The following is a 53,719-nucleotide window of genomic DNA, read 5'->3' on the forward strand; positions in this document are numbered from 1 at the left end:
GGCGGTGCCCTGCCGGACGGCGACGATGTGGCCGTCGTGCTCGGCGAGGACCTCGACCTCGGCGCCGACGGACTGCGCGCGGCCCGGGCGACGCCCCGTACGGCCGGTGGCGAGGGACGTTCCGGCGTGAGCCAGCCCACACCTGTCGTATCGTGGACCGCGATCCATGCGACAGATCGGCAGGACAGTGGGCAGGGAAACGGCAGGAGGCGGCCGGTGACCGTCGACGACTCGAATACGGGCGGCGGGGCCGAGCCGGCCGAACCGCCGACGTATCCGACCCCCCACCATGCCGTCGACCACACGGCCGAGCCGACCGACGACCCGCTCGCCATCCGCCTCGAACAGCTCATCCTCGGCGCCGACCGCCGCTACACACCCTTCCAGGCGGCCCGCACCGCCGGCGTCTCCATGGAGCTGGCGTCCCGCTTCTGGCGGGCGATGGGCTTCGCGGACATCGGCCAGGCCAAGGCGCTCACGGAAGCCGACGTCCTGGCCCTGCGCCGCCTCGCCGGTCTCGTCGAGGCGGGGCTGCTCAGCGAGCCCATGGCCGTCCAGGTGGCCCGCTCCACCGGCCAGACGACGGCCCGGCTCGCCGAATGGCAGATCGACTCCTTCCTGGAGGACCTCACCGAGCCGCCCGAGCCCGGCATGACCAGGACCGAGGTCACGTACCCCCTGGTCGAGCTGCTCCTGCCCGAGCTGGAGGAGTTCCTCATCTACGTGTGGCGGCGCCAGCTCGCCGCCGCCACCGGCCGCGTCGTCCAGGCCCAGGACGACGAGGAGATGGTCGACCGGCGCCTCGCCGTCGGCTTCGCCGACCTCGTCGGCTTCACCCGGCTCACCCGCCGCCTGGAGGAGGCCGAGCTCGGCGAGCTGGTGGAGGCCTTCGAGACGACCTGCGCCGACCTCGTCGCCGCGCACGGCGGCCGGCTCATCAAGACCCTCGGCGACGAGGTCCTCTACGCGGCCGACGACGCCGGAATAGCGGCCGAGATCGCGCTGCGCCTGATCGAGACGCTCAGCCACGACGAGACGATGCCCGCCCTGCGCGTCGGCATCGCGTTCGGCACGGTCACGACCCGCATGGGCGACGTCTTCGGCACCACCGTGAACCTGGCCAGCCGCCTCACCTCGATAGCGCCGAAGGACGCCGTCCTCGTCGACAGCGCCTTCGCGGAGGAACTGACCCGGACGGGCGAGGCGCCGGTCTCGGAGGCGCAGGCGGCGGAGGAGGCGGCGCGCGCGGAGAAGGAGGGCCGCAAGGCCGACACGTACCGCTTCGCGCTCCAGCCGATGTGGCAGCGCCCGGTGCGTGGCCTCGGAGTCGTGGAGCCCTGGCTCCTGACCCGCCGCCCGTCCTAGGATTCCGGTGAACAGCCGTTAACAGGCGTTAACCGGGAGGGTCTCCGCGATGTCCGAGCAGCAGGGCGAGCAGCAGTCCGAGCAGCGTTTTGGTGAGTTCGTGGTGGTGCGGAGGGACGGGTTCGTCGCCGAGCTCGTCCTCGACCGCCCCAAGGCCATGAACGCCGTCTCCTCCGAGATGGCCCGCTCCATCGGCGCCGCCTGCGACGCGCTCGCCGCCGACCCGGCCGCCCGGGTCACGGTTCTGACCTCCTCGAACGACCGTGCCTTCTGTGTCGGCGCCGACCTCAAGGAGCGGAACTCCTTCACCGACGCCGAGCTGGTGCGCCAGCGCCCGACGGCCCGCGCCGCGTACACCGGCGTGCTCGACCTGCCGATGCCGACCGTCGCCGCCGTGCACGGCTTCGCGCTCGGCGGGGGCTACGAGCTGGCCCTCGCCTGTGACGTCATCGTCGCCGACGCGACCGCCGTCGTCGGACTCCCCGAGGTCTCCGTGGGCGTCATCCCGGGCGGCGGCGGTACGCAGCTGCTGCCGCGCCGGGTGGGCGCGGCGCGCGCCGCCGAGCTGGTCTTCACGGCCCGCCGGGTCGAGGCGGCGGAGGCCCGCGAGCTGGGCCTCGTCGACCTCCTGGAGGAGGACGCGCGGACGGCGGCCCTGGAGCTCGCCGCCCGGATCGCGGCGAACTCGCCGGTGGGGCTGCGCGCCGCGAAGCGGGCGATGCGGCTCGGGCACGGCCTCGACCTGCGGGCCGGCCTGGAGGTCGAGGACGCGGCCTGGCGGTCGGTGGCGTTCTCGGGCGACCGCGCCGAGGGGGTGGCGGCGTTCAACGAGAAGCGCACGCCGCAGTGGCCGGGCGAATGATCCGCATGATTCATTTTTGTACCGAATATCACGTTCCGTGACGTCTCGGTGGGGAAAACGGATCAAACCTCCCTAAGCTGGAGGAATGGGTGAGGACAGGCGGCTGCGGGCCGTAGTGGCGCTGGCGCAGGGGATGGCCGCCGCGCACACCCCGCGCGAGTTCTGGCGGGCGGCGGCGCTCGGGGCCTGCGACGGGCTCGACGGGAGCTTCGCCGCCCTGTCCGTCTGGCAGCGGGACCACGGGCGCCTCAAGGTCCTCGTGAACGCGGGGGAGCGGGCTCCGGGGGAGGAGGAGTTCCCGGACGCGGAGACGTACCCGGTCCACCAGTTCCCGGAGATCACCGAGTTCCTGCACGAGCAGTGGGCGGGCGGCGGCGAGCCCGACTCCTGGGTGGAGACCGCCGACGACCCCCTCCCGACGGGGCGGGTCCTGGGGCTGCGCCGCCGGGGACGGGGCTGCTGCGTCGTCGCCCCGATCGTGCTGCACGGGCGGGCCTGGGGGGAGCTGTACGTGGCCAGGCCGGAGGGGAAGAAACCTTTCGTCCGGGGGGACGCGGACTTCGCGACCGTCCTGGCGGCGGTCGTCGCCGCCGGCATCGCCCAGGCCGAGCGCCTGGAGGAGGTCCGCAAGCTCGCCTTCACCGACCCGCTGACCGGGCTCGCCAACCGGCGGGCCGTCGACACCCGCCTCGACGAGGCCATCGAGCGCTACCGTGCCGACGGCTCGGTCGTCAGCCTGGTCGTCTGCGACCTCAACGGCCTCAAGCGGGTCAACGACACCCACGGCCACGCCGTCGGCGACCGCCTCCTCGAGCGCTTCGGCTCGGTCCTCTCCCGGTGCGGCGCCCGGCTCCCCGGCGCCCTCGCGGCCCGCCTCGGCGGCGACGAGTTCTGCCTCCTGACGGTCGGCCCGACGGCGGACGAGGTGATCGCGGTCGCCGAGGAGCTGTGCGGACGGGCGGCGGAGCTGGAACTCGGCGAGGGCGTGGCCTGCGGCGTGGCCTCCACCGGGGACCCGATCGGTCCCCTCAGGTCGGCGCGCCGCCTCTTCCGCCTGGCGGACGCCGCCCAGTACCAGGCCAAGGCCGCCCGCTCGGCGAAGCCGGTCGTCGCGGGCCGGGACGGCGGGGTCATCCGCCTCGCCGACGCCCCGCCGGGCGCCCGCGACCGCCGCCGGTTCCGCGACGCGCCGCCGGTGAGCCCGCCGCCGGACGCGTAGTCCCCGCCCGGAAGGGTTCAGCGGCAAGGGTCCGGCTCGTCGTCCGGCGGTGACCGGCCCGGCTCGTCGTCCGGCGGTAAGGGTCCGGCTCTCGTCGGACCCGTGACGAAGTCCCCTAGTGACAGGTCGGTCTTCAGTCCGTAGGGTGCTGAATATGGATATGCAGACAGTCGTCGTCCTCGGCACGTCCGGCACGACCCCGCAGGACGTCATCGCCGTCGCCCGCCACGGCGCCCGCGTCGAGCTGTCGCCCGAGGCCGTGCAGGCGCTCGCCGCCTCCCGCGCCGTCGTCGACGCGCTCGCCGCCAAGCCCGAGCCCGTGTACGGCGTCTCCACCGGCTTCGGCGCGCTCGCCACCCGGCACATCACCCACGAGCTCCGCGCCCAGCTCCAGCGCAACATCGTCCGCTCGCACGCCGCCGGCATGGGCCCGCGCGTCGAGCGCGAGGTCGTGCGCGCGCTGATGTTCCTGCGGCTCAAGACCGTCGCCTCCGGCCACACCGGGGTCCGCCCCGAGGTCGCGCAGACCATGGCCGACGTCCTCAACGCCGGCATCACCCCGGTCGTGCACGAGTACGGCTCCCTCGGCTGCTCCGGCGACCTCGCCCCGCTCTCCCACTGCGCGCTCGCGCTCATGGGCGAGGGCGACGCCGAGGGCCCGGACGGCGTCGTGAAGCCCGCCGGCGAGCTGCTCGCCGCCGCCGGCATCGCGCCCGTCGAGCTCAAGGAGAAGGAGGGCCTCGCCCTCCTCAACGGCACCGACGGCATGCTCGGCATGCTGATCATGGCCCTCGCCGACCTCGACACCCTCTACAAGTCGGCCGACGTCACCGCCGCGCTCTCCCTCGAAGCCCTCCTCGGCACCGAGAAGGTCCTCGAACCCGAGCTCCACTCCATCCGTCCGCACCCCGGCCAGGCCGCCTCCGCCGCCAACATGCTGGCCGTGCTCAAGGGCTCCGGCCTCACCGGCCACTTCCAGGCCGGCGAGGCCCCGCGCGTCCAGGACGCCTACTCGGTGCGCTGCGCCCCGCAGGTCGCCGGCGCCGGCCGCGACACCATGGCCCACGCCCGGCTCGTGGCCGAGCGCGAACTCGCCGCCGCCGTCGACAACCCCGTCGTCCTCGCCGACGGCCAGGTCCGCTCCAACGGCAACTTCCACGGCGCCCCCGTCGCGTACGTCCTCGACTTCCTGGCCATCGCCGCCGCCGACCTCGGCTCCATCGCCGAGCGCCGCACCGACCGGCTTCTCGACAAGAACCGCTCGCACGGCCTGCCGCCGTTCCTCGCCGACGACGCCGGCGTCGACTCCGGCCTGATGATCGCCCAGTACACGCAGGCCGCCCTGGTCAGCGAGATGAAGCGGCTCGCCGTCCCGGCCTCCGCCGACTCCATCCCGTCCTCCGCGATGCAGGAGGACCACGTCTCCATGGGCTGGTCGGCCGCCCGCAAGCTGCGCACGGCGATCGGCAACCTCAACCGGATCATCGCCGTCGAGCTGTACGCCGCCACGCGCGGCATCGAGCTGCGCGAGGGCCTCACCCCGGCCCCCGCCTCGCAGGCCGCCATCGACGCCCTGCGCGCGGCCGGCGTCGAGGGCCCCGGACCCGACCGGTTCCTCGCCCCGGACCTGGCCGCCGCCGACGCGTTCGTACGGGAAGGCCGCCTGGTCGCCGCCGTGGAGCCGGTCACCGGCCCGCTCGCCTGACACGACACCACCGACGGAGAACCGAGGGCCGCATCCGATCCGGGGTGCGGCCCCCGGCCCTGTCGTACGGACGAGACGGGAGCCTCAGAACGCGCGGCCCCTGCGGTGCATCGCGAGCGCCACGAACCCCGCGCCCACGCCCAGGAATCCGGTGCCGCCGATCAGATACGGCACGGTGTCGGGGTTCCCCGTCTCGGCGAGGCGGTCACCGCCCGCCCCCGGTCCGGCGTCCTCGGTCGTCCCGACCCGCATCCCGCCCCCGTGCTCGTCGGTGGCGTTCGCGGACGGCACGAACCACAGGGCACAGAGCAGCGTCCCGGCGGCGGTGGCGGTCAGCAGTGGGCGTCGTGCGGCGGTCACAGAAGGTCGATCTCCCTTGCGGAGCCTCGTGGAAGCCGAGCAAAAGCGCGGTGCGCCGATGCTAGTGAACACAGCGGGTCGCGGGAAAGCCGAGGCCCCCGGACCCTACGCTCCGACCCATGAGCACTTCCGAGACAGCACGCTATGTACGGCTTCGGGTCGACGTCGTCCTGGAGATCGACGGCCCCGCCGAGCTGACCGAGGCGGCCGAGGGGCGGATCGACTCCGACGAGTTCATGCCGGACGAGGAGCGGGCCCACGCCCGCGAAGCCGTCCGCGAGGACAGCGCCGAGGCCCTCGCGTACCTCGTCGAGCCCTTCGACCTGATCCGCGAGGTCCCCGGGATCGAGATGGTCCAGGCCTCCTGGAGCAGCGAGGAGATCGACTACGACCCGGACGCGCTGGAGTGGGACCTCGACGAGGAGGCCGCGGACGAGGAGGACGACGAGGAGCCCGACGAGCGACCGTAGGACGACCGGCCGTTCAGGGACACCGGCCGTAGGACAACCGGCCTGAGGACCACCGGCCGTTGAGGAACGGCGGCCGCAGGACCGACGCCCCCGCCGACCGGAGCCCCGGGACACCAGCACCCCGTCCCGGGGCTCCTTCCTGCCCGCCCTGCCCGCCCCGCCCGCGGCCCCGGTTCGCCGCGGCCGCGCCCCGTCCCGTACGGTCCACGCGGGGCCGGGAACCGGACGCTCCGCACGAGCGTGTCGATCAGTGGTGTTCCCCACAAACCGTCGGGTAGCGGAACCGGACGGGGTGTCCTGGGTGTTCCTTAACGTTGACAGGGAATCGGCGACGATGGAGAAGCGTGTGATGACGGACGGCAAGCGCCGCCGGAGCCTGGCCGCAGCGGCGGTCGTGCTCAGCGGCGTGTTGGTGCTCTCGGCGTGCGACGACGGCGACAAGGACGGCAGCGCCTCCTCCCCCACTCCACAGTCACAGGCCCAGGTCGACGAGGCCGCGGCGGCGAAGACGTCGAAGGCGCAGATCACCATCTCGCCCAAGAACGGCGCCCAGAACGCGTCCATCAACAACGACGCCAAGGTCACCGTCACCGAGGGCAAGCTCACCGAGGTCACCATGACCTCCGCGGAGGGCACCGCGGTCAAGGGCGAGATAGCGGCCGACGGCCTCAGCTGGAAGCCCAGCGAGCAGCTCGAACGCGCCACGGTCTACAAGATCGCCGCGACCGCCGTGGACGCCGAGGGCCTGGAGGCGCACGAGAACTCCTCCTTCACCACCGTCTCCAAGGCCAACAGCTTCATCGGGAACTTCACTCCCGAGGACGGCTCCACGGTCGGCGTCGGCATGCCGGTCTCGATCAACTTCAACAAGGAGATCACCGACAAGAAGGCCGTCCAGGAGGGCATCAGCGTCACCTCCAGCTCCGGCCAGGAGGTCGTCGGCCACTGGTTCAACTCCACCCGTCTGGACTTCCGTCCGGACGACTACTGGACCGAGGGCTCCACCGTCACCCTCAAGCTCGACCTCGACGGCGTCGAGGGCGCGGAGGGCGTCTTCGGCGTCCAGCAGAAGACGGTCACCTTCAAGATCGGCCGCAACCAGGTCTCCACCGTCGACGTCGCCACCAAGACCATGACGGTCACCCAGGACGGCAAGACGATCAAGACCATCCCGATCTCCGCGGGCTCCCCGGAGAACCCGACCTACAACGGTCAGATGGTGATCTCCGAGAAGTTCAAGGAGACCCGGATGGACGGCGCCACCGTCGGCTTCACCGACGACGACGGCAAGGGCGAGTACGACATCAAGGACGTGCCGCACGCCATGCGCCTGTCCACCTCCGGCACCTTCATCCACGGCAACTACTGGGGCCCGGACTCGATCTTCGGCTCGTCCAACACCAGCCACGGCTGCGTGGGCCTCAACGACGTCAAGGGCGCCGGCGACCCCAACCAGATGGCCGCGTGGTTCTACGACCACTCGATCGTCGGCGACGTCGTGATCGTCAAGAACTCCAAGGACAAGACGATCGCCCCCGACAACGGCCTCAACGGCTGGAACATGAGCTGGGCCGAGTGGAAGGCCGGCTCGGAGGTCTGAGCCGCCCCCCGGTACGCAGAAGGGCCCCCTCCCGCCGCGGGAGGGGGCCCTTCTCCGTACGCCCGCACGTCACTCGCGCACCTCGGCCGGCTCGTCCACCCCCCACTGCGCCAGCAGCCGCAGCGCGTCCGCCGACGCCGAACCGGGCTCCGCCTGGTACGTCACCACCATCAGGTCCGGATCGTTCCCTGCCACCTTCAGCGACTCGTACGACAAGGTCATGTCGCCCACCAGCGGATGCCGCAGCCGCTTCTCCCCGTGCCCCTTGTCGGTCACCGTGTGCGCCGCCCAGAGCGAACGGAACTCCTCGCTCCGCACCGACAGCTCGCCCACCAGCGCGAGCAGCTCCGCGTCGTCCGGATAACAGCCCGCGTACAGCCGCAGCGAGCTGACGACCTCGACCGCCTTGCACTCCCAGTCCACGTACAGATCACGCGCGTTCGGATCCAGGAAGATCATCCGCGCCATGTTCCGGTCGCGCGGCTCCCACGCCTCGAAGTCCCCGAACAGCGCCCGCGCCATCCGGTTCCACGCCAGGATGTCCAGCCGCCGGCCGAGCACGAACGCCGGCACCCCGTCCATCAGGTCCAGCAGATGCGTCAGCCCCGGCCGCAGCCGCTGCGGCCGGGCGATCGCCGCCCGCTGCCGCTTCTTCACCGTCGGCTTCGCCAGGTGCGTCAGATGCGCCCGCTCCGTCTCCGAGAGGCGCAGCGCCCGCGCGATCGCGTCCAGGACCTCCATGGACACGTTCGTCCGCCCGTTGCCCTGCTCCAGGCGCGTGTAGTACGCGACCGACACCCCGGCCAGCTGCGCCAGCTCCTCGCGCCGCAGCCCCGGCACCCGGCGGTGCCGGCCGAACTCCGGCAGCCCCACGTCCTGCGGCTTCAGCCGCGCCCGCCGGGAGCGGAGGAATTCGCCGAGTTCCGTACTGAGGTCCATGGGGTCCAAGTATCACCGGGCGGCCGCGGCGGCGGACGTACGTTCCTGACCCTGCCAGTAGTAGGCACACCGGTCGTAGGCAGAACAGGGGCCTGGGTGACCCCCCGGGACCCGGGCAGGCTCTCCACCATGACCACCCACGTTTCCGCATACGCCGCCCCCGCCGCCCACGCCCCCCTGGAGCGCACCACCGTCCCGCGCCGGGCCGTCGGCCCCCACGACGTCCTCATCGAGATCGCCTACGCGGGCATCTGCCACTCCGACATCCACCAGGCCCGCGACGGCTGGGGCGAGGGCATCTTCCCCATGGTCCCCGGCCACGAGATCGCCGGCGTCGTCACCGAGATCGGCTCCGAGGTCACCCGGCACGCGGTCGGCGACCGCGTCGGCGTCGGCTGCTTCGTCGACTCCTGCCGCGAGTGCGACGCCTGCGCCAAGGGCCTGGAGCAGTTCTGCGTCCGGGGCATGACCGGCACGTACAACTCCCTCGACAAGAACGGCGAGCCGACCTACGGCGGTTACTCCACCCACATCGTCGTCGACGAGAACTACACCCTGCGCATACCCGAGGGCATCGCCCTCGACGAGGCCGCCCCGCTCCTCTGCGCCGGCATCACCCTCTACTCGCCGCTCGCCCACTGGCAGGCGGGCCCCGGCAAGAAGGTCGCCATCGTCGGCCTGGGCGGCCTCGGCCACATGGGCGTCAAGATCGCCCACGCCCTCGGCGCGGACGTCACCGTCCTGAGCCAGTCCCTGAAGAAGCGGGAGGACGCCCTCTCCCTGGGCGCCGACCACTACTACGCGACCAGCGACCCGGAGACCTTCACCGCCCTCGCCGGCACCTTCGACCTGGTCATCTCCACCGTCTCCGCCCCGCTGGACTTCGGCGCCTACCTGAGCCTGGTCAAGACGGACGGCGCCCTGGTCAACGTCGGCGCCCCCGAGGAGCCCGTCGCCCTCAACCTCTTCTCCCTCATCGGCGGCCGCAAGACCCTCGCCGGCTCGATGATCGGCGGCATCGCCGAAACGCAGGAGATGCTCGACTTCTGCGCGGAGCACGGCCTCGGCGCCGAGATCGAGGTCATCGGCGCGGACCGGATCAACGACGCCTACGAGCGCGTGATCGCCAGCGACGTGCGCTACCGCTTCGTGATCGACGCGAAGACGATCTGACGGCGGCGCGGCGGCGGGGCCCGGGTCGGGTCCCCGGCCCGGGGCCGACCGCGGGGTCGGCCCGGGCCGCGTCCTCGTCCATGACGCCGGAGGTAATCGACCCGGTCGCCGCGCCCCGGCACGCTGGTCCCATGACCGCATACGCCCTCGCGAACCTGCACCCGACGGCCGACCTCGACGAGGAGGTCCTCACCTACATCGAGCGCATCCAGGCGACCCTCGACCCCTTCGGCGGCCGCTTCCTCGTCCACGGCTCCCCCGCCCGCGAAGTCCGTGAGGGCACCTGGCCCGGCGACCTGGTGATCGTCGCCTTCCCGACGTACGACCTCGCGCGCGCCTGGTACGACTCCGAGCCCTACCAGGCCCTGATCCCCCTGCGGGCCCGCCACATCCCCGGAGACGTCCTGATCATCGACGGCGTCCCCGACGGCTACGACCCCGCGACGACGGCGGCCCGCATGCGCGAGGCCGCCGCCGGGGGAACGGTCCGCTGACGGATCGGCTCCGCCTTCGGGCCGGGCCCGGGGCCGACCCCCGGCTCGGCCCGGTGCGGATCAGCCCTCGGCCGCCGCCACGCCGATCGGGCAGGAGACGCCCGTGCCGCCGATGCCGCAGTAACCCGCCGGGTTCTTGTCCAGGTACTGCTGGTGGTAGGCCTCGGCCGGGTAGAAGGGCCGGTCGGCGGCCGGCAGGACCTGGGTGGTGATCTCGCCGTAGCCGGAGCCCGTCAGGACCTTCTGGTAGGCGGCCCGGGAAGCCTCCGCCGTGGCCGCCTGGGCGGGGGAGTGGGTGTAGACCGCGGAGCGGTACTGGGTGCCCACGTCGTTGCCCTGGCGGAAGCCCTGGGTCGGGTCGTGGGACTCCCAGAAGAGCTTCAGGAGCGCGGCGTAGCTGACCTTCGCCGGGTCGAAGACGACCCGGACGACCTCGGTGTGCCCGGTGAGGCCCGAGCAGACCTCCTCGTACGTCGGGTTCGGCGTGTGGCCGCCCTGGTAGCCGGCCAGGGTCGTCCACACGCCCTCGGTCTGCCAGAACTTCCGCTCGGCGCCCCAGAAACAGCCGAGGCCGAAGTCGGCGACCTCCAGGCCCTCGGGATAGGGGCCGAGCAGCGGGTTGCCGAGGACCGTGTGGCGCTCCGGGACGGAGAACTCCGGCTCCGGGCGGCCGCGCAGGGCCTGCTCGGGGGTGGGGAGGACGGGGGTGCGGGACAGGAACATGCGGCATCTCTCCTCGACGGTCGGCAGTCGGCACAACAAGGAAACGCGGAACGGGATTCCCCGCCCCGCGCCCTCTCCCCGCGCCCTCTCCGTCGCCGACACCCGGTGGCTCACCGGCTCACCGGCGCACCGGATCAGCGGCTCAGCGTCGCCGGGCTGCCGCCGTTCGCCTCGTACCCCGCCACCGCCAGGTTGCGGAAGACCGTGTACTGCGCCGCCGGGTCCGCGCTCAGCGTCCACGGCACCGCGCCGACGTGCCCGTCGACCCGCACCAGCTGGTGCATGGCCTCGGCCCACCGCTCGCCCCGCACCAGGAACCAGACGAGCAGGTGCCGCACGTGCGCGAGCATCGGGTCGTCGGCGCGCGCCGAGTGCACCGCGTACAGGGCGCCGTCGATCGCCTTGCCGACGACCGCCGTACGGAAGAAGTCCTGCACGAGCACGACGTCCGGCACGTGCTCGTACACCGCGAACAGCGGCAGCGCCGCCAGCAGCGAGCCGCGCGGGGCCCGCGCCGCCGCCGTCGTCGCGAAGTGGTCGGCCTCCTCGCGCGAGCCGTGCCACTTCTCGCACCAGTAGTGCAGCGCCGCCAGATGGGCCCCCATGTGCTGCGGCGCCCGGTCGATGACCTTCGCCCAGACCTGGTCGAACTCCTCGTGGCTGTAGCCGAGTCCGCGGGCCACCGCCAGCTGCGTGATGTACGGGACGGGGTCGCCCGGCGCCAGCAGCGCGGCCTCCTCGGCGACCTTCCGCGCCTCCTCCAGGATGATGCGGAAGTCGTCCGACCCGGCCGCCGACGACCGCCACGCCTGCTGCACCAGGAACTCGGCGTGCACCGCCGCCGCCCCCGGGTCCTTCGGAGCCTCCGCCCGCCACGCCCGCAGCCAGGCCCCGCCGACCCCGGGCCGCTCGCCCAGCTCCAGCGAGGCGGCGCCCGCGAACGCCTGCACGCGCTGCCAGCGCACCTCGCCCTCCTTGCCGGTCCCGGCGAGGAGCTGCGCGGCGGCCCGCCAGTCCTGCGTGGCCTGCACGACGTCCAGCACGTCGAGGAGGTCCTCGTCCGGCCCGGGCAGCCGTACGTCCTGCTCCTCCTGCCGCACGAACCCGTACGCCTCCGGATCCGCGGCGTCGGGCGTCCCCGGCACGGCCAGCCGGATCCCGCCCCCGCGTCGGCGGAGCACGTAGGGACCGAGGACACCGAACAACAGCCCCAGCGCGATCAGGAACCAGAGAATCTCCATGCGTCCATTGTCCAGGACACCTCCTGAGACGAACGAGGCGGCGGGGTGTCACCGGGACTACGCTCCTGACCATGAGCGACCAGCACACCCACCAGAGCTTCGAGACCCGCGCGATCCACGCGGGCAACACCGCCGACCCGCTGACCGGCGCGGTCGTCCCGCCCATCTACCAGGTGTCCACCTACAAGCAGGACGGCGTGGGCGGGCTGCGCGGCGGTTACGAGTACAGCCGCAGCGCGAACCCGACCCGTACCGCCCTGGAGGAGAACCTGGCGGCCCTGGAGGGCGGCCGTCGGGGGCTCGCCTTCGCGTCCGGGCTCGCCGCCGAGGATTGCCTGCTCCGCGCGCTCCTCGCGCCCGGTGACCACGTCGTCATCCCCAACGACGCCTACGGCGGCACCTTCCGCCTGTTCGCGAAGGTCGTGGAGCGCTGGGGCGTCGACTTCTCCGTGGCGAACACCTCGGACGTCGAGTCCGTGCGCGGCGCCCTCAACGACCGCACCAAGCTGATCTGGGTCGAGACCCCCTCGAACCCGCTGCTCGGCATCACCGACATCGAGGCCGTCGCGGGCGTGGCCCGCCAGGCCGGCGTGAAGCTCGTCGTCGACAACACCTTCGCCTCGCCCTACCTGCAGCAGCCGCTGGCGCTCGGCGCCGACGTCGTCGTGCACTCGCTCACCAAGTACATGGGCGGCCACTCGGACGTCGTCGGCGGCGCCCTCGTGGCGGCCGACGAGGCGCTCGGCGAGGAGCTGGCGTACCACCAGAACGCGATGGGCGCGGTCGCCGGGCCCTTCGACTCGTGGATCGTGCTGCGCGGCATCAAGACCCTCGCCGTGCGCATGGACCGGCACAGCGAGAACGCGACCCGGATCGCGGACATGCTGACCCAGCACCCGAAGGTCACGCAGGTCCTCTACCCGGGCCTCCCGGAGCACCCGGGGCACGAGGTCGCGGCCAAGCAGATGCGGTCCTTCGGCGGCATGATCTCCTTCCGCGTCCAGGGCGGCGAGGAGGCGGCGGTCGAGGTCTGCAACCGCGCCGAGCTGTTCACGCTCGGCGAGTCCCTCGGCGGCGTCGAGTCGCTGATCGAGCACCCGGGCCGCATGACGCACGCGAGCGTCGCGGGCTCCGCCCTCGAGGTCCCGGCGGACCTGGTCCGCCTCTCCGTGGGCATCGAGAACGTCGACGACCTGCTGGCCGACCTCCGCGAGGCGCTCGGCTAGAACGCCCCGGGGCGACCCCGGTCCCGTACGGGACCGGGGTCGCCGTTCAGCGTCCCTGCGCGAGGCGCCGGACGAGTGACGTCCGCTCGCGGTCCAGTTTCGCGAGCGCGTCGGCCCGCTCCCGCACCATCGACTTCTGGGTCTCGACCTCGACGGCGTACCACTTCTCCACCAGCATCACCTCGCGCTTGCAGGTGATGTCGGCGGTGGCCGCCGCGATCTCCGCGGCCGACGGCGGCGTTCCGCCCCCGCGACGCCACGCCGGGTCGGCGACGGCCTCCTCCGGGGTCTTGTACGTGTACCCCGCGCCGCTCATGCAGGTGCTCCAGCGGGCGACCGCGTCCGCGACGATCCGGCTCTTGCGGGCCCGGTCCCACGACTCGTACCGCAGGGTGTCGAGCGTCATGGAGGTCATCCCCAGCGGAGGGAGGCCGAGGGACGTGTACGCGCGGCCGCGGCAACCACCCTCGGGAACCGGCTTTCCGGCGTACTCCTTCGCGCCTTCTCCCGTGTACACGTCGCGCGTCTCCTGGGAGAGCCTGCGCGTTCTGTCGATGTTCTCCCGGCCGGTCTTCTCCGCCTCTTCCCGGGTCACTCCCTCGGGCAGCGGAACTCCGTAACCGAATTCCTTTGCACGGGGGAGGTCGATCACACCGTAACGGCGGGAATTGGCCGTGACGGGTGATTCGTACGCGAGGGGTTTGGGCCAGTCGAGCCCGAATTCCCGCATGCACGCGCGGGACCGTGCGTACACGGTCTCCGAGAGACTGGCGCGCTGCTCCCTGGTGAGTTCGTAGGCGTCGAACGGAAGCCTGATCCCACGTCCCTCGTAGTACGAGGAGTCGCGGGTGACCTCCAGGACCGCCCCGGCCTTCCGGGGCGGCGCCTCCTGGTTCGCGCACCCCGCGGCCGCGAGGCCGAGGAGCGCGAGGAGGGCGGGAGCGGCGAGCGGCCGGCCGGCGCTGACCATCGACGTGGGCTCCTAGTACGGGCAGGCGGAGTTGTTCTCGAAGCAGTGGGAGCTCCACTTGTCCGCCCAGCCGCCCTCCCAGTTGACCTTGTAGCCGGCGACGTTGCCCATGGACGTGCCCGTGTAGCCCGCGTTGGCGAAGAACGACACGTTGGTGTCGGGATCGCGGTTCCACGTGGAGGACACGGTGTCGTTGATCCGCGTGCTGGTGCCGTAGTAGGTGCTCGTGCCGTAGTCGGGCTTGCTGTACAGGGTGTCGTACACCATGCCCGTGTTGTTGTTGGTGTTGTAGAGACAGACCTCTCCGCCGTTGGAGCTCTCGCACACGCCGTTGTAACTTCCGGCGGTGGCGTTCCCGACAAAGGCCGTGGAGGTGGCGAAGGCAATTGCGGCTATTGCGGAAACGGTGCGCACTCTCGACATGCGTAACTCCCTCATTCGCCGTGCTCGGGGTGCCTCGGGGAGGCACCGGACGGGAGGACGCTACACCGCGTCGATCTACCGCTCAACCAATTATGGAGGGGCATTATTCGGCCAGTAGTGGCCCGAATTGCAGGTCTGTCGAATTCCGTCGAATTCGTCCCCGCGCGTTATGCGCGGGGACGAATGAGGGCAGGCCGGTCACGCCGGTCCGCCGGTCACGCCGACCGGTACGGTCAGGCGGACACCTTCTCGTCCTCCAGCTGCGACCGGACCTCCTCGCGCAGCTCCGGGGAGTCGGTGTGCCCGTGGACGGAGACGGCGTGCTCGGTGGCGGCCCGTACGACTTCCTCCTCCTCACCGCTGATGGTGAGGGTGCAGTTCATGACGCTCGGCGTCCTGCGGCAGTCGGCGACTTTCCTGGTCATGGCAGCCTCCTCGGGGGCGCGGACTGCGCCGCTCCTCTCAGGCTAGGTCGCCCTTCACACGCCTTCGAGCGGTGGGGACATCTCCGGGGGGACCTCCCAGGGGCGGGTCGTCGACGCCCACAGCAGGAAGGCCAGCGCGGCCAGCGCGCACAGCGTCCACCCCAGGCGCCGCACGGCGCGCACGCGCCGGGCACGGCGGGCGCCGAGGGCCGCGGCCCGGTCGGCGAGGTCGCGCGGCACGGTCGGGTGCGGGGTGTCCAGAAGCCGCCGGACCGCGGCCTCCTTGTCCTCGTGCCGACTCACGCGGCGGCCCCGGTGGCCCCGTCGGCCCCGGCAGCCCCGGCGCCCCGGTCCCGGCCACGGTCCCGGTCCCGGCCCTGGTTCCGGTCCTGGCCATGGTCCCGGCCACGGTCCCGGTTCCGGCTTCGCCGGTGGCCCTCCGCGCGGAGGGCGGCGACCGAGCGGGCGCAGAGCGCGCGGACCCGTTCCTCCGAGACGCCGAGCAGGGCCGCCGTCTGCTCCTCGGCCACGCCCTCGTACAGCCGCAGGGTGACGACGAGACGTTCCTGTGGGCCGAGCGCGGCGAGCACCCCGCCCCGGCCGCCGTGGTGCCGCCACGCGCCGCGCGCGAAGCGGGCGACGAGGTCGCGTCGCACCAGCTCGTACGGATCCTCGCCGCGCAGCCGGTCCCACTGCGCGTACACGTGCGCGAGGGACGCGGTCAGGAGCCCCTGCGCGTACGGGTTCCGGGCCCGGGTCTCGGCGGTGAGGAGGGAGGCGACGTGCAGCAGCCGGCCCGCCGCCCCGGCCGTGAACGCCTCGAACTCCCGGGCGCGGAGGGCCTGTTCGCTCGCTTTGCCGCGCTGCCGCTCTCGCACCTCCTCATCTAGGGGTCGGTGCGGGACCGGGGTCAAGGGGTCGGCGCCTACTCGCTCGCGGAAGCCGTACCCGCGCCCGTACCCGTACCCGTCCCCGCGTCGGGGCCCGCCGGCCCCCCGTGCTGCGCCGTGTGCGCCGACTGGCGCGCCGAGAGCGCCGTGTTGAAGCGGGTGAGCAGGGTGCAGAAGGACTCCCGCTCGTCCTGCGTCCATCCGTCCGTCACCTCGGCCATCAGCCGTCGCCGCGAGGACCGGACCTCCTCCAGGCGGGCCCGTCCGCGCGGGGACAGCTGGAGCACGACCGCGCGCCCGTCCTCCGGGTGCGAGGCGCGCGTGACGAGCCCGGTGTCGACGAGCGGCGCGACCTGCCGGGTGACGGTCGACGAGTCGATGCCCATCCCGGCGGCGAGTGCCTTCACGCCCATCGGCCCCTCCTGGTCGAGCCGGTTGAGGAGGAGGTAGGCCGCGCGGTCCATCGAGTTGCGGAGCTGGCCCGTGCCGCCGAGCCGGGTCTGCTCGGCCCGGCGGGCGAAGACGGCCACCTGGTGCTGGAGGGCATCGAGGAGACCGGGGTCAAGCTCAGTCGTCATGTCCTGAGATGTGGGCATGGCTGGGGGCTCTCTCGTGGGGGGGACGGTCACGTGGTGGGGGACAGAGTACGCGGCCGAATGGGGGTCCGTACCTGCGCCGGCCAAACCCGGTGCGAAGGCCGTCCGGCGGCCGCCCGCCGGGCGGCCACGGGGGCGGTGAGCTGCGAGACTCTGTGTCATGAGCTTCCGTACGCCAGACCCCTTGCACCGGCTGATGCTCGACGACGTGAGGGGCGCGCAGAAGATGCTGTCGGGGGTGGCCCGGGTGACGGCGATGGAGGGCAGCCGCCACCTGTCGTCGCTGGTCGGGGCGCCGGTCCACCTCAAGTGCGAGAACCTCCAGCGGACCGGCTCCTTCAAACTGCGCGGGGCGTACGTGCGGATCGCGGGGCTGCGGCCCGAGCAGCGGGCCGCCGGGGTCGTCGCCGCCTCCGCGGGCAACCACGCGCAGGGCGTCGCGCTCGCCTCTCAGCTGCTCGGGGTGCACGCGACGGTCTTCATGCCGATCGGGGCGCCGCTGCCGAAGGTCGCGGCGACCCGGGAGTACGGGGCGGAGGTGCGGCTCCACGGCCACGTCGTCGACGAGACGCTCGCGGCGGCGGAGGAGTACGCGCGGGAGACCGGCGCCGTCTTCATCCACCCCTTCGACCACCCGGACATCGTGGTCGGACAGGGCACGGTCGGCCTGGAGATCCTGGAGCAGTGCCCGGAGGTCCGGACGATCCTGGTGGGCGTCGGCGGCGGCGGGCTGGCGGCCGGGATCGGCCTCGCGGTGAAGTCGCTCCGCCCGGACGTGCGGGTGATCGGCGTGCAGGCGGAGGGCGCCGCCGCCTACCCGCCCTCGCTGGCCGCCGGGCATCCCGTGGCCGTGGAGTCACCGGCCACGATGGCGGACGGGATCAAGGTGGGGCGCCCGGGCGACATCCCCTTCGGGCTCGTCCAGGAGTACGTCGACGAGGTCCGCACGGTCTCCGAGGACGCCCTGTCATCGGCGCTGCTGCTCTGCCTGGAGCGGGCGAAGCTGGTGGTCGAGCCCGCGGGCGCGAGCCCGGTCGCCGCCCTGCTGAGCGACCCGAAGGCCTTCCGGGGCCCGGTGGTGGCGGTGCTCTCCGGCGGCAACGTCGACCCGCTGCTCCTCCAGCGGATCCTGCGCCACGGCATGGCGGCGGCCGGCCGCTACCTGAGCCTGCGGCTGCGCGTGTCGGACCGGCCGGGGGCGCTCGCGACGCTGCTCGCGGTCCTGACGGTGGTCGACGCGAACGTCCTCGACGTCAGTCACGTACGGACCGACCCGCGGCTCGGGCTCACGGAGGTGGAGGTCGAGCTGCACCTGGAGACGAAGGGACCCGAGCACTGCCGCGAGGTGGCGGAGGCGCTGGGGGAGGCGGGCTACGCGGTGCTCGGCTGACGCGGCGCACGGCTGCCACGACCCCGGGGCGGGGCGATGTGACGGCAGTCACGTATTCGCTGGGCGGGGCGTGCCCGGCGAACCTACTATCGGACGGAAACGCCCGAATCTCCCCGGGAGACCCCACATGCCAGGCGCGATCCATGCCGAGGGTCTGGTGAAGACCTTCGGCGACGTACGAGCACTGGACGGCGTGGACCTCGACGTGCCCGAGGGCACCGTCCTCGGCCTGCTCGGTCCGAACGGCGCGGGTAAGACGACCGCCGTGCGCGTCCTCACGACCCTCCTCAAGCCGGACAGCGGCACGGCCGTCGTCGCCGGAATCGACGTCCTCAAGCACCCCAACGAGGTCCGCCGGTCGATCGGCCTCTCCGGCCAGTTCGCCGCCGTGGACGAGTACCTCACCGGCCGCGAGAACCTCCAGATGGTCGGGCAGCTCTACCAGATGAAGGCGAAGGCGGCGAAGGAGCGGGCCGGCGAGCTGCTCGACCGGTTCGACCTCGCCGACGCCGCCGACCGCCCCGCCAAGACGTACTCCGGCGGCATGCGCCGCCGCCTCGACCTGGCGGCCGCCCTCGTCGTCTCGCCGCCCGTCATGTTCATGGACGAGCCCACCACCGGCCTCGACCCCCGCAACCGACAGGCCCTGTGGGACGTCATCAAGGAACTCGTCGCCGGCGGTACGACCCTGCTCCTCACCACCCAGTACCTGGAGGAGGCCGACCACCTCGCCCACGACATCTGCGTCGTCGACCACGGCCGGGTCATCGCCCGCGGCACCTCCGACCAGCTCAAGGCCCAGACCGGCGGCGAGCGCGTCGAGGTCGTCGTCCACGAGCCGGAGATGATCGCGGGAGCCCGGGAGGTCCTCGCCCGCTACGGTGCGGCGGGCGTGGGCCGCGGCGAGGTCTCCGTCGAGGACCACACCCGCAAGCTGACCGTGCCCGTCACCGGCGGCGCCAAGCTGCTCGCCGAGGTCATCCGCGACCTGGACGCCGTCGGCGTCGAGATCGACGACATCGGCCTGCGCCGCCCCACCCTCGACGACGTGTTCATCTCCCTCACCGGCCACGCCGCCGAGCGGGCGGACGAGCAGAGCGGCGGCGAGCCGGGCGCCCGCGGCGCCCGCCGCGGCGAGCGCCGCGCCGAGGGCCGTGACGAGCACCGCGCGGACCCCCGGAAGGAGACGGCCCCGTGACCACCCTCACCGACACCCGCCGAGCCCCGAAGCCGCGCGGCGGCATCGCCCAGTCGATCGCCGACTCGCTGGTGGTCACCCGGCGCAACCTGATCCGGATGAGCCGCATCCCGGAGATGGTCATCTTCGGGCTGATCCAGCCCGTCATGTTCGTGGTCCTGTTCAGCTACGTCTTCGGCGGCTCGATGAGCGTCGGCGGCACCACCGACCCCCAGGTCTACCGCGAGTTCCTGATGGCCGGCATCTTCGCCCAGACCGTCACCTTCGCCACCGCGGGCGCGGGCGCCGGCATCGCCGACGACATGCACAAGGGCCTCGTCGACCGCTTCCGCTCCCTCCCCATGGCGCGGGGCGCGGTCCTCACCGGCCGCACCCTCGCCGACCTCGTCCAGACCGCGCTGACCGTCGTCGTCCTCGCGATCGTCGGTCTCCTCGTCGGCTGGCGCATCCACGAGGGCGTCCCGAAGGCGCTGGCCGCCTTCGCCCTGCTGCTGCTCCTCGGCTACGCCTTCTCCTGGATCGGCGCCCTCATCGGCCTGTCGGTCCGCACCCCGGAGGCGGCGACCTCGGGCGGCCTGATCTGGCTCTTCCCGGTCACCTTCGTGTCCAACGCGTTCGTCGACCCGAGCATGATGGCCTCCTGGATCCGCCCGATCGCCGAGTGGAACCCCTTCAGCGCGACCGTCCAGGCGGCCCGCGAACTCTTCGGCAACCCGGGCGTCGTCCAGTCCGACGCCTGGCCGATGCAGCATCCGGTGTGGGCGTCCGTCTTCTGGTCGCTGCTGATCATCGCGGTCTTCCGCACCCTCTCCGTACGGAAGTACCGCTCGGCCGCGCTCTGAGGCGGCCATCCCGCTCACCACGCACGACGAAGGGCCGGCCCCCTACCAGGGGACCGGCCCTTCGGGCGTAAGACCGAAGTCAGCCTTGCGGCAGGACGTCAGCCGGTGTACGGCTTGGCGCTCAGGATCTTCACCGTGGCCTTCTTGCCGTTCGGCAGCTCGTACTCGGCGTCCTCACCGGCCTTCTTGCCGTTGACGCCGACGCCGAGCGGCGACTGCGGCGAGTACGTCTCGATGTCACCGCTCGCGTACTCGCGCGAGGCGAGCAGGAACGTCAGCGTGTCGTCCTCGTCGCCGTCGAAGGCGATCGTCACGACCATGCCGGGCTCGACGACGCCGTCGTCCGCCGGGGCCTCGCCGACCTTGGCGTTCTGGAGCAGCTGGGTGAGCTGGCGGACGCGGAGCTCCTGCTTGCCCTGCTCCTCCTTGGCCGCGTGGTACCCGCCGTTCTCGCGCAGGTCGCCCTCCTCGCGCGCAGCGGCGATCTTCGCGGCGATCTCGGTACGCGCGGGACCAGACAGGTACTCAAGCTCGTCCTTGAGCTTGTTGTACGCCTCCTGGGTGAGCCAGGTGACGTTCTCGCTGGTCTGGGTCACAGGTGCTCCTCGTAGGTACTGGGAATACAAAGCATCGCCCTACACGGGACAGCATGCGCCTTCCCGGTGGGCGAAACCACGAGCCTAACAATGAGTGGCGGAAAGCGGGAGGACATCAACCACCGAAATGGCGTCACCCCAGGTCACACGGATGACCCGCCGGGACTCGTCCCACGGTCCCTACCCACCGCTACCGGGCCGTACACCCCACGAGTTCGGCGCTCGTCGCCCGCGCCGTCGTACGCAGCGTGAAGAGGCTGTCGACCCGGCCGGCGGGGTCGTCGATCCGGACGTCCTTGCGGGCCACCTCGGTCCCGTCCTCGGCGCGCGAGCGGAGCGTGCAGACGCCCAGGACGCCCTCGTCCTTACGGATCTCCAGGTGCACCTGCACCTGTGAGTCGCTCACCACGTCGAACTTGATCATCTCGCCGCTGATCTTGCTGGCCACCACGTAGTGCCAGCCGAACCAGCCCATCAGGGCGAGGAAGAGGACGCCGAGCACGGCACCGGTGACCTTCAGCGTGCGGTCGGCCCGCTCGTCCGCGGAGCGGCCGTAGCGCCCCTCGGGCAGCTGCTCACGCACCGCACTCATGATCGATCCTCTCGAAGCCGGGGTCCCGGAATTTTTCGGCCCCCCGATTCCGTCACTATAGAGACCTGCCTTCACGTCGAATCACTGAGGATCGAGTCTTGTCTGAGCAGCTGCGACTGATGGCCGTCCACGCCCACCCCGACGACGAGTCGAGCAAGGGCGCGGCGACCATGGCGAAGTACGTGTCCGAGGGGGTGGACGTCCTGGTGGTGACGTGCACGGGCGGCGAGCGCGGCTCGGTCCTCAACCCCAAGCTCCAGGGCGACCCGTACATCGAGGCGAACATCCACGAGGTGCGCCGCAAGGAGATGGACGAGGCCCGCGAGATCCTCGGCGTCAAGCAGGAGTGGCTGGGCTTCGTCGACTCGGGCCTGCCCGAGGGCGACCCGCTGCCGCCGCTGCCCGAGGGCTGCTTCGCCCTGGAGGACGTGGACCACGCCGCCGGCGAGCTGGTCCGCAAGATCCGCGCGTTCCGTCCGCAGGTCGTCACGACGTACGACGAGAACGGCGGCTACCCGCACCCCGACCACATCATGACCCACAAGATCACGATGGTGGCGTTCGACGGCGCGGCCGACGCAGAGAAGTTCCCCGAGGACGAGTACGGCCCGCTCTGGCAGCCCCTGAAGCTCTACTACAACCAGGGCTTCAACCGCCCCCGCACCGTGGCCCTGCACGAGGCGCTGCTCGCCCGCGGCCTGGAGTCGCCGTACGGGGAGTGGCTGGAGCGCTGGAAGGAGTTCGAGCGCACCGAGCGGACGCTCACCACGTTCGTGCCGTGCGCGGACTTCTTCGAGATCCGCGACAAGGCGCTGATCGCGCACGCCACGCAGATCGACCCCGACGGCGGCTGGTTCCGGGTCCCGATGGAGATCCAGAAGGAGGTCTGGCCGACGGAGGAGTACGAGCTGAGCAAGGCCCTCGTGCCGACGTCCCTCCCCGAGGAAGATCTCTTCGCGGGCATCCGCGACAATGCCTGACATGAGCGCACACCTGGCACTGACCCAGCTTGTCCCCTTCGCCGCCGAAGAGCTGGACAAGAACAAGGTGACCCCCGGCGTCCTCGGCTTCGTCGTCTTCGCCGTGCTGGCCCTCGCGGTCTGGCAGCTGATGAAGTCGATGAACCGCCACATGGGCAAGGTCTCCTTCGAGGAGGCCCCGGACCCGTCGGCCCCCACCACCCCCAAGACCCCGGCGACCCCGCCCACCCAGTAGCCGAGCGCCCCACCCGCCCGTCCCGGCCGCGAGCCCCCCGCCCGCGGCCGGCACGGGCGAGCGGCCTCGCGCGTCGGCGCCCGGGAGCGGAGCGGTGGCGTCGCCCCTGCGGCAGGATGGGCCCATGTCGAACCGACTGGCCCATGAGACCTCTCCCTACCTCCTGCAACACGCCGACAACCCGGTCGACTGGTGGCCCTGGTCGGCCGAGGCGTTCGAGGAGGCCCGCCGCCGCGACGTGCCCGTGCTCCTCAGCGTCGGCTACAGCTCCTGCCACTGGTGCCACGTGATGGCCCACGAGTCCTTCGAGGACGAGGCGACCGCGGCCCTGGTCAACGAGAACTTCGTCGCCGTCAAGGTCGACCGCGAGGAGCGCCCCGACGTCGACGCCGTCTACATGGAGGCCGTCCAGGCCGCCACCGGGCACGGCGGCTGGCCGATGACCGTCTTCCTCACCCCCGACGCGGCCCCCTTCTACTTCGGCACCTACTTCCCGCCGGAACCCCGCCACGGCATGCCGTCCTTCCCCGAGATCCTCGAAGGCGTCCGGGCCGCCTGGGCCGACCGCCGCGGCGAGGTCGCCGAGGTCGCCGACCGGATCGTGAAGGACCTCGCGGGCCGCTCCCTCGCCCACGCCGGCGACGGCGTCCCCGGCGAGGAGGAGCTCGCCGCCGCCCTGCTCGGCCTGACCCGCGAGTACGACGCGGCGCACGGCGGCTTCGGCGGCGCCCCCAAGTTCCCGCCGTCCATGGCGCTGGAGTTCCTGCTGCGCCACCACGCCCGCACGGGCTCCGAGGGCGCCCTCCAGATGGCCGCCGACACCTGCGAGGCGATGGCCCGCGGCGGCATCTACGACCAGCTCGGCGGCGGCTTCGCCCGCTACGCCGTCGACCGCGCCTGGGTCGTCCCCCACTTCGAGAAGATGCTGTACGACAACGCCCTGCTCTGCCGGGTGTACGCGCACCTGTGGCGGGCCACCGGCAGCGACCTGGCCCGCCGGGTCGCCCTGGAGACCGCCGACTTCATGGTCCGGGAACTGCGCACCCCCGAGGGCGGCTTCGCCTCCGCGCTCGACGCCGACAGCGACGACGGCACGGGCAAGCACGTCGAGGGCGCCTACTACGTGTGGACCCCCGCGCAGCTGGCCGAGGTCCTCGGCCCCGAGGACGCCGCCCTCGCCGCCGCCCACTACGGCGTCACCGAGGACGGCACCTTCGAGCACGGCAGCTCCGTGCTCCAGCTGCCCCGGGAGGCGGGCCCGGCCGACGCCGGCCGGATCGCCTCCATCCGGACCCGGCTGCACGCCGCCCGCGAGCGGCGCGAGCGCCCCGGCCGCGACGACAAGATCGTCGCCGCGTGGAACGGCCTCGCGATCGCCGCCCTCGCCGAGACCGGCGCCCTCTTCGACCGCCCCGACCTGGTCGAGCGCGCCACCGAGGCCGCCGACCTGCTCGTACGGCTCCACCTGGAGGAGGGCGCCCGCCTGACCCGGACGTCCAAGGACGGCCGGGCCGGCGCCAACGCGGGCGTCCTGGAGGACTACGCCGACGTCGCCGAGGGCTTCCTCGCCCTCGCCGCCGTCACCGGCGAGGGCGCCTGGCTGGAGTTCGCCGGCCTCCTCCTGGACATCGTCCTCGACCGCTTCACCGCCGAGGGCGGCGCGCTGTACGACACGGCCCACGACGCCGAGGCCCTCATCCGGCGCCCGCAGGACCCCACCGACAACGCCACCCCCTCCGGCTGGACGGCCGCCGCAGGAGCCCTGCTCTCGTACGCCGCCCACACCGGCTCCGAGGCCCACCGCACCGCCGCCGAGGGCGCCCTCGGCGTGGTCAGGGCCCTCGGCCCGCGCGCGCCCCGCTTCATCGGCTGGGGCCTGGCCGTCGCGGAGGCCCTCCTCGACGGGCCCCGCGAGATCGCCGTGGTCGGCGACGCCGCCGACCCGGCCTTCCGGGAGCTGCGCCGCACCGCGCTCCTGGCCACCACCCCCGGAGCGGTGATCGCCGCCGGAGCCCCCGACAGCGAGGAGTTCCCGCTCCTGCGCGACCGGCCCCTGGTGGCCGGGTCACCCGCCGCGTACGTCTGCCGTCACTTCACCTGCGACGCACCCGTCACGGACCCGGCGGCGCTGCGGCAGCGGCTCTGAGGAACGGGCGCGGCCCCGCCACCCCTCCGGAGAGGGGCGACGGGGCCGCGCCGTCGCCGTGCGACGTCGCTCAGCTGTTGCCGGCGCCGTTGCCGGACAGGATCGGGATGTCGCTGAGGATGTGCGAGAGCGGCTCGTCGCCCTTGGCCTGGGTGGAGTTCTCGACGCACTGCTGGTTCTGCGGGGAGGACAGGACGTTGATGTCCTGGACCGCGATCGGGATGAGGCCGACGATCGAACCGGCGTTGACCTTGGCCGGAAGACCGATGCACGGCTTGTTCAGCGAGCCCTGGACGAGCGCGAACTGCGGGCTCATGTGGCCGTAGGTCGCGGAGTTGCCGAACTCCTGGTGCGCGCCGTTGCCGGAGAACGAGGTGGTGCCACCGTCGTCGGCGATCGCGAGCGCCTGCCCGGCCGTCGCACCGACGACCGAAACGGCCACCGCAGCGGTCGCGAGGAGCTTCTTCATGGTTCTGGCCTTTCGGGTACTGGCCCGCTGTGTGCGAGCCGCACTGATCAACTGGTCGGAGGTCCGGAGGTTCCGGGAAGTCCACCGGACGGACTACGGGCAGATGAGCGAAGATCCGGGGGCGGGCCGGTAGGCGGCCGCCGGGACCTCGCCGGGGGCCACGGCGTCAGCGGGCGGCAGCGGCCGGTCCTCGCGCAGCCGCCGGAAGACCTCGGCGGCGCCCTTCTCGTCCCAGCCGACCGTGGCCCCGACGCCGGTGATGTTCGGGTTGAACCCGCGGACGGGGACGGTGGCGAACTCGGTACGGGACGGGGGCAGCCGCCGGAGCCGGCCGGCGAGTTCGAGGAGTTCGGCCGTCGAGATGCCGCGCTCGGCCGGGGCCGTTCCGCGCAGGGTCGAGGCGAGGGCCCCGAGCCGGCCCGGATCGTTCAGGACGCCCTCGGACCGCAGCCGCTGGAAGGTGTTGGCGATGAACTTCTGCTGCTTGCGGATCCTGCCGAAGTCCATCTGCCCGTCCGCGCGCCGGGAGCGCACGTACTGGAGGGCCTCACCGCCCCCGACCCGTGTGGTCCCGGGCGGGAGGTCGATGCCGGTGACGGGGTCCTTCAGCGGTTCCGTCGTACAGACGTCGACGCCGCCGTCGACCTCGTCCACGGTGTCCATGAAGCGCCGGAAGTCGACCTCCAGATAGCGGTGGACGTCGACGCCGGTGATCGCCTCGACCGTCGACACGGTGAAGGCCGAGCCGCCTTCCGCCCAGGCGGCGTTGATCTTGGCGGCGTGGGCGGTGTGCTCGGCTCCGGTCCGCCGGTCCCGGTGCCGGTCGGGGAAGTGGGTCAGCGAGTCGCGGGGCAGGGCCACGACGCTGACCCGGTCGTTCCGCTCCGACACGTGGACGAGCATCATCACGTCGGTGCAGTCGCACTCCTTCCCGCCGAGCAGATACGTCTCCTTCTCCGCCTCGGTCACCCCCTTGCGGCTGTCGATGCCGACCACGAGGAGGTTCAGCCCCCGCTCGGGCGCCGGAAGTTCGGAGGAGGCGGTGAGCGCGAGGGCTCCGGGAGCGAGTGCGGCGAGGGCGGCCAGCGCGGCGGGGGCGAGCAGCAGGCGCCGCGGACGTCTCGGTGTGCTCGGACGCTCCGAGCGCGCGGAATTCATCCCCGCACGCTAATTCGCACGCTCTCGCACACAGGTACGCGACGCGACATGGACAGGCCGAATCACTCTCCTGCGGGGCCTGTGTAATGATGCGGGAATCGCAGCGGAAGGAGCGAGGATGGCGCCGGATCCCGGGAAATGGGAACGGATGGCCTTCATTCCGAAGAGCCGATATGTGGTGGACCCGCAACCCGCCGACCGGACGCCTTTTCCGGTCTATTCCTCGCTGGTGACGCAGTGGGTGCAGGCGGGCCGGGCGGTGCCGGGGATGCCGGACCGTGAGTGGGAGCGCCTGATGGCCGCTCCGGTGTGGCCGCGCTGACATAAGCGACGGAGAACGCGAAAGGGGCCGCCCCGGAGGGCGGCCCCTGACGTGTGGACGTCGCCGTGCGGCGGGAACGTCAGTTGTTGCCGATGCCGTTCCCCGACAGGACCGGGATGTCCTCCAGGATGTGCGACAGCGGCTCGTCGCCCTTGGCCTGGGTGGAGTTCTCGACGCACTGCTGGTTCTGCGGCGACGACAGGACGTTGATGTCCTGGACGGCGATCGGGATGAGGCCCACGATCGAACCGGCGTTGACCTTGGCCGGAAGACCGACGCACGGCTTGTTCAGGGAGCCCTGGACGAGCGCGAACTGCGGGCTCATGTGACCGTACGTGGCGGAGTTGCCGTACTTCTGGTGAGCGTGGTTGCCGCTGAACGAGGTGGTGCCGCCGTCGTTGGCGATGGCGAGTGCCGGGGTGGCAGCCGCGGCGGAGGCGCCGACGATGGAGACGGCTGCGGCCGCGGTGGCCATGACCTTCTTGATCACGGTAGTTCCCTTCTAGAACCGGCTCCGTGCAGGGAGCCCCCTGATCAACTGGTCCCGGAGCGCGGGGTTCCGGCGTGTCACCCGCTCGGGGGAGCGCACGGGACGGCGCACGTCGCGGCCCCCAGTCGATCGAGTGAAGGCCCGGAACCTAACCCCACGGCGGGAGTTGAGCCGGTCGCATCAATCAGGTCGATTGGTGGGAACAGGAACGGATTCACCGTGATCAAGAAGATTATGGCGGCTGCGGCTGTCACCGCCACGGCCGTCGGCGTCTCCGCCGCGGCGGCTGCCCCCGCCCTCGCCATCGCCGACGACGGCGGCACCACCTCGCTCAGCGGCAACCACGCCCACCAGTCCTTCGGCAACTCCACGACCGCGGGCCACATGAGCCCGCAGTTCTCGGCCGTCCAGGGCTCGCTGAACAAGCTGTGCCTGGGCGTCCCGGTGAAGGGCAACGTCGGTTCGGTCGTCGGTGTCCTCGTTCCGGTCGCGGTCCAGGACATCAACGTCCTGTCCTCCCCGCAGAACCAGCAGTGCGCCGAGAACTCCACCCAGGCCAAGGGCGACGAGCCGCTGTCGCACCTCGTCGAGGACATCCCGGTCCTCTCGGGCAACGGCATCGGCAACAGCTGATCCGCACGTTCTGCCGCAGGGCCGGAGGGAATTGACCCCTCCGGCCCTGTGTCGTGCGGGCAATGGGGTGAAAGTCGCGCGGCGGTCGGATCCCCGGTTTCCTTCCCGGTGCATGTTCGTTGTGTCTGTATGCAGCGGAGGCCGATCTTCCGCCGCGGAAAGGATTCAGACGAAATGAAGTGCAAGAAGGCCGCGGCCGTCGTCGCCGGAATCATCATGGCCATGGGTGTCGCGACGCCCGCCTTCGCGGACGCGGACGCGCACGGCGCGGCCATCGGTTCGCCGGGCGTCCTGTCCGGCAACGTGGTCCAGATCCCGATCCACGTGCCGATCAACATCTGCGGCAACAGCGTGAACGTCATCGGCGCCCTCAACCCGGCCGCCGGGAACCTCTGCATCAACGCCTGACGCCCTCCGGCGGTACGCCGGCACACGGTCCGGCCCCGGGAAGCGCACGCTTCCCGGGGCCGGACCTTTGCCGTGCGCGCCGCACCACGCCGAGGGCCGCGCAGGTCCATGCGAGCGCCGCCTCGTCCGCCACCCGCACCAGCTGCTCCCAGCGAGCGTGCCGCGCCGAGGGTGCCGTGATGAAAGGGGCCTGTCCTTCGTCTCGGTGCCCCAACCGGGCGATCAAATCCTCTAATGGACTACGGATCAGAGGGATGCCGCGTTCACGGTCGGCTTATTAGGAATACTTTCGGAAGATCGGATTGACGGAGCATCAAAAGGCGACGGCGCGGAGGAAAGCCATGGAAGCTGCACGACGGAGAAGACCGAGAAAGTGGCTGGGGGTGTTCACCGCCGGGCTCCTCGCCTCCGGCTCGGTCGTGCTCGCGTCCCCCGCGCACGCCGCCGAACCGGTCACGACCAAGGACCCCGCCCCCACCCGCCCGAGCGCCATGGGCGCCTTCCTCGAATCGGGTGCCCTCGGGGTCACCCGGATCGGCCAGCTCGAACGCTGGCTCGGCGGCCGCGAGCTCCGCGTCGGCCACACGTACCTTCCCGGCGACCTCTGGTCGAACATCGAGGGCCCGCCCGGCTTCCTCGACGCCTGGGCGGACTGGCGCAACGAGCAGGCCGACCGGATCTTCGTCCTCAACGTCCCCATGCTGGAGCGGAACGAGGCCGGCGTCTCCGACTACGAGGTCCGCCGCCAGCTCCAGCTCGGCGCGGCCGGCTACTTCGACCACCACTTCCGCACCCTCGCCGAACGCCTGGTCGAGCTGGGCGCCACCGACACCGTGCTCGTGCTCGGCTGGGAGATGAACGGCACCACCTACACCCACAGGTGCGCGCCCGACCCGGCCGCCTGGAAGAAGTACTGGAACCGGATCGTCACCGCGATGCGGTCCGTGCCCGGCCAGGAGTTCCGCTTCGACTTCAACCCCAGCCGGGGCCGGGACGCCATTCCGTGGACGGAGTGCTATCCGGGCGACGACGTCGTCGACATCATCGGCATGGACTCGTACGACCAGCCGCCGGGCGCGAGTTTCGAGCAGCACGTCAACGAGCCGTACGGGCTCCGCCATCAGGTCGAATTCGCGGCGGCGCACGGAAAGCAGATCTCCTATCCGGAATGGGGGCTCTTCCGGAACGGGGACAACGCCGTCTACATGCGGCGCATGCTCGAATGGATCAAGGAGCACAAACCGCTGTACCACACGATCACTGATTACTGTCCGCACGGCGTCTGGCAGTGCGACGACAATCCGCGGTCGTCGGCGGTCTTCCGCGAGATGCTCTACGGCCAGGAGCCGACGGTCCCGACGGATCCGGTGGACCCGACGGACCCGACCGATCCGACGCTGCCCGAGCCGAAGCCTGAGCCCAAGCCGGAGCCGAAGCCGGAACCGAAGCCGGAACCGAAGCCGGAGCCGAAGCCTGAGCCCAAGCCGGAACCGAAGCCCGAGCCCAAGCCGGAACCGAAGCCCGAGCCGAAGCCGGAACCGAAGCCCGAGCCGAAGCCCGAGCCGAAGCCGGAACCGAAGCCCGAGCCGAAGCCGGAGCCCAAGCCGGAACCGAAGCCCGAGCCCAAGCCCGAGCCGAAGCCGGAACCGAAGCCCGAGCCCAAGCCGGAGCCCAAGCCGGAACCGAAGCCCGAGCCCAAGCCCGAGGCCGACTGTTGGACCGTCAACCTCGGGTCCTGGGTGGAGAGCTGGCTCGGCGGGTCCGTCTGCGTACCCAAGGAGAGCTGGAAGGACGAGGTCGACCTCGACTGGAAGGGCGCCCTCCAGGGGGTCTGGCCCTTCTGACGGGACGTGCGGCGGCGGACCCCGGGTCCGCCGCCGTTCACCCCCGGGGGCGGACCGGCAGCCGGTCCAGGGCGCGGCCCACCCAGGCCCGCTCCCGCGCCTGACGGGCCGCCCAGCGGCGCGCGTCGGCTGCCCCGGCGCGCAGCCAGAGCAGCGGGGCCGCACCCCGCCCGGCGAGGAGGAGCCGGTGGTTGCGGACGGGCTCGGGCCGCCAGTGGTGCTTGTACGGCTCGCTTCCCCGCAGCATGCTGAGCGTCGCCCGCCCGCCCCCGCTGGTCTCCCGCGCCCCGTGCCGCAGCAGCATCGCGGCCACGTCCACCTTGCGGGCGCGCAGCTCCGGATCCGCGCCGTACAGGTACCCGCCCGCGAGGCGCGGGGACATCAGGGTCAGGTCGGCGGCCACCACGTCCCCGCCGAGCCGGAACTCGGTCACCATCGCGTCGCCGCGCTCCACCATGGGCCGCACCGCCCGCGCCAGGTGCTGGGCGAACCGCTCGCTCGTGTGCTCGGCGGTCACCCCGCGGCCCTGCCACTGGAGCCGGTGCAGCCTCAGCAGCCGGTCGAGGGCCGCCGGCACGTCCGGGGCGGGGACGACGTGCGAGTCGATGCCGAGGGCGTCGACCTTCCGCAGCTTGGCGCGGACCCGCTGCGCCTTCCCCGAGGGGATGCGGGCGAGGAGCCCCTCCATGGGGACGGCGGGCAGTTCGAGGCAGAGCGAGTCGGGCAACCGCCGCCGCGGGCCCCGCCAGTGGGCGAGGACCCGCTCCGCGGCCGCGCCCGGCCGCACCTCCCGCAGGTCGATCACGGCGCCCCGCGCGGCCCGCGCCAGCGCCCCGGCGAGCGCCGCGGCCGCCTCCGGGCGGGCGTCGTCGACGAGCACGTCCGTGAAGTCGGTGATGGCCCCGCCGAGTGGGGTGAGCACGGGCAGCGGCCCCCGCGCCCGCATCAGGGGCGCGGCGGCGACGAGTGTGCCGTCCCCGGCCCGTACGAGCACCACCCGCAGCGCACCGGGACGGCCGTACGAGAGCCACCAGGAGTGCAGCCAGGAGTGGGACTGGAACGGGGTGGCGGAGGAGCAGCGCCCGTACAGCGCCGTCCACTCGGCCGCCAGCCGCCCGAAACCCTCCTCGTCACGGCAGATCTCGGTCCGCAGCGCGCTCGCGGTCACACCGCCTCCGGTTCCGGCTGGTGGGCGGAGGCCGCCGGGGCGGGCACGGACGCGGCCGAGGCGCCGGACGCCTGCCGGGAGTGGCGGGCCTCCCCGCGCGCGCCCGCCCGCTTCGGCCGGACCAGCAGGGCCAGCCCGCCGAGCAGGCCGCCCGCGCAGGCGCCGACCAGGGCGGACAGCGGTGCCGACGGCGAGACCGGGTCGACCGGCTTGGTGGCGCGGGAGAACTGCACGACCTTCACGCCCGTGCTGCCCGCGACGTGCGAGCTGTTGAGGACGAGCGCGCGGGCCACGCCGTCGGCCATGGACACCGCCTGCGCGGGCTTCTCCGCCCGCGCGGTGATCGAGATCATCGGCGCGTCGGGTGAGGTCTCGGCCTGCACGTTCTTCCGGAGCGTGGCGGCGCTGACGCCCGCCCACACCTGGGCGTCCCCGGTCACCGCGATGTCGGTGGCGACCCGCCCGTACGCCTGGGCGAAGCCGAGCGCCGCCGACGGGTCGGACTTCTCGCCCGGTACGACGATGACGTAGCTGGTCGCCGCGTACTCCGGGGTCGCGAGCGCACCGTAGCCGCCACCGAGGACGGCCCCGGCCAGGACGGCGGCGGGAAGCACCGCCCAGCGGCCGGGCGGACGCCTCAGTCCGGCGGGCAGGAGGGTACGGGGTGGGGTGGTGTTCATCGTGCGGGCTCTCTCACTTCGCGGGGGAGGGACGGCCGTGGACGGCCTGTTCGTAGAGGGACATCAACTGCCCGGCGCTGTGCGCGATGTCGTAGTGGCGGGCCGCCGCCGGCAGCGGCAGCCGGACCGTCCGGGCCTCCCGGACGCCGTGCAGCGCGGAGATCAGCTCGGGTACGGACTCGCCGATCCGGCGCGCGCCCGGCGCCGCCTCCGGCGGCAGGTCGTCGATCGCCGGGCAGGCCACGTACAGCACGGGCAGGCCCGCGGCCAGCGCCTCGACCACCGCGAGCCCGAAGGCCTCGTCGGGCGAGGTCGACACGAAGACGTCCATCGCGGCGAGCAGCTCCGGCAGCGAAGGCCCCGAGGAGGCCGCCGACGGCGGGTCCTCGCAGGCACCGGCGAGCAGCACCCGCCCGGCGGCCCCGCACTCACGCGCCACCCGCAGCAGCTCCTCGCGCTCCTCGCCCTCGCCGACGAGCAGCAGCCGCGCCTCCGGCACCGCCGCCACCGCCCGCACCAGCCGGTCGAACCGTTTCCCCGGCGCGAGCCGCCCCACCCCGCCGACGACGAACGCGTCCTCCGGCAGGCCGAGGACGCCCCGGGTCAGCCGGCGGGCCCGGGGGACGAAGGCGAAGCGGGCGCTCTCGATGCCGTTGGGGACGACCCGGATCCGGTCCGGAGGCACGCCCCACGCGGCGAGCCGGCGCGCCACGCTCGGCGACACCGCCACCGTGGACGTGCCGAGCCGCTCCGAGGCGAGGTAGAGGGCCCGGGTGCCCGCCGACAGGGGCCGGCCCTCGATCTGCGCCTCGCCCAGCGAGTGCTCGGTCGCCACGATCCTGCGGACCCCGCCGAGCCGGGCCGCCAGCCTGCCGTACACGCACGCCCGGTAGAGATGGGTGTGCACCAGGTCGTAGCCGCCCTGGCGGACGATCCGGGCGAGCCGGGGCAGCGCGCCGACGTCCCGGTTGCCCGCCATGCCGAGGTGGGTGACGGGCGTGCCGTCCGCCTCGATCCCGGCGGCCACCGGGCCCGGGTTGGTGAGCGTCACCACCCCGCCGCGGACCGGCAGGTGACGCAGCAGCAGCCGCAGCTGCTGCTCGGCGCCGCCGATCCCGAGACCCGTGATGACGTGCAGGACCCTCATCGCGCGCCCACCGCCGTGCGGTCCGCGGCCACCGGGGCCGGGAACAGGTCGGCCGGGTGGCGGCGGCGCAGCGGGTGCAGGGCCCGCTTGGCGGCCAGCCGCCAGGATGTGTCGGCCTCGCCGATGTGGACGCGGGGCAGCGCGTACGTGCCGGTGAGCGGGCCTGGGTCGATCGCGCAGGCGTAGCCGTAACCGGCCGTGCGGACGGCGCGCATCACGCGCGCGTCGGTCCGCCCGTACGGGTAGCAGAACCCGGTCACCGGCTGCCCGGTGATCTCCTCCAGGAGCTCACGGCTCCGTCGGGTCTCCGTCGCCAGCTGGTCGTCGTCGGTCTCGGGGAGCCGGACGTGGCGCAGGCCGTGCGAGCCGATCTCCATCCCGGCCTCCGCGATCCGCCGGATGCCGTCCTCGGTGAGCAGCGCCTTGCGCGGGCCGTCCGTGTCCCAGGCGTTCTCGCCGCCGAGGCGTCCCGGCAGCGCGAAGACCGTCGCGGTGAAGCCGTGCCGGCGCAGCAGCGGCAGCGCCGAGTCGACGAAGTCGGCGTACCCGTCGTCGAAGGTGAGGCCGACGAGTCCCCGCGCCCGACCCTCGGCGGTCGCCGCGAGCAGCTCCCGCATCGACACCCCGCGCAGCCCCCGGTCGCCGAGCCAGTGCAGCTGTCGGGCGAAGCGCACGGGCGAGACGGTCACCCGGTACGGGTCGTCACCGGGATCCGTGATCGAGTGGTACATCGCCACCCACAGGGGCGGCTTCACCCACAGAGGAGGCTTCGGGAGCAGACGGCGCAGCGCGGTGGCGGCGGGCATGGGCGGTCCTCCGGGAGGCGGAGCGGGGCAGGGGCGGAATCTCGGGCACCTTGGGGGCGCAGGCGAGGAACAGCAGGAACACGCCGCCGACGACCAGGCACGCGACGGCGACGGACAGGACGGCCGGACCGACGGCCGCCGCACACAGCCAGGCGGCGCCGGTGGCCCAGGCGCCCGCCGTGGCGAGCCGCAGCAACCCCTCCCCCAGCCGGTCGACCCGCACCGGCACGGTCTGGCGGTGCGCGCCGCGCAGCAGCAGCACGGCGGTGACGGTGATGCCGAGCGCGTTGGCGGCGGCGATGCCGACCGCGCCCCACGCCCGCGCCCCCGGCACCCCGGCGGCGGCGGTCACGGCGAGCCCGGCGGCCATGCAGACGGCCGGGTACCAGAGCGGGCGCGCGGCGGAGAAGTAGCAGCGGACCAGGGCGCCGACCATCGTCTGGCCGAGCAGGCCCAGCGCGTACACCCGCATCACGGAGGCCGTGGCCACCGTGTCCGTACGGTCGAACTCACCGCGCTGGAACAGCAGTTCCACGATGCCGGGCGCGGCGGCGATGACCGTCGAGGCGCCGACAAGGACGACGACGGCGGCGAGCAGCAGGTCCCGCTCCACCCGGCGCCTGGCCTCCTCCCGGTCACCGGCGGCGAGGGCGCGGGCGACCACGGGGAAGCTGACCGTGCACAGCATCAGGGAGAGGATCATCGGCATCTGCGCGACCTTCTGCGCGTAGTTCAGATGCGAGATGGCGCCCGCGGGCAGCGGGGCGGCGAGGAACCGTTCGATCAGCGTCTGCGACTGGCGGACCAGCGAGAACGCCACCACCGGCGCGATGAGCCCGAGCACCAGGACGCGGGCCTCCGCGCCCCCCGATCCGGGCGCCGCGGGCTCCCGCGGCCCCACCGGCCCCACCGGCCGCGCCCGCAGCTCCCGTACGAGCGAGGGGGCCTGGACCAGCACCATCAGGACCCCGCCGACGGCCACCCCGACGGCGGCGGAGCGCACCCCCCACGGCTCGCGCAGGACCAGGACGGTGCCGATGATGCCGACGTTGTACGCCACGTAGATCGCGGCGGGCGGCAGGAAGCGGCCGTGGGCGCGCAGCGCGGCGGAGCAGTAGCCGACGAGGGCGAAGGAGAGCACGCAGGTCGCGGTGAGCCGGGTGCAGTCGACGGCGAGCGTCGGATCGGGCAGTCCGGGCGCGAGGGCCGAGACGACCAGCGGCGCGGCCACGACGAGGACGGCGGCGACGATCCCGACGGTGAGCGTGAGCCGGGGCAGCGTGCCCCGGACGAGCGCCCGCACGGGGTCGTCGCCGAGGAGGCCCTCGCAGCGGCGGGCCAGGGCGCGGGAGAACGCCGGCACCAGGATCAGCGCCAGCGCGTCCTCGATGAGGAGCGTCGACGCGAACTCCGGCACGGTCCACGCCACCAGGAACGCGTCGGTCTCGGCCCCCGCCCCGAAGTACCCCGCCAGGATCTGGTCCCGGACGAGCCCGAGCACGGCCCCGACTGCGGTGAGCCCCGCGGTGACGGCCGCCGCCTTGGCCAGGAACCCCCGCCCCGCCCGCACGGGGGGTTCCCCCGCGGGTCCGCTGCCGTCCGCGGCGGATACGACCGGGTCGGCAGCCGGACGCGGGCCGGTTCCGCCGCTCCGCACGGGCGGGGCGCCCGCCCGCCGCCCGCCGTCGTGGGTGTCGTCAGCCCGCACGAGCGGGACGGCGGGCGCGGCGGCACGCCGGAGAGTCACCCGCCGGGCGCCGGCCGGCCCGGCGGACGGGTGGGCGGGAACGGTGCTGTACCGCGCGGGCGGAGCCGCCCGCCCCCCGTCGGCGGCGGGGCCCGTGGCCGCTCCCGGGCCCGCCACGTCCGCCGGCGGCCACCAGTGGTTCGCCGGGCCCGTGACCGCGGCCCCGGCGGAGTCCGTCGGACCCTCGCCGTTCAGCGCCGGAGCGACCGGCGGGCGGCGGCGCGTCACGGCGAGGCCCGCCGTGAAGCCGTCGTACGGCACCGCCCGGCCGACGGCCCCCGGCCCCGCGTCCGGCCCGGGCAGCACCACGGCCTCCGGGGGCCACGGCGAGTCCGTGGCGCCCGGAGGCGAGGTCGGCCAGGGGTCGGAGAGCGGGGCGTCGCCGCGGGGCGGGGGCGGCGGGGGCGGGGCCGTTGGTTCCGGTTCCCCGGTCCACGGGTCACGCACGCCGCACCTCCGCGAGCGACCACCACGCCGCCAGCCCGAACACGACGGACATCAGCACCGTCGAAGGGCCGCCGATGTCGGCGTAGAAGAAGTCGATGAGCTGCCAGGACAGCAGGCCCGCCGCCACCAGGGCGCAGTCCGTCCCCAGCCGGCGCCGCCGCAACGCCCCCACCAGCAGCGCGAGCCAGCTGCCCGCAAGGGCCAGCAGACCGAGCAGCCCCTGCTCGCTCAGCACGAGCAGGTACATGTTGTGCGGCGACAGCAGCGGCTGGCGCTGGAACGCGGCGCCCGCGCCCGCCGTGTCGCTGCCCGAGGACAACGCCACCGAGGCGTGCGAGTCCCGGTACTGCGGGAAGCCCTTGAGCCCGACCCCCGTGAGCGGCTCTCCGCGCCACATCTCCCCGGCCGCCGCCCACATCGTGTACCGGTCGGTCACGGACTGGTCCGGCGCCGCCGCGACCCGCGTGATGCTCGCGACCCGCTCCTCGACCACCTCCGAGCCGATCCCGAACCCGCCGACGAGGACCACCCCGAGCGCCCCCACGGCCAGCGCGACCCGCCCGGCCCTGCGCAGCCCGGAGAGGACCAGCTGGAGCGAGCAGGCGAGGACGGTCGCGATCCACGCGCCCCGGCTGAACGACAGCACCAGCGGCACGCACAGCAGGCCCGTGCAGACGAGGGCCGCCGTCCGTGCCCGGCCCGCCCGGCCGCCGAGCGCGATGCCGACGACGATCACGAGACCGTACGAGACGACCGTCGCCATGCCCATCACGTCGGTCGGCCCGAAGGTGCCGACGGCCCGGATGTCCTCGCCCTGGTACGAGGCGCCGGTGCCCGTCAGGAACTGCGCCACCCCCACCGCCCCCTGGAGCAGCGCGAGTCCGACCAGGCCCCAGGCGACGACGGCGAAGTCCCGCCGGTCACGGATCATCAGGAGCACGGCGCACGGGACGAGGACGAAGACCTGGACGTAACGGGCGACGCCCGGCAGGCTCGCCGCCGGGTCGTTCGAGGTGATCGCGGCCAGGCAGACGCCGAGGACGGGCAGCCCGAGGACGACGGCCGCCGTCCGGGTCAGCGGCCTGGACCGGCCGCGCAGCACCCGCACGAGGCAGATCAGCACGAGGAGCCCGGAGGCCGCGTCCGCGACGGTCCCGGTGCCGCCCGTCCCGCCCTGCGCCCCGCCGTCGCCGGGGAGGAGCAGCAGGGCGATCACCGCGAGGACGGGGGACAGGGCCCCGGCCCTGCGCGCCCAGTCCCGTACGTCCGCCGCCCCCGCGAGGGGCGGCGCCGTCACGGCCGTCGCCACCTCAGCTCCCCGTCGGCCGGACGAGCCCGACGGCCGTGCGGATCAGGATGCACACGTCCTGCCAGAGCGACCAGTGGTCGATGTAGTGGTTGTCGAAGCGGCAGCGGTCCTCGATCGACGTGTCGCCGCGCAGCCCGTGGACCTGGGCGAGACCGGTGAGGCCGACGGGCATCCGGTGCCGGTCCGCGTAGCCGGGGTGCACCTTGCTGAACTGGGCGACGAAGTACGGCCGTTCGGGCCGCGGCCCGACGAGGCTCATGTCCCCGCGCAGCACGTTCCACAGCTGCGGCAGCTCGTCCAGGGACGACTTCCGCAGGAAGCTGCCGGCCGCGCTCATCCGCCGGTCGCCCGCGACCGACCAGCGGGTCGCCGACTCGGAGTCGTCCGAGGGCCGCAGCGTACGGAACTTGAGCAGCGTGAAGGGGCGGCCGTGCTGCCCGATCCGCTCCTGCCGGAACAGGATCCCCGGCCCGTCGGAGAGCCGCACCGCCAGCGCGCACAGCGCGAGCACCGGCAGCGCGAGGACGAGCGCGGGCACCGCGAGCGCGATGTCCAGGGCCCGCTTGGCGGTCCGCCCGTGCCGCTCGCCCTCCGCCGGAGCGATCCGGCGCCAGGCGTAGCCCCACATGTGTTCGCCCATCGGCCCGTCCTGGTGGCGCCCGCCGACCCGCCAGGTGGCACAGCCGTACTGCTGGAACAGCGTCACGAGACCGGGGTCGTCGTCGAGGAAGACCGCGTCGCGCACGGCGTTCTGGATGACGGCCCGGTGGATCTCCTCGGTCGTCGTGAGCACCGGAAGCCCCGGCTCCCCGGGCGTCCGGGGCGCGCCGCCCTGCTCGGGCACGCCGACGATCCCCACCGGCCGCACCCCGTACTCGGGGTGCTGCACGGCCGCGGAGGCGAACCGGCGGGCCGCCGCGTGACCGCCGACGACCAGCGCCGACCGCGGATGCGCCCGCGCCACCCGCCGCCTGCGGGCGAGCAGCAGGCCCCGCACCGCGCACACCGCGCCGACGTGGGCGGCGTACGCGGCACAGAGCCGCAGCGGCCCGAAGGCCAGTGACGGGGAGTACGCGGCGACCGCGGCCGCCGCCAGGCACCAGGTGAACCCGGCGCGGGAGGCGAGCGCGGGCAGCTCGTCGAGCATCCGCACGTGCGCCGCCGGCCGGTACAGCCCGCCGTGCCCGTCGAGGAGCAGGACGAGCAGCAGGACCGGCAGCAGCAGCCGGGCGTCCCGGTGCACCGCGGTCAGCGGTACGGCCGCGGTCAGGACGGCCAGGCAGTCCGCGGCGATCAGGGCCGGCACCCCCGACCTGGTCCGCACCGCCCGGTGCCGGGGCACCGACACCCGGTCGGGCGCGCCCCGCAGCGGCGCGAGGGAGGCGAGGCCGAAGGTCTGGCCGGCGGCGGGCCAGGGGCCCGGCGAGGAGGGAACGCTGGTGCTTTCCGTGGTCACTGCGCAATCGGCTCTCTGTGCTCGGTGCCCCGCACTCCGGCCAGCTCGCGGTAGACCCCCGCGACGGCCGCGCCGGTGCGCCGCACGTCGAATCTGCTGAGTACGTGTTCGTGGGCCTCGCGGCCCAGGCGCTCGCGCAGCTCCGGCCGGCCCAGGAGGCGGCGGAGGGCGGCGGCGAGCGCGGCCGGGTCCTCGGACGGGACCAGGCAGTGCGCCTCGTGGCCGGGCGGGAGGCTCTCGCGGGCCCCGTCGACGTCACCGACGACGACCGGCCGCCCGGCGGCCATGGCTTCCAGGGGCGCGAGCGCCATGCCCTCCCAGCGGGACGGCAGGACCACCACGTCCGCCGCCCGGTACCAGGGGGCGGTGTCCGCGACGGCGCCGGTGAACCGCACCGAGGGGCCGGCGGCGGCGCGCAGCCGCTCGCCGTCCGGGCCGTCGCCGACCAGGACGAGCCGGGCCGTCGGGATGTCGGCGAGGACGCCGGGCCAGGCGGCGAGCAGCACGTCCTGGCCCTTCTGGCGGCAGAGCCGGCCCACGCAGACGACGGTCGGCGCCGGGTTGCCGGGCGGCCCGTCGCTCGCGAACCGGGCCACGTCCACACCGTTGTGGACGACGGTCCAGTGGGCCCTGACTCCGGCCGCCTCGCCCGTACGCCGCTCGGCCTCGCTCACGCACAGCACCCGGTCCGCCCAGCGGGCGCCGAAGCGCTCCCAGGCGCGGGCGAGCGCGGCGGTCGTCCCCTCGACCGCCTCGAACGACCAGGCGTGCGGCTGGTAGACGGTCGGGACACGGCCCCGCACGGCGAGCCGTGCGCACAGCCCGGCCTTGGCGCTGTGCGCGTGGACGATCCCCGGCCGCAGCGCCCGGACCAGCCGGGCCAGGTCGCGGGTCTCCCGCAGGAGCGCGGGGCCGGGGTCGCGCCCGGCCCGCCAGTCGTGGACGTCGGCGCCCTCGGCCCGGACGGCCGCGGACAGCTCGGTGCCGGGCGGGCAGGCGACGCACACGCGCAGCCCGTCGGCGCGTTGGGCGCGGACCAGGTCGACGACGACCCGGGCCACCCCGCCGTCGCCCGGCTGGACCGCGTGCAGGACGGTGACGGGCCCGCGGCCCGCCTCGCTCGATGACACCACGTCAGCGCCGGACGTCCAGGGTGTCCGCGCCCTCGGGACGTCCATCCGTCCACCCGGTGCCGAATACCGCTGAATTCCGCATACAGGTTCTCCGCTTTGCTGAGAGAAGGAAGGGAACACCCGTGATGGCCGGGGGAGGGGAAGGTGTCGTCCGCACGAAATGAGTGAACGCGCGGCGGGCCCGGAAGCAACGTTCGGGAACGTTATAACCCCGATGCGGGGCGATAGTAAGCATTAGATGCCCGGAAACGCGAACTCCCGTATCCGTACGGCCGGTTCCTCGTTGGGTGTGTTGCGCCATTCCACGCCCAGTCGCTCGAATGGCCCTCCTATGGCCCAAAGATCGGTTGAACGTCACCCGTTCGGGAGAGCAACCGATGAATAGCCGGGGCGTTGTTGAAGGAGCCGGGCCGAACAGTCCGCGCAGTCCGAGTTGAAAATCGATCGAGGAGAGCTTCTCCATGTCCCGTATCGCGAAGGCCGTTGTCCTGACCGTCGGTGCCGCCGCCGCGGTCGCCGGTGCCGCCGGTGCCGCCGCCGCCGACTCCATCGCCGAGGGCGCTGCCGTGAAGTCCCCCGGTGTCGGTTCCGGCAACGTCGTGCAGGTCCCGGTCCACATCCCGGTGAACGTCTGCGGCAACACGGTCAACGTCATCGGCGCGCTGAACCCGGCCTTCGGCAACACCTGCGTCAACGCCTGATCGGGCACGCCTGATCGGTCCTTCCGAAGCCGGTGCGCCCACCCCGACGGGGTGGGCGCACCGGCTTTTTCCTTGCGGCTACGGGGTCGGTTCACGGGTGGAGCAGCCGAGTGCGCCGTCCGGTGCAACGGCGTACGCCCCTCCGGGTGGGCAGCCGGTGCCACGGATTCACTCGAAACGGGTACGTGGCGCTCCGTAGTTCCCCGGTCGCGCACGGCTATGGCCGCAGGTGCGAGCAGAGGGCGGTCGCTCGGCGCGGCAAGGAAAGGGAACGCGTGTGCGCCCCCCGGGGCCTCGGGGTCCGGTGCGCGCATGTGTGATCGACACATAGGCCCGGTCGACATCGATCGGGTGCAGTGTCGAGAAATCCTCCCTCCCGGAGTTTCCGGGACGGTCACCTGTCGTTACAGAAGGCAGAAGAACGCGCGGGATTCGGTCAAGAAGCCCGCGCGGAAAGCGACTTGAAAGCCACAGGAAGGATTCACCCCATGAAGCCCACCAAGGTCGCCGCGGTCGTCGCCGGTTCGCTCATGGCGCTGGGTGCCGCCGCGCCCGCCATGGCCACGGAGGCGCTGACCCCCACCAGCCTGAACGGTGGCCTCGAAGCGATCGCCGCCAATGGGCTGAAGACCGATGTGCTGAGCAGCACCACGGAAGGTTCGCCGGTCAAGTCCGTCACGGACACCGTCGGCCAGCTCAACGAGGCCGGCAAGGGCGGCGTCCCGCTGCTCGGTGGTCTGCCCGCTGCTCCGCTTGGCGGCTGATCGAATGATTTTCTGACCGCTCGCCGTGTGGGTACCGCTGCGAGTGGCGCACCGCTCCCTACGCTCTGCGCAGATTCACGCGAGCGTCTGCGTGGACAGGCCGGTTCGGAGCGAGGGGGGGATCCTTGCCGGTCTCTCCCTTTCTCCAGAGGAAGAGCGGTATGCGGTCCATCATCAGCAGGAAAGTACTCACGGCGGCGGCAGCGACCGGCATCCTGTCGCTGACCGGCGGATTCGCCCTGGCCGCGAACTCCCATCCCGGTTCGGGCGATTCGCCGGGTCCCTCGACGGCGGGACACGCCCAGGCTCCCCTGCCGCGGGACATCTGCGACGGGCTCGATCTCGACGGCCTCGCCGGGGAGGCCGTCGGCGACCTCTGCGCCCAGGCGTACGACGACGACGGCGGTTACGGCGACGAGCCGGGCGAGCCCACGCACCCGCCCACGCACCCCCCGACGTACCCGCCGAAGCCGACGCCTCCCCCGACGCATCCGCCGAAGCCGACGCATCCCACGCCGACGCCGACGAAGCCGACCGAGCCGACTCCGACGCCGACGAAGCCCACGGAGCCGACTCCGACGCCGACGAAGCCCACGGAGCCGACTCCGACGCCGACGAAGCCGACCGAGCCGACTCCGACGCCGACGAAGCCGACCGAGCCGACTCCGACGCCGACGAAGCCGACGCATCCCACGCCGACGCCGACGAAGCCCACGGAGCCGACTCCGACGCCGACGAAGCCGACGCATCCCACGCCGACGCCGACGAAGCCGACGGAGCCGACTCCGACGCCGACGAAGCCGACGGAGCCCACGCACCCCTCGCCCACGTCGACCGGGCCCACCAAGCCCGAGCTCCCCGACACCGGTAGCGGCCCCGCCCTCATGGGCGCCGCCGCGATCAGCGCCGCGCTCATCGTCGGTGGCGTCGTCGTCCACCTCCGCGGTGGACGGATCGCCAAGGTGTCCCGCAGGCAGCACTGAGCCGTGCTGACCTGACGTCAATCAAGGCCCTCGCCCTCACCGGTGAGGGCCTTGTGCGTTGCTGCACATGGGGGACGCCCGTCACGTTTCGGCCAAGGCGTTCGTTCTCCACGCATGACTCTGCGCTCTCACGCCGGCATGGGACTCCTCATGACCGCGCTCGCCTCCGCCGCTCTGGCCACTCCCGCCTCCGCCGTCGAGGCGCCGGTGATCGTTCCCCTCCAGGGTCTCGAGCCGGTCCTCCCCATGGACGCCCCGACGGTCGCCACCGGCGTCCCCGTGCCCATGCCCGGCGCGCCCACCGGATTCCAGAAGGGGAACGGGGTCCTGCCCGACATCGCCCTGCCGGCCGTCCCGCTGACCGGCACCCTGCCCGCGACGGTGGTGGACGCGCCGCTGCCCGAGCTCCTGGAGGGCAGCGACCCGGGCCGGGCCCTGCTGAGCAGCCCGCACTCCGAGATGAAGACGGCCACCCCCGGCGCCGTCGTCGGCAACCCGGTGAAGGCGCCGCGCGGCGACGGGCTCGCCGACCTCCCCGACCTGGCGAAGCCTCAGGTCGGTCTGCTCACCCCGGTCCTCAGCGGGGCCCTCGACCCCCAGCTCGGGCTGGCCCCGGGCCACTGAACCCGACGACGCACCGCCGTTCGTTTGTACGACCATTGTCCGGGCGGGTGAAGGCACGTTTCCTCCCCGCCACCCCCTGGGCCTCGGGTCGTTGCACCGGAAGGCTTGTCGCATGGCCGAGGCCCGCGCACCCGGGGCCCGTTCCGTCGTATCCGGCGGCGGGCGTTCTCCGGAGCGCGGGCCGTTTCTTTCGGATTTTCTTCTTCTCGTTCGGCCCAACGCCCGTGACCCGCTCCGGCGCACGCCGTTGATGGGGAAGACGGCCGTGATCCCTGCGGTCGCTTTCCACGTCCAAGGAGTTCTTGATGTCTCGCATCGCGAAGGCTGCCGCTGTTCTCGCCGGCACGGGTGCCGTGGCCCTCAGCGGAGCCGGCCTGGCCGTCGCCGACTCGGGCGCCGAGGCCGTCGCCGCCCACTCGCCCGGTGTCGTCTCCGGCAACATCGTCCAGGTCCCGGTGCACGTTCCGGTGAACCTCTGCGGCAACACCGTCGACGTCATCGGCCTGCTGAACCCGGCCTTCGGCAACACCTGCGCGAACGTCGACGGTGGGCACGGCAACGGCGGCGCTCACGGCAACGGCGGCTACGGCGGCTGATCCCCCTCGCTCCGCACAGGTCCCCCGGTCCTTCGGGCCGGGGGACCTTCGTGCGTGCGGGGGCGCGCGGACGCTCAGGCGTAGCGGTAGATCCGGCTGTGGTCGAACATCTCCGCCGGGGTCACGCCCCAGGGCGCCATCGGCTGGTGCCGCGCCACGACCTTCCGGTACTGGGCGTCGCCGAGCGGCGGCGGCTCCGCCGGCAGGTACGCGGCGGACGGGTTCCGCTGCTGCCAGCGCGACCAGACCAGGTCCACGAAGGAGTGATGCAGCCAGAACACCGGGTCGTTCACGGACGCCCCGCCGAGCATCAGGCCGCCGACCCAGCGGTGCACCCGGTTGTGGACGAGGTACCGCTCGTTGCCCCGGCCCGGTGCCCAGCCCTCCAGCCGGTTGCGGAAGCCGTGGGTGCTCGTCGAGTTCCAGGGCGCCGTGTCGTACGTCCGCTCCCGCATGACGTCCTCCAGCTGGGCCGCCGTGGGCAGCTGGATCGGGTCGCGGGGACGCCCGAGGTCCCTGGTCAGGAAGCGCCCCTCGGTCATCGCATGCGTGATCGTCCACCGGCCGCCGGAGTGGGCGAAGGGGCCGGTCATCACCTGGAGGTCGGAGCGCCGGCCGTTGCCGCCGAGGAAGTCGTCGGCCCACAGCGACGCGGCCGGCGTGTTGTCCCGCGTCCAGTCCCAGTACGGAACGCTCACCGTCGCGTCCAGGCGGCGCAGCTCGCGCTCGAACTCCAGCAGGAACTTGCGGTGCCAGGGCAGGAAGCTCGGCGCCATGTGCGCGGTCCGCAGCCGGCCCTCGCCGTCGGCGACGTAGTGGTCGATGTGGAGGCGTACGAACCGGTCGTAGGCGCCGGTGCGCTTCAGCTCCAGGACGGCGGCGACGAACTTCCGGCGTTCGGCGCTCGTCAGGTCGCGCTGGTTCTTACGCGTGTACACCACGCGGGGTCCCTCCCGTCGGGTCGGTGGGGGTGGCGCCGTGGCCGGCGGCGTAGCGGGACAGCGGGGCGGAGCCCAGTTCGTCCACGGCCGCGCGGACGGCGGCCAGCGGGGTCGGGCTGGACGCGTAGTGGTCGACCGGGGTGACGTATCCGCCGTCGGCGCAGCGCATCAGATGGAGCGGGCGGCCGTCGACGAGGGCCACGGGCCGGCCGTCGGGCCCGGAGAAGCCCCGGACGTGGCGGCCTCCGTACATCTCGTCGAAGGCGTACGGGTCCCCGGCGGCGGGGGCGGCGGGGGAGCGGCTCGCGATGCGGCCGAGCGCGCCGCCCGTGAGGGCGGTGACGGCCACGGCGAAGAGCGAGCGCAGGGCGACGCGGCGCGGGACGATCATGATCGATCTCCTGGTGGTCGGCTGGGGGCCTCCGCTGCGGACAGGGGAAGCCCTCAGGGCACAACGATGAAAACCCCTGTTCGTTGCGCCGGAAATGCCAGCGGCGTGAATGTCGGCCGTTCGGGTGAAATCGGCGGGGAGAAAGGGTGGTGGGGCCCTAGCATCCGGATTCATGACCACTTCTGACGTCGTTTCCTCGGCCCGCAGCGTCTCTCCGCTGGGAACCCTCACGGTGATTCCGTGGTCCAGCGAGCCCTCCGCCGATTCGGCGGGCACGCCGTTCCTGATGGCGTATTCGCTCGGCGACGGCCGGGACGGCCCGGAGGCCGGTCAGCAGGCGCTCCGCGCCGCCCTCGAAGCCATGGGGCTCTCGGTCGGCGACCGGCTCTTCGACCTGGAGAAGGACGCCGGGATCAAGGCCTCGCTCATCGTCGAGGGCGGCACGGCCGTGCTGACGCTGCCCTTCCTGAAGGTGCAGTGCCCGGTGCCGGACGAGTGGCTGGCGGCGGCCCGCGAGCGCGGCCACGTCTACTTCCTCTGCTCGGTGCGGCCCTGGGCCGAGGGCGCGCCCGGCGAGCCGGTCGACGAGGCGCGGCTGCGCGCCTACGTCTCGGACGAGGAGATGCTCGCGGACTGCGCCCACGTCCTGATGCCGGTCCGGCGCGTCCAGGGCTGAAGGGTCCGGGGCCGGAGAACGGGAGGGCGGCGCGATGGCGACGACCGACGTGCGGGGCGGGGTCCCCGGGCAGCGGCAGGCGGAGGAGCCCGGCGGCCGGGGCTCGGGCGGGACCGGAGCGGGCCGGGCCCTCGGCTGGCTCCTCGTGGTCACGGGCGCGGCGGGCGTGCTCGCCGGCTGGGTGATCACGCTCGACAAGTTCAAGCTCCTGGAGGACCCCGGGTTCCAGCCGGGCTGCAGCCTGAACCCGGTCGTCTCCTGCGGGAACATCATGAAGAGCGAGCAGGCCTCGGTCTTCGGCTTCCCGAACCCGATGCTCGGCCTCGTCACGTACGCCGTCGTCGTCGCGGTCGGTGCCGGGCTGCTCGCCGGGGCCCGCTACCGGGGCTGGTTCTGGCTGGGGCTGAACGGCGGGATGCTGTTCGGCGTCGGCTTCTGCACCTGGCTGATGCACCAGTCGCTGTACGAGATCCACGCGCTCTGCCTGTGGTGCTGCCTGGCCTGGACGGCGACGATCGTCATGTTCTGGTACGTGACCGCGCAGAACGTGCGCAGCGGGGTGCTGCCCGCCCCGGCCGCCGTGCGCGGCTTCTTCGCCGACTTCGCCTTCGCGCCGCCCGTGCTGCACATCGGGATCATCGGGATGCTGATCCTGACCCGGTGGTGGGACTTCTGGACGAGCTGACGTGAGCCGACGCCACCCCCGGCTCTCCCGGCTCTCCTGGCCGCGGGCCGCACTGACCGTGCTGCTCGCGGCCGTTCTCGTGTTCCTCCTGCCGTACGAGCGGCTGGCACCGGGCGGGCGGCACGCGGGGACGCGCTCGGCGCCCGAGGCCGAGCCGGTGCCCGCGCCGCTGCCGGGGGTGCCGTCCGGGTTCTTCACCGGCTCCGACGAGGAGGGCGTGCGCCGGATCGCGCGGGTGCAGGCCTGGCTCGGCGGCGACTCCCTGAGCGTCGGACACACGTATCTGCCGGGCGACCGCTGGTCGAACATCGAGGGGCATCCGGCACTCTTCGGGCCGTGGGCGCGGTGGAAGGCGGAGCGGCCGGGGCGGCTCTTCGTCCTGAACGTGCCGCTGCTCGACCGCAACGAGGAGGGGCTGACCGACGCGGAGGTCCGCGCCCAGCTGAGGCGCGGGGCGGCCGGGGCCTTCGACGGGCACTTCGCGACGCTGGGCGAGCGGCTCGTCGCGCACGGGCTCGGCGACGCGGTCCTCGTCCTCGGCTGGGAGATGAACGGCACGACGTACAGCCACCGCTGCGGGCCGGACCCGGCGGCCTGGAAGACGTACTGGCGGCGGGTGGTCGCGGAGCTGCGCGGGGTGGCGGGTCAGCGTTTCCGCTTCGACTTCACGCCGAGCCGGGGGCGGGACGCCGTGGCGTGGCCGGAGTGCTACCCGGGGGACGACGTCGTCGACATCATCGGGATGGACGCCTACGACCAGCCCGCGGGGGTCTCCTTCGAGGAGCAGGTGACCGAGGAGTACGGGCTCGCGCACCACGTGGCCTTCGCCGAGGCGCACGGCAAGCCCGTCTCGTACCCGGAGTGGGGACTCTTCAGGAACGGCGACAACCCGGCGTACGTACGGGGGATGCTCGACTGGTTCGCGGCGCACCGGCCGGTGTACCAGACGGTGACGGACTACTGCCCGCACGGGGTGTGGGGGTGCGCGGCCAACCCCGAGTCGGCGCGGGTGCTCAGGGGGGCACTGGGGGCGCCCGGTCCGTGAGGGACGGTGGCCTCACGGAACGCGGCGCCCGGGGCGGTGCCGCGGCCGGCCGGTCAGGCCTGGTAGGCGACGAGCGAGATGCCGACGTAGTGGGCGATGAACGCCGCGAGGGTGAGGGAGTGGAACACCTCGTGGAAGCCGAACCAGCGGGGTGAGGGGTTCGGCCGCTTGATGCCGTAGACGACCCCGCCCACGCTGTAGAGCACTCCGCCGACGACGACGAGGACGAGCACGGCGATGCCGCCGGCGCGCATGAAGTCCGGCAGGAAGAAGACCGCGGCCCAGCCCATGGCGATGTAGCAGGGCGTGTAGAGCCAGCGGGGGGCGCCGACCCAGAACACGCGGAAGGCGATGCCTGCGGCCGCGGCGGCCCAGACCGCCCACATGAGCGGCTTCGCGGTGGAGTCCGGGAGCAGCAGCAGGCTGAGCGGGGTGTAGGTGCCCGCGATGATCAGGAAGATATTGGCGTGGTCGAGGCGCCGCAGGACGGCCTCGCCGCGCGGGCCCCAGGTGCCGCGGTGGTACAGCGCGCTGATGCCGAAGAGCAGGCAGGCGGTGAGGACGTAGATCCCGCAGGCGAGGCGGGCGCGGGGCGATTCGGCGAGTGCGACGAGAACCAGGCCCGCGACGACCACGGTGGGGAACATGCCCGCGTGCAGCCAGCCCCTGAGCAGCGGCTTCAGCGGGAGCGTCGGGGATTGCTCGATCGGTTGGTGCTCGACCGGGGTCACGTCCGGCGTTGCTGCAGTCATGAGACCTCATCGTACCTACGGCCGCGTAGGTACCGGATATGAGTGGCGATGCTCACGTGTGCACCCCCCTGGACATATGGGCGTTTGCATCGGATGATCAAATGAGTGCGGTCGGCACCGGATGAGCAGCTACGACGCGTCCGGGTCGCAGCCCCCACGGGGCAGACAGCGAAATACACCCCTCAACAAGGAGCAATCGTGGCGCGCGACAACGCGGCTCCCCTTCCCACCCAGCACCAGGAGCTCGTCTCCTGGGTGAACGAGATCGCCGAGATCACCCAGCCGGACGCCATCGTCTGGTGCGACGGCTCCGAGGCCGAGTACGAGCGCCTGTGCGAGGAGCTCGTCGCCAAGGGGACCTTCACGAAGCTCGACCCGGTGAAGCGCCCGAACTCGTACTACGCCGCCTCCGACCCCACCGACGTCGCGCGCGTCGAGGACCGGACCTTCATCTGCTCCGAGAAGGAGGAGGACGCGGGCCCGACCAACCACTGGAAGGCCCCGGCGGAGATGAAGGAGATCTTCGCGGGCGAGAAGGGCATCTTCCGCGGCTCCATGAAGGGCCGCACCATGTACGTCGTGCCCTTCTGCATGGGCCCGGTCGGCTCCCCGCTCTCCGCCATCGGCGTCGAGATCACCGACTCCGCGTACGTCGCCGTCTCCATGCGCACCATGACCCGCATGGGCCAGGCCGTCCTCGACGAGCTCGGCACCGACGGCTTCTTCGTCAAGGCCGTCCACACCCTCGGCGCCCCCCTGGAGGAGGGCCAGGAGGACGTGCCGTGGCCCTGCAACACCACCAAGTACATCTCGCACTTCCCCGAGAGCCGCGAGATCTGGTCGTACGGCTCCGGCTACGGCGGCAACGCCCTGCTCGGCAAGAAGTGCTACGCGCTGCGCATCGCGTCCGTCATGGCGCGTGACGAGGGCTGGCTCGCCGAGCACATGCTCATCCTGAAGCTGACCCCGCCGCAGGGCGAGGCGAAGTACGTCGCCGCCGCCTTCCCGTCCGCCTGCGGCAAGACCAACCTCGCCATGCTGGAGCCGACGATCTCCGGCTGGACCGTCGAGACCATCGGCGACGACATCGCCTGGATGCGCTTCGGCGAGGACGGCCGCCTCTACGCGATCAACCCCGAGGCCGGCTTCTTCGGCGTCGCGCCCGGCACCGGCGAGCACACCAACGCCAACGCCATGAAGACCCTGTGGGGCAACTCCGTCTTCACCAACGTCGCACTCACCGACGACGGCGACGTCTGGTGGGAGGGCATGACCGAGGACGCGCCCGCCCACCTGACCGACTGGAAGGGCAACGACTGGACGCCGGAGTCCGAGACCCCGGCCGCCCACCCGAACGCCCGCTTCACCGTCCCGGCCGGCCAGTGCCCGACGATCGCCCCCGAGTGGGAGGACCCCAAGGGCGTCCCGATCTCCGCGATCCTCTTCGGCGGCCGCCGCGCCTCCGCCGTGCCGCTGGTCACCGAGTCCTTCGACTGGAACCACGGCGTCTTCCTCGGCGCGAACGTCGCCTCCGAGAAGACCGCCGCCGCCGAGGGCAAGGTCGGCGAGCTGCGCCGCGACCCGTTCGCCATGCTGCCCTTCTGCGGCTACAACATGGGCGACTACATGGCCCACTGGGTCAAGGTCGGCGCGGCCGCGGACCAGGCGAAGCTGCCGAAGATCTACTACGTGAACTGGTTCCGCAAGAACGACGCCGGCCAGTTCGTGTGGCCCGGCTTCGGCGAGAACAGCCGCGTCCTGAAGTGGATCGTGGAGCGCCTGGAGGGCAAGGCCGAGGGCGTCGAGACCCCGATCGGCATCCTGCCGACGAAGGACGCCCTGGACACCGACGGCCTGGACCTGGCCGAGGCGGACCTGGACTTCCTGCTCACCGTCGACAAGGACGTCTGGCGCGAGGAGGCCGCCCTGGTCCCCGCGCACCTGGAGACCTTCGGTGAGCACACGCCGAAGGAGCTGTGGGACGAGTACCGCGCGCTGGTCGAGCGCCTGGGCTGATCCCGCAGCACCGCAGACTCGTGGTGGGTTGCCCCGATTTCCGCCCTGACCAGCTGGGGTCACGACGGCCCACCACGACCCGACCGGCCCCCGGCGCCCCCTCAGGCGCCGGGGGCCGGGCACGTCACGTCCGCGTCAGCTCGGCCGCTGGTTCTCCGTGTACGCGGTGTGGCTCCGCTGGCGGACCTCCGCCTCCTCCCGCAGCTCCGACGCGATGTCGACGAGCCCCCGGTGCAGGGCCGTGAGCTGGCGCTCCAGATGGCGCTCCGGCGACTCGGCACCCGGCGCCACACGCGACCACCACCGGGTCCGTACGAAGGAGTCCACGGCCTCCGGGACGTCGACGCGGATCGTACGGGCCAGGACGTGCAGGTGCTCGGGGTCCGTCGTCCCGTCCGGGCCGAGCAGCGCGTCCAGCAGTTCGTCGAGTCCGTCGAGCAGCCGCTGCGCGGAGTCCGGGATCTCGACCTCCGCGAGGTAGGACCGCAGGGCCGGCAGGTCGGAGCCGATCGCGTCCCGCTGCTCCGCCGTGGTGGGCGGATCCGGGATCGGGGGCCGCTCGGGCGGGGCGATCAGCGCGCCCGCCGCGTAGAGCCCGGCCACCACGACCGGCCACAGGGAGCCCGCGGCGCCCGTGAGGGAGACCGCGAGCCCCACGAGGCCGCAGGCGGAGCCGGCCAGGTTCTTGCGGGACTCGGCGTACCGCAGCAGGGGGTTACTGGTAGCCACGGATCTCCTCGAAGGCGCCGTCGAGCGAGCCGGTCGTGGCGTCGAACAGCCTGCCGCCGGTGAGCTCCGCGATGTGGTCGAGCGCGGCGCGGTCGGAGTCGCCGAAGAGGATCGGGAACACCGGGGTGCGCTGCTGCCCGGCCGGGAGCGAGCGGTAGAAGCTGTCGAAGGCGTGCGCCGGGTCGCCGTGGGTGTTCTCGCCGTCCGTCATCAGGACGATCGAGGTGAAGGCGTCGTCCCCCGCGCCGCCGCTCGCGCCGCTCGGGGTGCTCGGGCCGCTCGGGGTGCTCTTCGCGCCGAGCGCGCGGTACGCCTCCATGAGGCTGGAGTAGACGGCGGTGCCGCCGGAGGCCGTGAGGCCGCGGGCGTCGGCGCGGATCGCGTCGAGCGCCGTCCGCGGCGAGGCCGGGTCGACCGTGTGCGTACGGACCTCGGACTCCTTCACGGCCGTGCCGAACGGCATCAGCGTGACCTGCTCCCGGTCCCGGAAGTCCTCGGTCAGCTCGGCGAGCGCCGTCTTGAGGCGTGCGAGCCGCTCGCCCGCCATGGAGCCGGAGGTGTCGAGCACGTAGACCGTGCGCGAGGGCCTGCGCAGGGTGTTGTCGTACGCGTCGAGGAGCCCGTCGGCGACGGCCCGGCTGCCGGGGAAGGGCAGTTCGCGGCGCGGCTCGTTGGCGATGCCCTCCGCCGGGGCGACGCCGGCGACCACCGGGCGGCGGAGCGTCGCGCGGGTGATCCGGTCCTGGACGGCCGGGTCGCGGAGGTACTCGGTGAGCCGCCGCGCCGAGTCCTTCGCCTCGGGCCGTGCGGAGGCGAGCAGGGTGAGCGGGTAGTCGGCGGTGAGGACGCCGTCGACCGGGCGGATCACCGTCAGGTCGCCGGACTGGAACGAGGAGAGCAGCACCGACTCGTAGTTCACGAGCGCGTCGACGTCCGTGCGGCGGCCGTAGGCGGTGGCCAGCCAGCCGGAGGAGCCCGAGGTCAGCTTCTGCCCGGTGAAGAACTCCTTCAGCTTCGGGGTGGCCCGGCGCACGTCCTGCTCCCTGAGCGCCGACTGCGCGCCGGAGAGGCCGGAGGCGACCGAGACGAGCGCGGAGAAGCCGGAGTTGGAGCGCTTGGGGTCGGTCATGCCGTAGCTCAGCCTGCCGTCGGCGACGGCGCGGTGCACCTGCGACCAGGTGACCTTCGCCGGGTCCCAGCCGAGGCGGGCGACGGCCGCGGGACGGACGCCGATGGCGACAGGGGAGGTCATGATCGGCGTCGCCGTGGTGATGCGTCCCGCGGTGTCGGTGCGGAGCCGCAGGTAGTCGTTGGAGGAGAGCCACACCGCGTCGTAGGCCGCGTCCGCCTTCCCGGAGGCGATCTGCTCGACGGCTTCGAGGGTGCCGGCGTAGGTGGGGCGGACGGTGACGCCGGTCGCCCGCGCCGCCGTGTCGAGGACCGACTCCATGTCGGCGAGCTCGGAGGAGGCGAGGACGCGGAGCGTGCCGGGGGCGAAGGCCGTGCCGTGCCGGTCGATCGGGTCCCGGCTCGGACCGCCGACGCCGGTCTGGTCGACGTGCCCGCAGGAGCCGCCGGTGGCCGTGACGAGCAGGGCGAGGGCGAGACCCGCGAGCGTCCGCCGGAGGAGGCGGGGGGTCCGGGAAGGCGTGCGGGTTCCGGTGGCGCGGGGCACGGGGGAGCCCGGGACGCGGGGCGAGGAGGCGGCGGGGGCGGTAGCGCCGGGCGCGTGGGTTGCGTGGGTTGCGGAGACGGCCGGTGTGGTGCGGGGTGCGTGGGTCATGCGGGGTCGCCACCCTCCGACGCGGAGGTGCGGCGGCTGCGGTCCAGGTGGGCACCGGCCTGCTGGAGTTCGGCCGTGAGGGACTCGACGGTCGCCGCCATCGACTCCGTCGCCCGCACCTTGTACGTGTCGATGGCGTCGAGCGTCCGGTAGATCTGCTGGAACGCCGTGCGGAGCGTCTCGGCGCCGACCGCCGGGTCGGCCGCGATCCGCTGGATCTCGCCCGCCTGGCTCGACAGCATCTCGGCGTTGCCCCGGATCAGCTCCTCCGTCGTCGAGCGCAGGGCGTTCACCTGCTCGGTGACCTTCCGCTGGTTCTCCAGGGCGGAGGCGAGCATGACGGCGATCCGCAGCGCGGACACGGTCGTCGACGCCGCCCGGTCCACGCCCTTGATCAGCTCGGCGTTGTTGCGGCGGACCACGTCCATCGCCAGATAGCCCTGGGCGCAGACGGCGAGCTGGGTCAGCAGGTCCTGGTGCTTCTGCCGGACCGGGAAGAGGACGTCGGCGCGGAGCGCGTCCGCGACCACCGGGTCGGCGGTGAGCGCGATGCGCTCCTCCACGGCCCCGTCGAGCGCCTCGGTGAGCACCGCGTACTCCTGGAGCTTGCCCATGGTCTCCCAGAGCCTGGTCCGCTCGGTCTGCAGGGCGGCGTTGTCGCGGCGCAGCTCGTCCTGGCCGCCGCGCAGCGCGCCGACGATCCGGTTCAGCGTCGCCTGGGAGGAGGCGTACCTGGCGACGTGGTCGCGGAACCTGTTGCCGCCGGGGAGCCTGGACAGCAGCCGCCTGGCCCCCTTGGCGGGGGCGTCGCGCGGGTCCAGGTCCTCGACGGTGCGCCGGAGTTCGACGAGCGAGGAGCCGACCCGGGCCTGGGCGTCACCGCCCGCCGCGCCGTCGCCGAGCGAGCGGACCGTGCGCTCCAGCATCCGGTTGGACTGCTTGGCCGCGGCCCGCATCTCGCCCGCGCCGAGGGCGTCGATCTCGCCGATGCGGCCCGCGAACTCCGGGGACCGCGGGTCGAGGCCGGCGAGCGAGCCGACGTACTCGTCGGCCCGGCGGGCCATCTCCGTACGGACCGACTCGTCCAGCGGTACGAGGCCGGAGGCCTGCTCCGTACGGACGGGGCGGACCGGCTCCGGCGGGGTGAGGACGAGCG

57 protein-coding genes and 1 pseudogene (1 of these 58 cut by a window edge) are annotated in these 53,719 nt (G+C 72.9%); 28 read left to right on the forward strand and 30 right to left on the reverse strand.

The window, feature by feature from the left end; genetic code table 11:
- A pseudogene (locus ACWDVG_RS16235) lies at window positions 1–75 on the reverse strand (pyridoxal 5'-phosphate synthase glutaminase subunit PdxT); the annotation flags it as partial.
- Window positions 76–216: 141 nt separating this feature from the next.
- Here ACWDVG_RS16235 and ACWDVG_RS16240 point away from each other — a divergent pair.
- The 4 genes from ACWDVG_RS16240 (at window position 217) to hutH (ending at window position 5,151) form a co-directional block, all read left to right on the forward strand.
- On the forward strand, window positions 217–1,365 hold the full coding sequence (locus ACWDVG_RS16240) for an adenylate/guanylate cyclase domain-containing protein (RefSeq protein ID WP_451699829.1): 1,149 nt from the start codon (window positions 217–219) through the stop codon (window positions 1,363–1,365).
- Window positions 1,366–1,414: 49 nt separating this feature from the next.
- On the forward strand, window positions 1,415–2,227 hold the full coding sequence (locus tag ACWDVG_RS16245; RefSeq protein WP_451699830.1) for an enoyl-CoA hydratase/isomerase family protein: 813 nt from the start codon (window positions 1,415–1,417) through the stop codon (window positions 2,225–2,227).
- A gap of 85 nt (window positions 2,228–2,312) precedes the next feature.
- Complete coding sequence (locus ACWDVG_RS16250) at window positions 2,313–3,446, forward strand: diguanylate cyclase domain-containing protein (RefSeq protein ID WP_451699832.1); 1,134 nt, start codon at window positions 2,313–2,315, stop codon at window positions 3,444–3,446.
- A 160-nt stretch (window positions 3,447–3,606) separates the two neighbouring features.
- Window positions 3,607–5,151 (forward strand): histidine ammonia-lyase, encoded by a 1,545-nt coding sequence (hutH, locus tag ACWDVG_RS16255; RefSeq protein ID WP_451699941.1) that lies wholly within the window; start codon window positions 3,607–3,609, stop codon window positions 5,149–5,151.
- Window positions 5,152–5,235: 84 nt separating this feature from the next.
- On the opposite strand, the gene ACWDVG_RS16260 is transcribed toward hutH, so the two are convergent.
- Window positions 5,236–5,511: a hypothetical protein gene (locus tag ACWDVG_RS16260; RefSeq protein ID WP_451699833.1), complete on the reverse strand. Its 276-nt coding sequence runs from the start codon at window positions 5,509–5,511 to the stop codon at window positions 5,236–5,238.
- A gap of 119 nt (window positions 5,512–5,630) precedes the next feature.
- On the opposite strand from ACWDVG_RS16260, the gene ACWDVG_RS16265 reads away from it, so the two are divergent.
- Together ACWDVG_RS16265 and ACWDVG_RS16270 are read left to right on the forward strand one after the other, a co-directional pair.
- A complete protein-coding gene (locus tag ACWDVG_RS16265) occupies window positions 5,631–5,981 on the forward strand; it encodes a hypothetical protein (protein ID WP_451699834.1) in 351 nt (116 codons plus the stop codon).
- A 334-nt stretch (window positions 5,982–6,315) separates the two neighbouring features.
- Window positions 6,316–7,581, forward strand: coding sequence for a L,D-transpeptidase (locus tag ACWDVG_RS16270; protein WP_451699835.1), 1,266 nt, complete (start codon window positions 6,316–6,318; stop codon window positions 7,579–7,581).
- A 69-nt stretch (window positions 7,582–7,650) separates the two neighbouring features.
- Here ACWDVG_RS16270 and ACWDVG_RS16275 read toward each other — a convergent pair whose 3' ends face one another.
- Entirely contained in the window at window positions 7,651–8,520 is an 870-nt protein-coding gene (locus ACWDVG_RS16275) for a helix-turn-helix domain-containing protein (RefSeq protein ID WP_451699836.1), read from the reverse strand.
- 129 nt (window positions 8,521–8,649) lie between these two features.
- Here ACWDVG_RS16275 and ACWDVG_RS16280 point away from each other — a divergent pair, with 129 nt between their 5' ends.
- Both ACWDVG_RS16280 and ACWDVG_RS16285 read left to right on the forward strand, forming a co-directional pair.
- Window positions 8,650–9,693, forward strand: coding sequence for an NAD(P)-dependent alcohol dehydrogenase (locus ACWDVG_RS16280; protein WP_451699837.1), 1,044 nt, complete (start codon window positions 8,650–8,652; stop codon window positions 9,691–9,693).
- 131 nt (window positions 9,694–9,824) lie between these two features.
- The gene (locus tag ACWDVG_RS16285) at window positions 9,825–10,187 is read left to right on the forward strand and encodes a DUF1330 domain-containing protein (RefSeq protein ID WP_451699838.1); all 363 of its coding nucleotides are present in this window, start codon (window positions 9,825–9,827) and stop codon (window positions 10,185–10,187) included.
- A 60-nt stretch (window positions 10,188–10,247) separates the two neighbouring features.
- On the opposite strand, the gene msrA is transcribed toward ACWDVG_RS16285, so the two are convergent.
- Both msrA and ACWDVG_RS16295 read right to left on the reverse strand, forming a co-directional pair.
- Window positions 10,248–10,910, reverse strand: coding sequence for a peptide-methionine (S)-S-oxide reductase MsrA (msrA, locus tag ACWDVG_RS16290; RefSeq protein WP_451699839.1), 663 nt, complete (start codon window positions 10,908–10,910; stop codon window positions 10,248–10,250).
- 134 nt (window positions 10,911–11,044) lie between these two features.
- Window positions 11,045–12,151: a hypothetical protein gene (locus ACWDVG_RS16295; RefSeq protein WP_451699840.1), complete on the reverse strand. Its 1,107-nt coding sequence runs from the start codon at window positions 12,149–12,151 to the stop codon at window positions 11,045–11,047.
- Window positions 12,152–12,222: 71 nt separating this feature from the next.
- On the opposite strand from ACWDVG_RS16295, the gene ACWDVG_RS16300 reads away from it, so the two are divergent.
- Complete coding sequence (locus ACWDVG_RS16300; protein ID WP_451699841.1) at window positions 12,223–13,377, forward strand: cystathionine gamma-synthase; 1,155 nt, start codon at window positions 12,223–12,225, stop codon at window positions 13,375–13,377.
- A gap of 46 nt (window positions 13,378–13,423) precedes the next feature.
- On the opposite strand, the gene ACWDVG_RS16305 is transcribed toward ACWDVG_RS16300, so the two are convergent.
- The 6 genes from ACWDVG_RS16305 to ACWDVG_RS16330 all read right to left on the reverse strand — a co-directional run bounded on the left by ACWDVG_RS16305 (window position 13,424) and on the right by ACWDVG_RS16330 (window position 16,681).
- Window positions 13,424–14,347, reverse strand: a complete 924-nt coding sequence (locus ACWDVG_RS16305; RefSeq protein WP_451699842.1) for a hypothetical protein — start codon at window positions 14,345–14,347, stop codon at window positions 13,424–13,426.
- A gap of 12 nt (window positions 14,348–14,359) precedes the next feature.
- Complete coding sequence (locus ACWDVG_RS16310; protein ID WP_451699843.1) at window positions 14,360–14,770, reverse strand: peptidase inhibitor family I36 protein; 411 nt, start codon at window positions 14,768–14,770, stop codon at window positions 14,360–14,362.
- 233 nt (window positions 14,771–15,003) lie between these two features.
- Window positions 15,004–15,195, reverse strand: a complete 192-nt coding sequence (locus tag ACWDVG_RS16315; protein WP_451699844.1) for a DUF1059 domain-containing protein — start codon at window positions 15,193–15,195, stop codon at window positions 15,004–15,006.
- A 54-nt stretch (window positions 15,196–15,249) separates the two neighbouring features.
- Window positions 15,250–15,498 (reverse strand): hypothetical protein, encoded by a 249-nt coding sequence (locus ACWDVG_RS16320; protein ID WP_451699845.1) that lies wholly within the window; start codon window positions 15,496–15,498, stop codon window positions 15,250–15,252.
- Entirely contained in the window at window positions 15,495–16,073 is a 579-nt protein-coding gene (locus tag ACWDVG_RS16325; RefSeq protein WP_451699846.1) for a sigma factor-like helix-turn-helix DNA-binding protein, read from the reverse strand. Before ACWDVG_RS16325 ends, ACWDVG_RS16320 begins: the two co-directional genes overlap by 4 nt.
- A 47-nt stretch (window positions 16,074–16,120) precedes the next feature.
- Window positions 16,121–16,681, reverse strand: a complete 561-nt coding sequence (locus ACWDVG_RS16330) for a MarR family winged helix-turn-helix transcriptional regulator (protein WP_451699847.1) — start codon at window positions 16,679–16,681, stop codon at window positions 16,121–16,123.
- Between the two features lie 160 nt (window positions 16,682–16,841).
- Between ACWDVG_RS16330 and ilvA the strand changes: the two genes are divergently transcribed.
- From ilvA to ACWDVG_RS16345, 3 genes are all read left to right on the forward strand, one after another.
- The gene (gene ilvA, locus ACWDVG_RS16335; protein WP_451699848.1) at window positions 16,842–18,071 is read left to right on the forward strand and encodes a threonine ammonia-lyase; all 1,230 of its coding nucleotides are present in this window, start codon (window positions 16,842–16,844) and stop codon (window positions 18,069–18,071) included.
- Between the two features lie 127 nt (window positions 18,072–18,198).
- Window positions 18,199–19,269, forward strand: a complete 1,071-nt coding sequence (locus ACWDVG_RS16340) for an ATP-binding cassette domain-containing protein (protein ID WP_451699849.1) — start codon at window positions 18,199–18,201, stop codon at window positions 19,267–19,269.
- Complete coding sequence (locus tag ACWDVG_RS16345; protein WP_451699850.1) at window positions 19,266–20,111, forward strand: ABC transporter permease; 846 nt, start codon at window positions 19,266–19,268, stop codon at window positions 20,109–20,111. The genes ACWDVG_RS16340 and ACWDVG_RS16345 overlap by 4 nt, the downstream gene beginning before the upstream one ends.
- 98 nt (window positions 20,112–20,209) lie before the next feature.
- Here ACWDVG_RS16345 and greA read toward each other — a convergent pair whose 3' ends face one another.
- Together greA and ACWDVG_RS16355 are read right to left on the reverse strand one after the other, a co-directional pair.
- Window positions 20,210–20,707: a transcription elongation factor GreA gene (greA, locus tag ACWDVG_RS16350; RefSeq protein ID WP_451699851.1), complete on the reverse strand. Its 498-nt coding sequence runs from the start codon at window positions 20,705–20,707 to the stop codon at window positions 20,210–20,212.
- Window positions 20,708–20,897: 190 nt separating this feature from the next.
- A complete protein-coding gene (locus tag ACWDVG_RS16355; RefSeq protein ID WP_451699852.1) occupies window positions 20,898–21,299 on the reverse strand; it encodes a DUF4307 domain-containing protein in 402 nt (133 codons plus the stop codon).
- Window positions 21,300–21,397: 98 nt separating this feature from the next.
- Here ACWDVG_RS16355 and mca point away from each other — a divergent pair, with 98 nt between their 5' ends.
- The 3 genes from mca (at window position 21,398) to ACWDVG_RS16370 (ending at window position 24,660) form a co-directional block, all read left to right on the forward strand.
- Window positions 21,398–22,279 (forward strand): mycothiol conjugate amidase Mca, encoded by an 882-nt coding sequence (mca, locus tag ACWDVG_RS16360; protein ID WP_451699853.1) that lies wholly within the window; start codon window positions 21,398–21,400, stop codon window positions 22,277–22,279.
- Window positions 22,272–22,514, forward strand: a complete 243-nt coding sequence (locus ACWDVG_RS16365; protein ID WP_451699854.1) for a hypothetical protein — start codon at window positions 22,272–22,274, stop codon at window positions 22,512–22,514. The genes mca and ACWDVG_RS16365 overlap by 8 nt, the downstream gene beginning before the upstream one ends.
- Window positions 22,515–22,638: 124 nt before the next feature.
- Window positions 22,639–24,660 (forward strand): thioredoxin domain-containing protein, encoded by a 2,022-nt coding sequence (locus ACWDVG_RS16370; protein WP_451699855.1) that lies wholly within the window; start codon window positions 22,639–22,641, stop codon window positions 24,658–24,660.
- Window positions 24,661–24,730: 70 nt separating this feature from the next.
- On the opposite strand, the gene ACWDVG_RS16375 is transcribed toward ACWDVG_RS16370, so the two are convergent.
- A complete protein-coding gene (locus tag ACWDVG_RS16375) occupies window positions 24,731–25,129 on the reverse strand; it encodes a rodlin (protein ID WP_451699856.1) in 399 nt (132 codons plus the stop codon).
- Between the two features lie 93 nt (window positions 25,130–25,222).
- On the reverse strand, window positions 25,223–26,287 hold the full coding sequence (locus tag ACWDVG_RS16380) for an LCP family protein (protein WP_451699858.1): 1,065 nt from the start codon (window positions 26,285–26,287) through the stop codon (window positions 25,223–25,225).
- Window positions 26,288–26,405: 118 nt separating this feature from the next.
- On the opposite strand from ACWDVG_RS16380, the gene ACWDVG_RS16385 reads away from it, so the two are divergent.
- On the forward strand, window positions 26,406–26,609 hold the full coding sequence (locus ACWDVG_RS16385; RefSeq protein ID WP_451699859.1) for a hypothetical protein: 204 nt from the start codon (window positions 26,406–26,408) through the stop codon (window positions 26,607–26,609).
- Between the two features lie 79 nt (window positions 26,610–26,688).
- Here the strand turns inward: ACWDVG_RS16385 and ACWDVG_RS16390 are convergent, their stop codons facing one another.
- The gene (locus ACWDVG_RS16390) at window positions 26,689–27,099 is read right to left on the reverse strand and encodes a rodlin (RefSeq protein WP_451699860.1); all 411 of its coding nucleotides are present in this window, start codon (window positions 27,097–27,099) and stop codon (window positions 26,689–26,691) included.
- A 219-nt stretch (window positions 27,100–27,318) separates the two neighbouring features.
- Between ACWDVG_RS16390 and ACWDVG_RS16395 the strand changes: the two genes are divergently transcribed.
- The 3 genes from ACWDVG_RS16395 (at window position 27,319) to ACWDVG_RS16405 (ending at window position 29,984) form a co-directional block, all read left to right on the forward strand.
- On the forward strand, window positions 27,319–27,732 hold the full coding sequence (locus ACWDVG_RS16395; protein WP_451699862.1) for a rodlin: 414 nt from the start codon (window positions 27,319–27,321) through the stop codon (window positions 27,730–27,732).
- 174 nt (window positions 27,733–27,906) lie between these two features.
- On the forward strand, window positions 27,907–28,140 hold the full coding sequence (locus ACWDVG_RS16400) for a chaplin (RefSeq protein ID WP_451699863.1): 234 nt from the start codon (window positions 27,907–27,909) through the stop codon (window positions 28,138–28,140).
- A 341-nt stretch (window positions 28,141–28,481) separates the two neighbouring features.
- Complete coding sequence (locus tag ACWDVG_RS16405) at window positions 28,482–29,984, forward strand: glycoside hydrolase family 26 protein (RefSeq protein WP_451699864.1); 1,503 nt, start codon at window positions 28,482–28,484, stop codon at window positions 29,982–29,984.
- A gap of 37 nt (window positions 29,985–30,021) precedes the next feature.
- On the opposite strand, the gene ACWDVG_RS16410 is transcribed toward ACWDVG_RS16405, so the two are convergent.
- From ACWDVG_RS16410 to ACWDVG_RS16445, 8 genes are all read right to left on the reverse strand, one after another.
- Complete coding sequence (locus ACWDVG_RS16410; protein ID WP_451699865.1) at window positions 30,022–31,152, reverse strand: GNAT family N-acetyltransferase; 1,131 nt, start codon at window positions 31,150–31,152, stop codon at window positions 30,022–30,024.
- A complete protein-coding gene (locus ACWDVG_RS16415) occupies window positions 31,149–31,832 on the reverse strand; it encodes a lipopolysaccharide biosynthesis protein (RefSeq protein WP_451699867.1) in 684 nt (227 codons plus the stop codon). Before ACWDVG_RS16415 ends, ACWDVG_RS16410 begins: the two co-directional genes overlap by 4 nt.
- Window positions 31,833–31,845: 13 nt before the next feature.
- A complete protein-coding gene (locus ACWDVG_RS16420; protein ID WP_451699869.1) occupies window positions 31,846–32,979 on the reverse strand; it encodes a glycosyltransferase in 1,134 nt (377 codons plus the stop codon).
- Window positions 32,976–33,785 (reverse strand): polysaccharide deacetylase family protein, encoded by an 810-nt coding sequence (locus tag ACWDVG_RS16425; RefSeq protein ID WP_451699871.1) that lies wholly within the window; start codon window positions 33,783–33,785, stop codon window positions 32,976–32,978. The genes ACWDVG_RS16420 and ACWDVG_RS16425 overlap by 4 nt, the downstream gene beginning before the upstream one ends.
- Window positions 33,682–35,838 carry a murein biosynthesis integral membrane protein MurJ gene (murJ, locus tag ACWDVG_RS16430; RefSeq protein WP_451699872.1) on the reverse strand — a complete coding sequence of 719 codons (2,157 nt, stop codon included), beginning with the start codon at window positions 35,836–35,838 and terminating at the stop codon, window positions 33,682–33,684. Before murJ ends, ACWDVG_RS16425 begins: the two co-directional genes overlap by 104 nt.
- Before the next feature lie 133 nt (window positions 35,839–35,971).
- The gene (locus ACWDVG_RS16435) at window positions 35,972–37,288 is read right to left on the reverse strand and encodes an O-antigen ligase family protein (protein WP_451699873.1); all 1,317 of its coding nucleotides are present in this window, start codon (window positions 37,286–37,288) and stop codon (window positions 35,972–35,974) included.
- A 1-nt stretch (window position 37,289) separates the two neighbouring features.
- Window positions 37,290–38,744 carry an exopolysaccharide biosynthesis polyprenyl glycosylphosphotransferase gene (locus ACWDVG_RS16440; RefSeq protein ID WP_451699874.1) on the reverse strand — a complete coding sequence of 485 codons (1,455 nt, stop codon included), beginning with the start codon at window positions 38,742–38,744 and terminating at the stop codon, window positions 37,290–37,292.
- Window positions 38,741–39,877, reverse strand: a complete 1,137-nt coding sequence (locus ACWDVG_RS16445) for a glycosyltransferase (protein WP_451699875.1) — start codon at window positions 39,875–39,877, stop codon at window positions 38,741–38,743. The genes ACWDVG_RS16440 and ACWDVG_RS16445 overlap by 4 nt, the downstream gene beginning before the upstream one ends.
- Window positions 39,878–40,338: 461 nt before the next feature.
- Here ACWDVG_RS16445 and ACWDVG_RS16450 point away from each other — a divergent pair, with 461 nt between their 5' ends.
- The 5 genes from ACWDVG_RS16450 to ACWDVG_RS16470 all read left to right on the forward strand — a co-directional run bounded on the left by ACWDVG_RS16450 (window position 40,339) and on the right by ACWDVG_RS16470 (window position 43,545).
- Window positions 40,339–40,578 (forward strand): chaplin, encoded by a 240-nt coding sequence (locus ACWDVG_RS16450; RefSeq protein ID WP_451699876.1) that lies wholly within the window; start codon window positions 40,339–40,341, stop codon window positions 40,576–40,578.
- A 488-nt stretch (window positions 40,579–41,066) separates the two neighbouring features.
- Window positions 41,067–41,342 carry a hypothetical protein gene (locus ACWDVG_RS16455; RefSeq protein WP_451699877.1) on the forward strand — a complete coding sequence of 92 codons (276 nt, stop codon included), beginning with the start codon at window positions 41,067–41,069 and terminating at the stop codon, window positions 41,340–41,342.
- Window positions 41,343–41,503: 161 nt separating this feature from the next.
- Window positions 41,504–42,325 (forward strand): hypothetical protein, encoded by an 822-nt coding sequence (locus tag ACWDVG_RS16460; protein ID WP_451699878.1) that lies wholly within the window; start codon window positions 41,504–41,506, stop codon window positions 42,323–42,325.
- A 114-nt stretch (window positions 42,326–42,439) separates the two neighbouring features.
- Entirely contained in the window at window positions 42,440–42,949 is a 510-nt protein-coding gene (locus ACWDVG_RS16465; RefSeq protein ID WP_451699879.1) for a hypothetical protein, read from the forward strand.
- Between the two features lie 305 nt (window positions 42,950–43,254).
- Window positions 43,255–43,545, forward strand: a complete 291-nt coding sequence (locus ACWDVG_RS16470; protein WP_451699880.1) for a chaplin — start codon at window positions 43,255–43,257, stop codon at window positions 43,543–43,545.
- A gap of 74 nt (window positions 43,546–43,619) precedes the next feature.
- On the opposite strand, the gene ACWDVG_RS16475 is transcribed toward ACWDVG_RS16470, so the two are convergent.
- Both ACWDVG_RS16475 and ACWDVG_RS16480 read right to left on the reverse strand, forming a co-directional pair.
- Complete coding sequence (locus tag ACWDVG_RS16475) at window positions 43,620–44,486, reverse strand: tyrosinase family protein (RefSeq protein WP_451699881.1); 867 nt, start codon at window positions 44,484–44,486, stop codon at window positions 43,620–43,622.
- Window positions 44,470–44,877 carry a tyrosinase family oxidase copper chaperone gene (locus ACWDVG_RS16480; RefSeq protein ID WP_451699882.1) on the reverse strand — a complete coding sequence of 136 codons (408 nt, stop codon included), beginning with the start codon at window positions 44,875–44,877 and terminating at the stop codon, window positions 44,470–44,472. Before ACWDVG_RS16480 ends, ACWDVG_RS16475 begins: the two co-directional genes overlap by 17 nt.
- Before the next feature lie 172 nt (window positions 44,878–45,049).
- On the opposite strand from ACWDVG_RS16480, the gene ACWDVG_RS16485 reads away from it, so the two are divergent.
- From ACWDVG_RS16485 to ACWDVG_RS16495, 3 genes are read left to right on the forward strand one after another with little or no spacing between them, the layout of a single operon-like run.
- Window positions 45,050–45,553, forward strand: a complete 504-nt coding sequence (locus tag ACWDVG_RS16485) for a DUF5949 family protein (protein WP_451699883.1) — start codon at window positions 45,050–45,052, stop codon at window positions 45,551–45,553.
- Window positions 45,554–45,587: 34 nt separating this feature from the next.
- Window positions 45,588–46,238 carry a vitamin K epoxide reductase family protein gene (locus ACWDVG_RS16490; protein WP_451699884.1) on the forward strand — a complete coding sequence of 217 codons (651 nt, stop codon included), beginning with the start codon at window positions 45,588–45,590 and terminating at the stop codon, window positions 46,236–46,238.
- Between the two features lies 1 nt (window position 46,239).
- Window positions 46,240–47,283, forward strand: coding sequence for a glycoside hydrolase family 26 protein (locus tag ACWDVG_RS16495; protein ID WP_451699885.1), 1,044 nt, complete (start codon window positions 46,240–46,242; stop codon window positions 47,281–47,283).
- Between the two features lie 53 nt (window positions 47,284–47,336).
- Here ACWDVG_RS16495 and trhA read toward each other — a convergent pair whose 3' ends face one another.
- Window positions 47,337–48,035 carry a PAQR family membrane homeostasis protein TrhA gene (gene trhA, locus ACWDVG_RS16500; RefSeq protein ID WP_451699887.1) on the reverse strand — a complete coding sequence of 233 codons (699 nt, stop codon included), beginning with the start codon at window positions 48,033–48,035 and terminating at the stop codon, window positions 47,337–47,339.
- 198 nt (window positions 48,036–48,233) lie between these two features.
- On the opposite strand from trhA, the gene ACWDVG_RS16505 reads away from it, so the two are divergent.
- Window positions 48,234–50,051: a phosphoenolpyruvate carboxykinase (GTP) gene (locus ACWDVG_RS16505; protein WP_451699888.1), complete on the forward strand. Its 1,818-nt coding sequence runs from the start codon at window positions 48,234–48,236 to the stop codon at window positions 50,049–50,051.
- 135 nt (window positions 50,052–50,186) lie between these two features.
- Here ACWDVG_RS16505 and ACWDVG_RS16510 read toward each other — a convergent pair whose 3' ends face one another.
- The 3 genes in view from ACWDVG_RS16510 to ACWDVG_RS16520 are tightly spaced (each overlapping or abutting the next) and all read right to left on the reverse strand, a layout consistent with a single transcriptional unit that may run on beyond the window.
- Window positions 50,187–50,780, reverse strand: a complete 594-nt coding sequence (locus ACWDVG_RS16510) for a hypothetical protein (RefSeq protein WP_451699889.1) — start codon at window positions 50,778–50,780, stop codon at window positions 50,187–50,189.
- The gene (locus ACWDVG_RS16515; RefSeq protein WP_451699890.1) at window positions 50,767–52,563 is read right to left on the reverse strand and encodes a substrate-binding and vWA domain-containing protein; all 1,797 of its coding nucleotides are present in this window, start codon (window positions 52,561–52,563) and stop codon (window positions 50,767–50,769) included. Before ACWDVG_RS16515 ends, ACWDVG_RS16510 begins: the two co-directional genes overlap by 14 nt.
- Window positions 52,560–53,719: the 3' portion of a toxic anion resistance protein gene (locus ACWDVG_RS16520; RefSeq protein ID WP_451699891.1), read on the reverse strand. Its footprint extends 61 nt past the window's final position; only the last 1,160 of its 1,221 coding nucleotides appear in the window; its start codon lies off the right edge, out of view; it ends in the stop codon at window positions 52,560–52,562. Before ACWDVG_RS16520 ends, ACWDVG_RS16515 begins: the two co-directional genes overlap by 4 nt.

Source organism: Streptomyces sp. NPDC003327 (assembly GCF_053589515.1).

Excerpts from the sequence above, each read along its gene's own strand:
- ACWDVG_RS16310 (WP_451699843.1), bottom strand. The coding sequence starts at position 14,770 with ATGTCGAGAGTGCGCACCGTTTCCGCAATAGCCGCAATTGCCTTCGCC.
- ACWDVG_RS16380 (WP_451699858.1), bottom strand. The coding sequence starts at position 26,287 with ATGAATTCCGCGCGCTCGGAGCGTCCGAGCACACCGAGACGTCCGCGG.
- ACWDVG_RS16280 (WP_451699837.1), top strand. The coding sequence starts at position 8,650 with ATGACCACCCACGTTTCCGCATACGCCGCCCCCGCCGCCCACGCCCCC.
- ACWDVG_RS16305 (WP_451699842.1), bottom strand. The coding sequence starts at position 14,347 with ATGGTCAGCGCCGGCCGGCCGCTCGCCGCTCCCGCCCTCCTCGCGCTC.
- ACWDVG_RS16405 (WP_451699864.1), top strand. The coding sequence starts at position 28,482 with ATGGAAGCTGCACGACGGAGAAGACCGAGAAAGTGGCTGGGGGTGTTC.
- ACWDVG_RS16385 (WP_451699859.1), top strand. The coding sequence starts at position 26,406 with ATGGCGCCGGATCCCGGGAAATGGGAACGGATGGCCTTCATTCCGAAG.
- ACWDVG_RS16285 (WP_451699838.1), top strand. The coding sequence starts at position 9,825 with ATGACCGCATACGCCCTCGCGAACCTGCACCCGACGGCCGACCTCGAC.
- ACWDVG_RS16420 (WP_451699869.1), bottom strand. The coding sequence starts at position 32,979 with ATGAGGGTCCTGCACGTCATCACGGGTCTCGGGATCGGCGGCGCCGAG.
- ACWDVG_RS16370 (WP_451699855.1), top strand. The coding sequence starts at position 22,639 with ATGTCGAACCGACTGGCCCATGAGACCTCTCCCTACCTCCTGCAACAC.
- ACWDVG_RS16275 (WP_451699836.1), bottom strand. The coding sequence starts at position 8,520 with ATGGACCTCAGTACGGAACTCGGCGAATTCCTCCGCTCCCGGCGGGCG.
- ACWDVG_RS16415 (WP_451699867.1), bottom strand. The coding sequence starts at position 31,832 with ATGAACACCACCCCACCCCGTACCCTCCTGCCCGCCGGACTGAGGCGT.
- ACWDVG_RS16455 (WP_451699877.1), top strand. The coding sequence starts at position 41,067 with ATGAAGCCCACCAAGGTCGCCGCGGTCGTCGCCGGTTCGCTCATGGCG.
- ACWDVG_RS16265 (WP_451699834.1), top strand. The coding sequence starts at position 5,631 with ATGAGCACTTCCGAGACAGCACGCTATGTACGGCTTCGGGTCGACGTC.
- ACWDVG_RS16330 (WP_451699847.1), bottom strand. The coding sequence starts at position 16,681 with ATGCCCACATCTCAGGACATGACGACTGAGCTTGACCCCGGTCTCCTC.
- ACWDVG_RS16375 (WP_451699856.1), bottom strand. The coding sequence starts at position 25,129 with ATGAAGAAGCTCCTCGCGACCGCTGCGGTGGCCGTTTCGGTCGTCGGT.
- ilvA (WP_451699848.1), top strand. The coding sequence starts at position 16,842 with ATGAGCTTCCGTACGCCAGACCCCTTGCACCGGCTGATGCTCGACGAC.
- ACWDVG_RS16340 (WP_451699849.1), top strand. The coding sequence starts at position 18,199 with ATGCCAGGCGCGATCCATGCCGAGGGTCTGGTGAAGACCTTCGGCGAC.
- ACWDVG_RS16485 (WP_451699883.1), top strand. The coding sequence starts at position 45,050 with ATGACCACTTCTGACGTCGTTTCCTCGGCCCGCAGCGTCTCTCCGCTG.
- ACWDVG_RS16300 (WP_451699841.1), top strand. The coding sequence starts at position 12,223 with ATGAGCGACCAGCACACCCACCAGAGCTTCGAGACCCGCGCGATCCAC.
- ACWDVG_RS16400 (WP_451699863.1), top strand. The coding sequence starts at position 27,907 with ATGAAGTGCAAGAAGGCCGCGGCCGTCGTCGCCGGAATCATCATGGCC.
- ACWDVG_RS16515 (WP_451699890.1), bottom strand. The coding sequence starts at position 52,563 with ATGACCCACGCACCCCGCACCACACCGGCCGTCTCCGCAACCCACGCA.
- ACWDVG_RS16480 (WP_451699882.1), bottom strand. The coding sequence starts at position 44,877 with ATGATCGTCCCGCGCCGCGTCGCCCTGCGCTCGCTCTTCGCCGTGGCC.
- ACWDVG_RS16315 (WP_451699844.1), bottom strand. The coding sequence starts at position 15,195 with ATGACCAGGAAAGTCGCCGACTGCCGCAGGACGCCGAGCGTCATGAAC.
- ACWDVG_RS16270 (WP_451699835.1), top strand. The coding sequence starts at position 6,316 with ATGGAGAAGCGTGTGATGACGGACGGCAAGCGCCGCCGGAGCCTGGCC.
- trhA (WP_451699887.1), bottom strand. The coding sequence starts at position 48,035 with ATGACTGCAGCAACGCCGGACGTGACCCCGGTCGAGCACCAACCGATC.
- ACWDVG_RS16425 (WP_451699871.1), bottom strand. The coding sequence starts at position 33,785 with ATGCCCGCCGCCACCGCGCTGCGCCGTCTGCTCCCGAAGCCTCCTCTG.
- ACWDVG_RS16355 (WP_451699852.1), bottom strand. The coding sequence starts at position 21,299 with ATGAGTGCGGTGCGTGAGCAGCTGCCCGAGGGGCGCTACGGCCGCTCC.
- ACWDVG_RS16245 (WP_451699830.1), top strand. The coding sequence starts at position 1,415 with ATGTCCGAGCAGCAGGGCGAGCAGCAGTCCGAGCAGCGTTTTGGTGAG.
- ACWDVG_RS16450 (WP_451699876.1), top strand. The coding sequence starts at position 40,339 with ATGTCCCGTATCGCGAAGGCCGTTGTCCTGACCGTCGGTGCCGCCGCC.
- ACWDVG_RS16460 (WP_451699878.1), top strand. The coding sequence starts at position 41,504 with ATGCGGTCCATCATCAGCAGGAAAGTACTCACGGCGGCGGCAGCGACC.
- msrA (WP_451699839.1), bottom strand. The coding sequence starts at position 10,910 with ATGTTCCTGTCCCGCACCCCCGTCCTCCCCACCCCCGAGCAGGCCCTG.
- ACWDVG_RS16365 (WP_451699854.1), top strand. The coding sequence starts at position 22,272 with ATGCCTGACATGAGCGCACACCTGGCACTGACCCAGCTTGTCCCCTTC.
- ACWDVG_RS16470 (WP_451699880.1), top strand. The coding sequence starts at position 43,255 with ATGTCTCGCATCGCGAAGGCTGCCGCTGTTCTCGCCGGCACGGGTGCC.
- ACWDVG_RS16490 (WP_451699884.1), top strand. The coding sequence starts at position 45,588 with ATGGCGACGACCGACGTGCGGGGCGGGGTCCCCGGGCAGCGGCAGGCG.
- hutH (WP_451699941.1), top strand. The coding sequence starts at position 3,607 with ATGCAGACAGTCGTCGTCCTCGGCACGTCCGGCACGACCCCGCAGGAC.
- ACWDVG_RS16250 (WP_451699832.1), top strand. The coding sequence starts at position 2,313 with ATGGGTGAGGACAGGCGGCTGCGGGCCGTAGTGGCGCTGGCGCAGGGG.
- ACWDVG_RS16295 (WP_451699840.1), bottom strand. The coding sequence starts at position 12,151 with ATGGAGATTCTCTGGTTCCTGATCGCGCTGGGGCTGTTGTTCGGTGTC.
- ACWDVG_RS16465 (WP_451699879.1), top strand. The coding sequence starts at position 42,440 with ATGACTCTGCGCTCTCACGCCGGCATGGGACTCCTCATGACCGCGCTC.